The sequence below is a fragment of the Streptomyces barringtoniae genome, assembly GCF_020819595.1.
Taxonomy (GTDB): domain Bacteria; phylum Actinomycetota; class Actinomycetes; order Streptomycetales; family Streptomycetaceae; genus Streptomyces; species Streptomyces barringtoniae.
Genome location: NZ_JAJHNP010000004.1, coordinates 397,916 through 454,117 on the forward strand (window position 1 = coordinate 397,916; position 56,202 = coordinate 454,117).

53 protein-coding genes and 1 riboswitch (1 of these 54 running past the window's edge) are annotated in these 56,202 nt (G+C 72.1%); of the genes, 37 read left to right on the forward strand and 16 right to left on the reverse strand.

All coding sequences use genetic code 11. The features are described 5' to 3' along the window. From LMU33_RS09005 to LMU33_RS09045, 9 genes are all read left to right on the forward strand, one after another. Window positions 1-869, forward strand: the 3' portion of a protein-coding gene (locus LMU33_RS09005) for an ABC transporter substrate-binding protein (RefSeq protein ID WP_228618940.1). 292 nt of this gene lie to the left of the window's left edge; only the last 869 of its 1,161 coding nucleotides appear in the window; its start codon lies beyond the left edge, outside the window; the stop codon is at window positions 867-869. Further along, complete coding sequence (locus LMU33_RS09010; protein WP_228618942.1) at window positions 866-1,765, forward strand: ABC transporter permease; 900 nt, start codon at window positions 866-868, stop codon at window positions 1,763-1,765. Before LMU33_RS09005 ends, LMU33_RS09010 begins: the two co-directional genes overlap by 4 nt. Continuing rightward, window positions 1,750-2,571 (forward strand): ABC transporter permease, encoded by an 822-nt coding sequence (locus LMU33_RS09015; RefSeq protein ID WP_228618943.1) that lies wholly within the window; start codon window positions 1,750-1,752, stop codon window positions 2,569-2,571. Before LMU33_RS09010 ends, LMU33_RS09015 begins: the two co-directional genes overlap by 16 nt. Window positions 2,572-2,579: 8 nt before the next feature. Then, entirely contained in the window at window positions 2,580-3,656 is a 1,077-nt protein-coding gene (locus tag LMU33_RS09020; protein ID WP_228618945.1) for an ABC transporter ATP-binding protein, read from the forward strand. 14 nt (window positions 3,657-3,670) lie between these two features. Beyond that, window positions 3,671-5,137, forward strand: a complete 1,467-nt coding sequence (locus tag LMU33_RS09025; RefSeq protein ID WP_308280762.1) for an HAD-IA family hydrolase — start codon at window positions 3,671-3,673, stop codon at window positions 5,135-5,137. 101 nt (window positions 5,138-5,238) lie between these two features. Next, on the forward strand, window positions 5,239-8,286 hold the full coding sequence (locus LMU33_RS09030) for a sensor histidine kinase (protein WP_228618947.1): 3,048 nt from the start codon (window positions 5,239-5,241) through the stop codon (window positions 8,284-8,286). Beyond that, on the forward strand, window positions 8,276-8,713 hold the full coding sequence (locus LMU33_RS09035; RefSeq protein WP_228618949.1) for a roadblock/LC7 domain-containing protein: 438 nt from the start codon (window positions 8,276-8,278) through the stop codon (window positions 8,711-8,713). Before LMU33_RS09030 ends, LMU33_RS09035 begins: the two co-directional genes overlap by 11 nt. A gap of 7 nt (window positions 8,714-8,720) precedes the next feature. After that, entirely contained in the window at window positions 8,721-9,101 is a 381-nt protein-coding gene (locus tag LMU33_RS09040) for a DUF742 domain-containing protein (RefSeq protein WP_228618950.1), read from the forward strand. 102 nt (window positions 9,102-9,203) lie between these two features. Then, window positions 9,204-9,866 (forward strand): DUF4232 domain-containing protein, encoded by a 663-nt coding sequence (locus LMU33_RS09045; protein WP_228618952.1) that lies wholly within the window; start codon window positions 9,204-9,206, stop codon window positions 9,864-9,866. A gap of 6 nt (window positions 9,867-9,872) precedes the next feature. Here LMU33_RS09045 and LMU33_RS09050 read toward each other — a convergent pair whose 3' ends face one another. Then, on the reverse strand, window positions 9,873-10,445 hold the full coding sequence (locus tag LMU33_RS09050) for a Repetin (RefSeq protein WP_228618953.1): 573 nt from the start codon (window positions 10,443-10,445) through the stop codon (window positions 9,873-9,875). Window positions 10,446-10,751: 306 nt separating this feature from the next. Here LMU33_RS09050 and LMU33_RS09055 point away from each other — a divergent pair, with 306 nt between their 5' ends. Both LMU33_RS09055 and LMU33_RS09060 read left to right on the forward strand, forming a co-directional pair. Further along, a complete protein-coding gene (locus LMU33_RS09055) occupies window positions 10,752-11,540 on the forward strand; it encodes a carbon-nitrogen hydrolase family protein (RefSeq protein WP_228618955.1) in 789 nt (262 codons plus the stop codon). A gap of 62 nt (window positions 11,541-11,602) precedes the next feature. Then, a complete protein-coding gene (locus tag LMU33_RS09060) occupies window positions 11,603-13,300 on the forward strand; it encodes a flavin monoamine oxidase family protein (protein ID WP_228618956.1) in 1,698 nt (565 codons plus the stop codon). A 38-nt stretch (window positions 13,301-13,338) separates the two neighbouring features. Here the strand turns inward: LMU33_RS09060 and LMU33_RS09065 are convergent, their stop codons facing one another. The 3 genes from LMU33_RS09065 to LMU33_RS09075 all read right to left on the reverse strand — a co-directional run bounded on the left by LMU33_RS09065 (window position 13,339) and on the right by LMU33_RS09075 (window position 16,672). Continuing rightward, a complete protein-coding gene (locus LMU33_RS09065; RefSeq protein ID WP_228618958.1) occupies window positions 13,339-14,268 on the reverse strand; it encodes an LLM class F420-dependent oxidoreductase in 930 nt (309 codons plus the stop codon). 98 nt (window positions 14,269-14,366) lie between these two features. After that, window positions 14,367-15,053: a DUF5995 family protein gene (locus LMU33_RS09070; RefSeq protein WP_228618960.1), complete on the reverse strand. Its 687-nt coding sequence runs from the start codon at window positions 15,051-15,053 to the stop codon at window positions 14,367-14,369. A gap of 212 nt (window positions 15,054-15,265) precedes the next feature. Then, complete coding sequence (locus LMU33_RS09075; RefSeq protein ID WP_228618961.1) at window positions 15,266-16,672, reverse strand: uracil-xanthine permease family protein; 1,407 nt, start codon at window positions 16,670-16,672, stop codon at window positions 15,266-15,268. Between the two features lie 143 nt (window positions 16,673-16,815). Between LMU33_RS09075 and LMU33_RS09080 the strand changes: the two genes are divergently transcribed. Both LMU33_RS09080 and LMU33_RS09085 read left to right on the forward strand, forming a co-directional pair. Then, on the forward strand, window positions 16,816-18,096 hold the full coding sequence (locus LMU33_RS09080) for an alginate lyase family protein (RefSeq protein WP_228618963.1): 1,281 nt from the start codon (window positions 16,816-16,818) through the stop codon (window positions 18,094-18,096). A gap of 102 nt (window positions 18,097-18,198) precedes the next feature. After that, window positions 18,199-18,657: an acyl-CoA thioesterase gene (locus LMU33_RS09085; protein WP_228618965.1), complete on the forward strand. Its 459-nt coding sequence runs from the start codon at window positions 18,199-18,201 to the stop codon at window positions 18,655-18,657. Here LMU33_RS09085 and LMU33_RS09090 read toward each other — a convergent pair. Then, entirely contained in the window at window positions 18,617-19,831 is a 1,215-nt protein-coding gene (locus tag LMU33_RS09090; protein WP_228618967.1) for an MFS transporter, read from the reverse strand. The two genes, LMU33_RS09085 and LMU33_RS09090, sit on opposite strands and share 41 nt — an antisense overlap. 130 nt (window positions 19,832-19,961) lie before the next feature. Between LMU33_RS09090 and LMU33_RS09095 the strand changes: the two genes are divergently transcribed. Continuing rightward, window positions 19,962-21,200, forward strand: a complete 1,239-nt coding sequence (locus tag LMU33_RS09095; RefSeq protein WP_228618969.1) for an ROK family transcriptional regulator — start codon at window positions 19,962-19,964, stop codon at window positions 21,198-21,200. A 114-nt stretch (window positions 21,201-21,314) separates the two neighbouring features. On the opposite strand, the gene LMU33_RS09100 is transcribed toward LMU33_RS09095, so the two are convergent. Beyond that, window positions 21,315-22,058, reverse strand: coding sequence for an SDR family oxidoreductase (locus LMU33_RS09100; RefSeq protein WP_228618970.1), 744 nt, complete (start codon window positions 22,056-22,058; stop codon window positions 21,315-21,317). Between the two features lie 104 nt (window positions 22,059-22,162). Next, window positions 22,163-23,053: an RNA polymerase sigma-70 factor gene (locus LMU33_RS09105; protein WP_228618972.1), complete on the reverse strand. Its 891-nt coding sequence runs from the start codon at window positions 23,051-23,053 to the stop codon at window positions 22,163-22,165. A gap of 292 nt (window positions 23,054-23,345) precedes the next feature. Next, window positions 23,346-23,476: riboswitch (FMN riboswitch) on the forward strand. Between the two features lie 156 nt (window positions 23,477-23,632). Between LMU33_RS09105 and LMU33_RS09110 the strand changes: the two genes are divergently transcribed. From LMU33_RS09110 to LMU33_RS09150, 9 genes are all read left to right on the forward strand, one after another. Further along, complete coding sequence (locus LMU33_RS09110; protein ID WP_228618974.1) at window positions 23,633-24,241, forward strand: riboflavin synthase; 609 nt, start codon at window positions 23,633-23,635, stop codon at window positions 24,239-24,241. Continuing rightward, complete coding sequence (locus tag LMU33_RS09115; RefSeq protein ID WP_228618976.1) at window positions 24,238-24,879, forward strand: nicotinamide mononucleotide transporter family protein; 642 nt, start codon at window positions 24,238-24,240, stop codon at window positions 24,877-24,879. Before LMU33_RS09110 ends, LMU33_RS09115 begins: the two co-directional genes overlap by 4 nt. Further along, window positions 24,876-26,198: a bifunctional 3,4-dihydroxy-2-butanone-4-phosphate synthase/GTP cyclohydrolase II gene (locus LMU33_RS09120; protein ID WP_228618977.1), complete on the forward strand. Its 1,323-nt coding sequence runs from the start codon at window positions 24,876-24,878 to the stop codon at window positions 26,196-26,198. Before LMU33_RS09115 ends, LMU33_RS09120 begins: the two co-directional genes overlap by 4 nt. Before the next feature lie 23 nt (window positions 26,199-26,221). Continuing rightward, window positions 26,222-26,707 (forward strand): 6,7-dimethyl-8-ribityllumazine synthase, encoded by a 486-nt coding sequence (gene ribH / locus LMU33_RS09125; RefSeq protein WP_208901990.1) that lies wholly within the window; start codon window positions 26,222-26,224, stop codon window positions 26,705-26,707. Between the two features lie 34 nt (window positions 26,708-26,741). Beyond that, entirely contained in the window at window positions 26,742-27,014 is a 273-nt protein-coding gene (locus LMU33_RS09130; protein WP_023552153.1) for a phosphoribosyl-ATP diphosphatase, read from the forward strand. 60 nt (window positions 27,015-27,074) lie between these two features. Further along, on the forward strand, window positions 27,075-27,932 hold the full coding sequence (gene hisG / locus LMU33_RS09135; protein ID WP_228618979.1) for an ATP phosphoribosyltransferase: 858 nt from the start codon (window positions 27,075-27,077) through the stop codon (window positions 27,930-27,932). Window positions 27,933-27,947: 15 nt separating this feature from the next. Further along, complete coding sequence (locus tag LMU33_RS09140; RefSeq protein ID WP_228618981.1) at window positions 27,948-28,412, forward strand: PH domain-containing protein; 465 nt, start codon at window positions 27,948-27,950, stop codon at window positions 28,410-28,412. A gap of 268 nt (window positions 28,413-28,680) precedes the next feature. Beyond that, a complete protein-coding gene (locus LMU33_RS09145) occupies window positions 28,681-30,015 on the forward strand; it encodes a hemolysin family protein (protein WP_228618982.1) in 1,335 nt (444 codons plus the stop codon). After that, window positions 30,012-31,085 (forward strand): hemolysin family protein, encoded by a 1,074-nt coding sequence (locus LMU33_RS09150; RefSeq protein WP_228618984.1) that lies wholly within the window; start codon window positions 30,012-30,014, stop codon window positions 31,083-31,085. Before LMU33_RS09145 ends, LMU33_RS09150 begins: the two co-directional genes overlap by 4 nt. A 74-nt stretch (window positions 31,086-31,159) precedes the next feature. Here the strand turns inward: LMU33_RS09150 and LMU33_RS09155 are convergent, their stop codons facing one another. Both LMU33_RS09155 and LMU33_RS09160 read right to left on the reverse strand, forming a co-directional pair. After that, window positions 31,160-33,022, reverse strand: a complete 1,863-nt coding sequence (locus LMU33_RS09155; protein ID WP_228618985.1) for an AAA family ATPase — start codon at window positions 33,020-33,022, stop codon at window positions 31,160-31,162. A gap of 428 nt (window positions 33,023-33,450) precedes the next feature. Further along, on the reverse strand, window positions 33,451-34,071 hold the full coding sequence (locus LMU33_RS09160; protein WP_228619095.1) for a uridine kinase family protein: 621 nt from the start codon (window positions 34,069-34,071) through the stop codon (window positions 33,451-33,453). Window positions 34,072-34,287: 216 nt separating this feature from the next. Here LMU33_RS09160 and LMU33_RS09165 point away from each other — a divergent pair, with 216 nt between their 5' ends. The 8 genes from LMU33_RS09165 (at window position 34,288) to LMU33_RS09200 (ending at window position 43,480) form a co-directional block, all read left to right on the forward strand. Next, window positions 34,288-35,244: a hypothetical protein gene (locus tag LMU33_RS09165; RefSeq protein ID WP_228618987.1), complete on the forward strand. Its 957-nt coding sequence runs from the start codon at window positions 34,288-34,290 to the stop codon at window positions 35,242-35,244. Between the two features lie 65 nt (window positions 35,245-35,309). Continuing rightward, window positions 35,310-36,851 (forward strand): amino acid permease, encoded by a 1,542-nt coding sequence (locus tag LMU33_RS09170; RefSeq protein WP_228618988.1) that lies wholly within the window; start codon window positions 35,310-35,312, stop codon window positions 36,849-36,851. A gap of 202 nt (window positions 36,852-37,053) precedes the next feature. Beyond that, on the forward strand, window positions 37,054-38,424 hold the full coding sequence (locus LMU33_RS09175; protein ID WP_228618990.1) for a C39 family peptidase: 1,371 nt from the start codon (window positions 37,054-37,056) through the stop codon (window positions 38,422-38,424). Between the two features lie 106 nt (window positions 38,425-38,530). Then, a complete protein-coding gene (locus LMU33_RS09180; RefSeq protein ID WP_228618991.1) occupies window positions 38,531-38,677 on the forward strand; it encodes an SCO1431 family membrane protein in 147 nt (48 codons plus the stop codon). Window positions 38,678-38,758: 81 nt separating this feature from the next. Further along, a complete protein-coding gene (locus LMU33_RS09185) occupies window positions 38,759-39,412 on the forward strand; it encodes a TetR/AcrR family transcriptional regulator (RefSeq protein ID WP_228618993.1) in 654 nt (217 codons plus the stop codon). Window positions 39,413-39,749: 337 nt separating this feature from the next. Next, window positions 39,750-40,922, forward strand: coding sequence for an acyl-CoA dehydrogenase family protein (locus tag LMU33_RS09190; protein ID WP_228618994.1), 1,173 nt, complete (start codon window positions 39,750-39,752; stop codon window positions 40,920-40,922). 345 nt (window positions 40,923-41,267) lie between these two features. Further along, entirely contained in the window at window positions 41,268-42,368 is a 1,101-nt protein-coding gene (locus LMU33_RS09195; protein ID WP_228618996.1) for an Rv3169 family protein, read from the forward strand. A gap of 14 nt (window positions 42,369-42,382) precedes the next feature. Then, a complete protein-coding gene (locus LMU33_RS09200; protein WP_228618998.1) occupies window positions 42,383-43,480 on the forward strand; it encodes a phosphotransferase family protein in 1,098 nt (365 codons plus the stop codon). Between the two features lie 6 nt (window positions 43,481-43,486). On the opposite strand, the gene LMU33_RS09205 is transcribed toward LMU33_RS09200, so the two are convergent. Continuing rightward, complete coding sequence (locus tag LMU33_RS09205) at window positions 43,487-43,921, reverse strand: hypothetical protein (protein ID WP_228619000.1); 435 nt, start codon at window positions 43,919-43,921, stop codon at window positions 43,487-43,489. Between the two features lie 244 nt (window positions 43,922-44,165). On the opposite strand from LMU33_RS09205, the gene LMU33_RS09210 reads away from it, so the two are divergent. The 4 genes from LMU33_RS09210 (at window position 44,166) to fxsA (ending at window position 48,284) form a co-directional block, all read left to right on the forward strand. Continuing rightward, window positions 44,166-44,606, forward strand: coding sequence for an Lrp/AsnC family transcriptional regulator (locus LMU33_RS09210; RefSeq protein ID WP_228619002.1), 441 nt, complete (start codon window positions 44,166-44,168; stop codon window positions 44,604-44,606). A gap of 70 nt (window positions 44,607-44,676) precedes the next feature. Further along, on the forward strand, window positions 44,677-46,290 hold the full coding sequence (locus LMU33_RS09215; RefSeq protein WP_228619004.1) for an amidohydrolase: 1,614 nt from the start codon (window positions 44,677-44,679) through the stop codon (window positions 46,288-46,290). Between the two features lie 556 nt (window positions 46,291-46,846). Next, window positions 46,847-47,644, forward strand: coding sequence for a polyprenol monophosphomannose synthase (locus LMU33_RS09220; protein ID WP_228619006.1), 798 nt, complete (start codon window positions 46,847-46,849; stop codon window positions 47,642-47,644). 85 nt (window positions 47,645-47,729) lie between these two features. After that, on the forward strand, window positions 47,730-48,284 hold the full coding sequence (gene fxsA, locus LMU33_RS09225) for an FxsA family membrane protein (RefSeq protein ID WP_228619008.1): 555 nt from the start codon (window positions 47,730-47,732) through the stop codon (window positions 48,282-48,284). 114 nt (window positions 48,285-48,398) lie between these two features. Here the strand turns inward: fxsA and LMU33_RS09230 are convergent, their stop codons facing one another. From LMU33_RS09230 to yczE, 4 genes are all read right to left on the reverse strand, one after another. Next, window positions 48,399-48,773, reverse strand: coding sequence for an RNA polymerase-binding protein RbpA (locus LMU33_RS09230; RefSeq protein ID WP_003977404.1), 375 nt, complete (start codon window positions 48,771-48,773; stop codon window positions 48,399-48,401). Window positions 48,774-49,051: 278 nt separating this feature from the next. Continuing rightward, window positions 49,052-50,398: an MFS transporter gene (locus tag LMU33_RS09235; protein ID WP_228619009.1), complete on the reverse strand. Its 1,347-nt coding sequence runs from the start codon at window positions 50,396-50,398 to the stop codon at window positions 49,052-49,054. Between the two features lie 63 nt (window positions 50,399-50,461). Then, on the reverse strand, window positions 50,462-51,238 hold the full coding sequence (locus LMU33_RS09240; protein WP_228619011.1) for a glycerophosphodiester phosphodiesterase family protein: 777 nt from the start codon (window positions 51,236-51,238) through the stop codon (window positions 50,462-50,464). Then, on the reverse strand, window positions 51,235-51,888 hold the full coding sequence (gene yczE, locus LMU33_RS09245) for a membrane protein YczE (RefSeq protein WP_228619013.1): 654 nt from the start codon (window positions 51,886-51,888) through the stop codon (window positions 51,235-51,237). The genes LMU33_RS09240 and yczE overlap by 4 nt, the downstream gene beginning before the upstream one ends. 102 nt (window positions 51,889-51,990) lie before the next feature. Between yczE and LMU33_RS09250 the strand changes: the two genes are divergently transcribed. Beyond that, entirely contained in the window at window positions 51,991-53,499 is a 1,509-nt protein-coding gene (locus LMU33_RS09250) for an SCO1417 family PLP biosynthesis transcription factor (protein WP_228619015.1), read from the forward strand. 42 nt (window positions 53,500-53,541) lie between these two features. Here the strand turns inward: LMU33_RS09250 and LMU33_RS09255 are convergent, their stop codons facing one another. Both LMU33_RS09255 and LMU33_RS09260 read right to left on the reverse strand, forming a co-directional pair. After that, a complete protein-coding gene (locus LMU33_RS09255) occupies window positions 53,542-55,218 on the reverse strand; it encodes a type IV secretory system conjugative DNA transfer family protein (RefSeq protein WP_228619017.1) in 1,677 nt (558 codons plus the stop codon). 40 nt (window positions 55,219-55,258) lie between these two features. Continuing rightward, window positions 55,259-55,453, reverse strand: a complete 195-nt coding sequence (locus tag LMU33_RS09260) for a hypothetical protein (protein ID WP_228619019.1) — start codon at window positions 55,451-55,453, stop codon at window positions 55,259-55,261. A 314-nt stretch (window positions 55,454-55,767) separates the two neighbouring features. Between LMU33_RS09260 and LMU33_RS09265 the strand changes: the two genes are divergently transcribed. Then, window positions 55,768-56,160 (forward strand): ankyrin repeat domain-containing protein, encoded by a 393-nt coding sequence (locus LMU33_RS09265; RefSeq protein ID WP_228619020.1) that lies wholly within the window; start codon window positions 55,768-55,770, stop codon window positions 56,158-56,160. Window positions 56,161-56,202: the final 42 nt, after the last annotated feature.

Below are 56,202 nucleotides of genomic sequence, written 5' to 3' on the forward strand. Positions count from 1 at the left end.
AGAGCCCCGACGGCTCCAGCCAGGACGAGATCAACGCCGTCACCACCCGCAAGGGGCAGGACCGCGCGCCCGACGTCCTCGACCTCGGCAGCTCCTTCGCCCTCAGCGCCGCCCAGCAGGGCCTGCTCGCGCCCTACAAGGTCACCACCTACGCCGACATCCCCGAGGCCCAGAAGGACCCGCAGGCCCGCTGGTACAATGACTACGGCGGCTACATCTCCATCGGCTGCGACGCCAAGCGCGTGAAGAGCTGCCCGGCCAGCTTCAAGGACCTGCTCAAGCCCGAGTACAAGGGCCAGGTCGCCCTCAACGGCAACCCCACCAAGTCCGGCTCGGCCTTCGGCGGCGTCTACGCGGCGGCCCTGGCCAACGGCGGCTCCTTCGACAACATCCAGCCCGGCCTGGACTTCTTCGCCAAGCTGAAGAAGAACGGCAACTACACGCCGGTGGAGTCCACCCCGGCCACCGTCGAGAAGGGCGAGACGCCGATCTCGATCGACTGGGACTACCTGAACGCCGGTTACGCCGACGAGTTCAAGTCCAAGGGCCTCGACTGGAAGGTCACCATCCCGAGCGACGGCCAGTACGCCCAGTACTACTCCCAGGCCATCACCAAGGACGCCCCGCACCCGGCGGCCGCCCGCCTGTGGCAGGAGTACCTGTACAGCACCGAGGGCCAGAACCTGTGGCTCAAGGGCTACGCCCGCCCGGCCCAGATGACCGCCATGGAGAAGGCCGGCACCCTCGACAAGACGGCCGCCGCCAAGCTCCCGAAGGTCACCGGCACGCCGTCCTTCCCGACCGAGACCCAGCAGAGCAAGGCCAAGACGGTCATCGCCCAGGGCTGGGGGAAGGCCGTCTCCGGATGACCGCCGCTCTCCCGCGCGCGGACGTGGCGCCCGTCGCTTCGGCGAAGCGGCGGCGCCGCGCCCCCGGCTGGCTGGCGGTCGTACCGCTGCTGGTCTTCGTCGCCATCGCCTTCGGCCTGCCCGCCGTCGCCATCGTCAACGGCGCCTTCTCGGCCGACGACGCCACCACGGGCGCCACCACCTACACCGGCGCCAACATGACGGCCTCGCTGCAGGGTCCGTACCTCACCGCCCTGCTCGGCAGCGTCAAGCTGTCCGCGATCTCCGCCGCGCTCGGCGCCCTGCTCGGGCTGCCGCTCGCCCAGGCCGTGGTCTCCTCCCGCTCCCGCTGGCTGCGCGAGGCCGTGCTGACCGCCTCCGGCGTGCTCGCCAACTTCGGCGGCGTCCCGCTGGCCTTCGCCTTCGTCGCCACCCTCGGCAACGCGGGCGTCCTCACCGTCCACCTGGGCCTGAAGGACACCGGCTGGGACCTCTACAGCTTCTGGGGCCTGGTCCTCGTCTACCTGTACTTCCTCATCCCGCTCATGGTCCTCACCATCACCCCGGCGCTGGACGGCCTGCGCTCCCAGTGGCGCGAGGCCGCGCTGAACAACGGCGCCACCGGCGTGCAGTACTGGCGGCACGTGGCCCTGCCCGTGCTCGCGCCCTCGCTGCTCGGCGGCCTGGTCCTGCTGTTCGGCAGCGCCTTCGCCGCCTACGCCACCGCCGCCGCCATGGTCGGCAGCGCGGTCCCGCTGGTCACCCTGCAGATCGCCGACGCCCTGTCCGGCAACGTGCTGGTCGGCCAGGAGAACGTCGCCCTCGCCCTCAGCCTGGACATGGTGCTGGTGGCGGGCCTGGTGATGGCCGTGTACCTGCCCCTTCAGCGACGGAGTGCCCGATGGCTCGACGCCTGACCCTGTGGCGGTGGGTCGTCCTCGGCCTCGCCGCCCTGTACTTCCTGGTGCCGCTCGCCGCCTCCGCGATCTTCACGGTCGACGTGCCCGGCCAGGGCCTCACCTTCGACGCCTACACCAGGATCCTGTCCGCCGACGGCTTCCTCTCCAGCCTGCTGCTCTCGCTGGAACTGGCCGTCGCCACCATCGCGGTGGTGCTGCTGCTGATGGTGCCCGCCGTGGTCGCGCTGCGGCTCGGCTCGCCCCGGCTGCGGCCGGTGGTGGAGGTGGTGTGCTCGCTGCCGCTGGTCGTGCCGCCCATCGCCTTCGTCGCCGGGATCGCCACCGTGCTCAAGTGGGGCCCGGAGCATCTCTCCCGCACCCCGCTGTTCGAGACGTTCGTGGTGATCCAGAACGACCGATTCCCCGTCGTGCTGGTCCTCGCCTACGTCGTGATGGCCCTGCCGTTCGTCTACCGGGCCCTGGACGCCGGCCTGCGCGCCATCGACGTACGGACCCTCGTCGAGGCGGCCCGCAGCTGCGGCGCCTCCTGGCCCAAGGCGCTCGTCCGGGCCGTCCTGCCCAACCTGCGCGGGGCCCTGCTGAACGCGTCCTTCCTCACCCTGGCCCTGGTCCTCGGCGAGTTCACGGTCTCCCATCTGCTCGGCTACACCCCCTTCGCCGTGTGGATCTACAACGTCGGCGGCGAGCAGGCCCAGATGTCCGTCGCCGTGTCCGTGCTCAGCCTGCTCGTCACCTGGGCCCTGCTCCTCGCGCTCGCCGGTGCCGGCGGCGGACGCAACCGAAACGCCAACACCCGGGGATGACAAACACCATGACCGCCACCACGCTCGAGAAGGCCGTTGCGGAAAAGGCCGCCACCGTCGAATTCCGTTCGCTGCGACGGGAGTTCGGGGCCACCGTTGCCCTCGACGGTCTCGACCTGACCGTCCGCCCGGGGGAGTTCCTGGCCCTGCTCGGCCCCTCCGGCTGCGGCAAGACCACCGCGCTGCGCATGCTCGCCGGTTTCGAACACCCCGACTCCGGTGCCGTCCTGGTGGACGGCGAGGACGTCACACACGTCCCGGCCCACCGCCGCGACGCCGGCATGGTCTTCCAGTCGTACAGCCTCTTCCCGCATCTGAACGCCGTGGACAACGTCGCGTTCGGGCTGCGCATGCGCGGCGTCCGCACGGCCGAGCGCCGGGCCCGTGCCGCCGAGTTGCTGGAGCTGGTCGGTCTCGCCGACAAGGGCGAGCGCTACCCGCACCAGCTCTCCGGCGGCCAGCAGCAGCGCATCGCGCTGGCCCGCGCCCTGGCCCTGCGCCCGCGCGTGCTCCTGCTCGACGAGCCGCTGTCCGCGCTGGACGCCAAGGTGCGGCTCACCCTGCGCGAGGAGATCCGCCGCCTCCAGCAGGAGCTCGGCATCACCACCCTGTTCGTCACCCACGACCAGGAGGAGGCCCTCTCGGTCGCCGACCGGGTCGCCGTCATGCGCGCCGGCCGGCTCGAACAGTGCGCCGAACCCGCCGAGTTGTACGGCCGCCCCGCCACCGCCTTCGTCGCCGAGTTCGTCGGCACCATGAGCCGGATCCCGGGCGAGCTGAAGGACGGCACGGTCGAGGTGCTCGGGCAGCGGCTGCCCGCCGACGGCGAGGTGCCGGCCGGCCCGGTGGACGTGCTGGTGCGGCCCGAGGCCGTACAGGTGCGCCCCGACGAGCAGGGCACCGCCCGGATCGTCGCCACCGCCTTCCTGGGCGCGGTCGTCCGGGTCACCGTACGGCTCGCCGACGGCACCGAGGTCAAGGCCGACCTGCCCGCCCACGAGGCCACCGGGCTCGGCGCCGGAACCGCCGTCGGCGTGTCGCTGCCCGAGCGGCCGGTGCTCGTGGCCGAACGTATCCAGAAGTGAGGAATTTCCCGAACGTGACCCCCCACATCCATCAACGCCCGCTGCAGGCCGTCCTGTTCGACATGGACGGCACGCTCGTCGACACCGAGCGGCTGTGGTGGGAGGCGGTCGAGCAGGTCGCCGGGCGCCCGCTGACCGAGGCCGACCAGCCCGACGTGCTCGGCCGCCCGGTCGAGCACACCGCCGCCTGGCTCGGTACGGAGTCGGGCCGGCCGGAGGTGGAGCTCGCGGCCGAGCTGCACCGCGAGTTCGCCGACCGCGTCCGCACCGGGATCGTGCCCCGGCCCGGCGCACTGGACCTGCTGGACGCGCTGGCCGCCGCCGGCGTCCCCGCCGCCCTGGTCACCGCGTCCCCGCGGGCGGTCGCCGACGTCGTCCTCGACGCCCTCGGCGCCGACCGGTTCGCGGCCTCCGTCACCGCCGACGACACCGCCCGCACCAAGCCGGCCCCCGACCCCTACCGGGCCGCCTGCCGGGCCCTCGGGGTCGAGCCGGCCGCCTGCGTGGCCGTCGAGGACACCGAGACCGGCGTCGCATCCGCCGAGGCCGCCGGGTGCGCCGTCCTCGCCGTGCCGTCCCTCGCACCGATCGGCACCGCGCCCGGCCGGACCGTACGGGACAGCCTCAGCGGGGTCACGGTCGAGGACCTGCGGCACATGGTGACGCCCGAGCTGCGGGTGATGAGCTGGAACCTGTGGCTGGGCGGCAGCGAGGTCGACGACCACCGGGCCAAGCAGCTCAAGGTCGTCCTGGAGAGCGGCGCCGACGTCGTCGGACTCCAGGAGACGGGCGGGACCGCCGCCCAGGAACTGGCCGAGGCGCTCGGCTGGTACCACCACCGGGCCGGCGAGAACCTCGGCGTCATCAGCCGCCATCCCATCACCGCCCGCTTCGGCGACCCGGACGTCGGCTTCTACGGCGCCGCGGGCGTCCGGATCGCCGTGGCCCCCGGCCGCGAGGTGGACGTCTGGACCGCGCACCTGCACTACACGCCGTACGGCCCCTACGAGTCCGCCTTCGACGGGCTGCCGGCGCGAGTGCTGATCGCCCACGAGGAGCTGCGGCTGGCCCAGATGCGGGACGCGCTGGCGCGTATCGCCGAGTCCTCGCGCGACGGCGTCCCGGTCGTCCTGGTCGGCGACTTCAACTGCCCCTCCCACCTGGACTGGCCGGACGTGGCCTGGCCGGTGACGAGGGCCGCCGAGGACGCGGGCTTCGCCGACTCCTACCGCGAGGCCCACCCGGACCCCGCCGCCGAGCCCGGCCACACCTGGTCGCCGATCCATCCGGTGCACGAGGACGGCAGCGGACGGCCCGAGCCACAGGACCGGATCGACTACGTCCTGCACCGGGGCCTGACCGTGCGGGACGCGAGGACCCTCGTCACCGGCAGCCCGCGACCCTGGCCGGACGTCGCGGACAACGACTGGCCCTCCGACCACGCGGCGGTCGTCACCACGTTCTCCTTGACCAGGATGTGACTCCGGGTTACCGCAGGTCACCATTGCGGTACAGGGTGACCATCCCGTAGGTTGTGCCGCGCTCACGCCCGCTACTGACTGGTAACACCGGCAGGTACTCCATGCGCTGGCCCCTCGGCCGTCCCACCACCGTCCGCACGCGGATCGTGGCGCTCGCGCTCGCCCCGGCCGTCGCGCTGATGGCGCTGTGGAGCTTCGCGATGGTGTCCGTCACCTCCGAACTGCGCGCGCTGATCCGGCTCCAGGGGGTGTACGAGGACTTCGGCACCCCCGTGGACACCGCGATCGGGCAGATCCAGATCGAGCGCCGGATGTCCGCCGCCTACCTGGGCGCCCGCCTCGACACGGCCACGGCCGGTCAGCTGCTCGAACAGCAGCGCCGTACCGACCGGGCCGTGGACGCCATGCGGCAGGCGATCCGGGACGGCGACCGCGGCCGGCTCACGGCCCGGCAGCGGCAGGCGCTGGACACCATGGACGCGGCGGCCGGGAAACTGGACGGGCTGCGCTCGCAGGTGCTGTCCCGGCACATCAGCTGGGACCGGGCCGTCGGCGAGTACAGCGCGCTCGTCGAGCCCGGCTTCGACGTGCAGTCCACGCTCACCGCCCTGCAGGCCGGACAGCTCGCCCGCGAGGCACAGGTCGTCAGCGAGCTGGTGCGGGTGCGGGAGTTCGTCTCGCGGGAGGACGCGCTGGTCGCCGGGGCGCGGGCGGCCGGCACGCTGACCGACGGGCAGTACGACACGCTGACCGCGACGATCGAGGACCGGCGGGTGTTCCAGCGCACGTACGTGCCGGACCTGCCCGCCGACTCGCGCGCGCTGTTCGAGGGCTTCCAGCGCGGGGCCCTGTACGGCTCACTGGTGCGCGGCGAGGACGCGCTGCTGCGGGCCGGGGCCACGGGCGCCGGGCGGGCCGTCGCGGCGGACACCTGGCGGTCCACCACCGACCGGGCCGTGAAGCGGTACATGCAGCTGTGTACGCAGTCCGCCGAGAACTCCGCGGCACGCGGACGCGCCTTCGCCTACCGGGAGCTGACCAAGTCGGCCGTCGTCGGCGTGACGGGCCTCGCGGCCGTGGGGCTGTCGCTGTGGTTCGCGGTACGCGGTGCGCGGCGCATCTCGCGGCGCCTGGAGACCCTGCGGGACGCGGCCGACGTCCTGACCCAGCACCAGCTGCCCGATGTCATGCGGAGGCTGAGCGCCGGCGAGGAGGTCGACGCGGTGGCGGAGGCGCCGCCGCTTGCCGCCGACGAGGTGCGCGACGACGAGATCGGGCAGGTTGGCCGGTCCTTCAACACCGCGCGGCTCGCCGCCGTCGAGGCCGCCGTCAAACAGGCGACCCTGCGCCGCGGCCTGTTCGCGGTGCTGCTCAACATCGCGCGCCGCAACCAGGCTCTGGTGCACCGCCAGTTGAAGCTCGTCGACACCCTGGAACGGCGCACCGAGGACCCCGACGTCCTGCGCGAGCTGTTCCGCATCGACCACCTGACCACACGCATGCGCCGGCACGCGGAGAGCCTGATCATCCTCTCCGGCTCCGCGCCCGGCCGCCGCTGGCGCCGGCCCGTGCCGGTCGCGAACGTCGTCGCCTCGGCCGTCGGCGAGATCGAGGACTACGCGCGCGTGGTCGTGCCGCCGATGCCGGAGATCGGTGTCGCGGCGGACGCGGTCGCCGACGTCGTCCATCTCGTCGCCGAACTCCTGGAGAACGCCACGGTGTTCTCGCCGCCGCACACCCAGGTCACCCTGCGCACCGGGCGGGTCGGCAGCGGGTTCGTGATCGAGATCGACGACCGGGGCCTCGGCCTCGACGCCGAGGCACGCACCCACGCCCGCGCCACCCTCACCGACCCCGACGCCTTCGACCCCACCCGCCACGACCGCCTCGGCCTCTACGTCGTCGGCCGCCTCGCCGCCCACCACGGCATCGAGGTGAGCCTCGGGGACTCGCCGTACGGCGGCACGACGGCGGTGATTCTGCTGCCGGAGAAGGTGCTGGCGGAGACAGGGCCCGCAGGACCCGCCGACCCTGTCGAGCCCGTTGCGGCGGGACGGAGCGGCGTACGGCAGACCGGAGAGCCGGAGGACGCGCGGCCTGGGACGGGTGCCCCGGAAGACCGGACGCTGCCCGGTCACGGTCACACCGACGGCCTCGCAACCGTACGGGAGCTGCCGCCCAGGGGCCGTCCCGCGGTCGGTCCGGGTGCGGGGGACTTGCCGTCGGAGGGGCGGTCCGGGGTGTCGGCCGGGGTGGGGGAGTTGCCGTCGAGGCGTCGGCCCGCGGTCGGTCCGGGTGCGGGAGACGTGCCGTCGGGAGGCCCGTCCGGGGTGTCCGTGGGTGTGGGGGAGGCGCCGTCCATCGGGCGGTCCGAGGCGTCCTCGGACGTGGCCGAGCTGCCGTCGGGCAAGCGGGCCGGTTCCGCTCCCGGTGCTGGTGCGCCGCCCGCACGGAGGCGGCCCGGGGCCCGGCCTTCCGGCGACCCGGGGAGCGCCGTCGCCCCGGAGCCGTCTGCCGGTCAGGAACCGGCGCACACGTCGGCTCCCGCCCCGGAGGCCCCCGCCCTCCCCACCCGGGTCCGCCAGGCCTCCCTCGCCCGGGAACTGCGGGAAGACCCGCCCACGCCGGACACGGCACCCGGGCGGGAGGTCGACGCCGAGGAGATGCGGGCGATCTTCGGCGCCTTTCAGCGCGGCCTCGACCGCGGCCGCAAGGGCCTGCCCGCGACCGACGCGACCGCCCGCAGCTCCGGCACCGCGAAGCCGACGGAACGGCAGCTCCCAAGGGGCGCGGGGAACGGCGCGACCAGCCCCCACGCACCCGCACCCGAACATGCACCGGCACCCGCACCCGCACCCGAACACGCACCCGCACCGGCACCCGCACCCGAACACGCACCCGCGCCCGCGCCCGCACCCGCACCCAAACACGCACCCGCACCGGCACCGGCACCCGAACACGCACCCGCGCCCGGGCCCGACCACGCGCCCGCGCCCGACCACGCACCACCCGTACCCGCACTCGCCCCTGACCAGGCACACGCACACGAACCCGCCCCCCACCACGCGGACAACGCCCCCACCGACGCCACCCCCGCCCCCCTGACCAGCCACGCCGACGAAGGGACCGACACCGATCATGAACGGTGACGACCAGACCCCGGAGCCGCAGGACCCGCCCGCGGGAGCGCCCGGCACGGACCTGGGCTGGCTGCTGGACGATCTCGTGGCGCGCACCGAGCACGTCCGCCAGGCCGTGCTGCTGACCGCCGACGGCCTCCCGCTCAGCAGCTCGGACGGGATGCGCCGGCGCGACATCGAGCATCTGGCGGCCGTCTGCTCCGGCTTCCACGGCCTGGCCCGCTCGGCGGGGGAGCGGTTCGGCGCGGGCGAGGTGCGGCAGACCATGGTGATGCTCGACGACGCCTACCTCTTCATCACCCCGGCCGGGCACGGCAGCCGGCTCGCCGTCCTCAGCGAGGCCGGTACCGACGTCGGCCAGCTCGCCCACGAGATGGCCCTGCTCGTCCGCCGCCTCGGCCGCCATCTGGACGCGGCCGCCCGCAGCCCCAGATGATCCCGCGGTGAGCGACGAGCACTGGTACGAGGACGAGACCGGGTCGATGGTGCGCCCCTACACGGTGACCCGGGGCCGCACCAGACCCTCGGGCGCGCACGCCATCGACCTGATGTCCCGGGTCACCGCGCTGGACGCCGACGCGCCCGGACGGGACGTCGATCACGCCCGTGCCGCCCTGCTCGACCTGATCCGGCGCGGCCCGCGTCCCGTGGTGGAGCTGGCCGCGGACGCCGACCTGCCCCTGACCGTGCTCCGGGTGCTGCTCGGTGACCTGGCCGAGGCGGGCCTCATCCGCATCGACGCGCCCCGCCGCCACGCGGCCGGCGGCCCGACGGCCGATCCGATTCTGCTGCGGGAGATCGTGGAGCGGCTGCGCGAGATCTAGGGTTTGTCACAGCCGTGTGCGAGAGCAGTATTGATCGGAACGCATCAACGGCGGCCGGTGTCTCAGGGAGCAGCACGTCACCCAGACCGCTGAAGGGGAACCATGCGCGTCCACAAGCTCTCGCTGCTCGCCGTCGTCGCCGTCGCAGGCCTGTCGCTCACCGCCTGCCAGGGCAGTGGCAAGAGTTCGTCCGGCTCCGGCGGCTCCTCCACTCCGAGCTCGCAGAGCTCCGCCTCCCAGGGTTCCGGCTCGCAGGCCTCCGACGGCAGTGCCGCCTCCGACGGCAGTGCCGCCTCCAGCGGCACCTCGGGCAAGGGCACCGCCGGCGGCCAGTCCGGCACGAGCGGCGGCGGCAGGGCCGCGGGCGGGGGTTCCGGCGCGTGCCCGACCTCCCAGCTCGCCTTCAGCACCTCCGGCGGCATGGCCGAGGGCACGCTCCTCGTCAACCTGAAGAACACCGGCTCCACCGCCTGCACCCTCAAGGGCTTCCCCGGCGCCGACCTCAAGAGCAAGGACGGCACGGTCAGTGCCAAGCGGAGCACGGTCGCCCCGGTCGCGGTCAGCGTCAAGCCGGGCGAGGAGACCCGCTTCACCCTGCACTACCCGCCGAACAACTCCGGCGGCAGCGGCGAGACCTTCACGAGCCTCGTCGTCACCCCGCCGAACGAGACCCACTCCCGCACGCTGCCCGTCAGCATCAACGTGCCGGTCTCGGACGGCGGCGGCCCCGCCGTCACCGTCGACCCCGTCGGCACCGGCAAGTAGCCGCACCTAGAGCCTCGGCTGCCAGGGCACGACCTTGAAGTCACCCGTGCCCTGCTTCACCTTCTCGAAGGGCGCGGAGGACACGCACGGCGGCAGGTCCTTGGTGTCCGTGGGACTGCCGACCCCCGCCCAGCTGTAGCCGAGCCGGTCGTGCCGGCCGAGGTCGTGGACCGTGACACCGACCCGCCTGCCCTTCGCCCCGGGCAGGTCGGAGGCGGTGATCACGCCGGAGACGACGGCGACCTCGCCGCCGGTCACCAGACAGTCGACCCTGGCCCTGGCCCAGGCCCCCCGACCGTGCAGGTAGTGGCTGAACGCGAAGGTGCCCGTGGCCCTGCGCGGGTTCCGGGTGTCCTTCGCCGCGAGGTGCGCGTCGAAGGTGAAGGTGATGTCGTCCCCGGCCGACCGGTACAGCTTGGCCGTACCAGTCAGCGCGGCGGCCTCCCGCTGAGCGTGCTCCGCCGCCGGCCGGGGACTGTCCGCCCCGCCGCCCGAGGCCAGCGCCGCCCCGGCCGTACCGGCAGTGAGCAGCAGGGCGGCGGTGAGCGTGACGGCGGCGATCTTCGTACGACGCTTCATGGCGGTCCTTTCCGCAGGTCGAGCGCGTGAACTGAACGCTCACCACTCTCCCGGCGGCGGGCCGGGCGCACATCGCTCCGCAGGCGGGAACCCACCTCCGCCGTCCGGCGGGGAACCCCGGCCGTGACCTGCGTCTCGGGGAGGACGGGATGCGGCCCCGAGGGGGCGCAACGAATCGCCGTACGACCCGCACTCCACGCAACGAACCGCGCACGGGCGCGCAACGGCTCCTTCTTGTCCGGCCGAGCGCGCCGACCGTACCTTCTTAGTGACCTCCTAACCCCCCGCGTCCGGTGAGGAACACGCATGCGCACCGCCCTGCTCCAGAGCTCCGGCCGCCCCGGCTCGATCGCCGAGAACCTCAAGGTCCTCGACGAGGCCGCGGGCCGTGCCGCCGCCGCGGGCGCCGCGCTGCTCGCCGCACCGGAGATGTTCCTGACCGGGTACGCGATCGGAGACGACATCGCCCGCCTCGCCGAGCCCGCCGACGGCGACAGCGCGGACGCGATCGCCGAGCTGGCCCACCGGCACGGCCTGGCGATCGTCTACGGCTACCCGGAGCGCGACGGCGAGACCGTGTACAACTCCGCCCAGCTGATCTCCGCCGACGGCACCCGGCTCGCGAACTACCGCAAGACCCACCTCTTCGGCTGCTTCGAGCGCGACCACTTCACGCCCGGCGAGCAGCCGGTCGTCCAGGCCGAGCTGAACGGCCTCACCGTCGGCCTGATGATCTGCTACGACGTCGAGTTCCCGGAGAACGTGCGCGCCCACGCCTTGGCCGGCACCGACCTCCTCGTCGTCCCGACCGCGCAGATGCACCCCTTCCAGTTCGTCGCCGAGGCCCTGGTGCCGGTGCGGGCCTGGGAGAACCAGATGTACGTCGCGTACGTCAACCGGGTCGGCCAGGAAGGGGAGTTCGAGTTCGTCGGCCTCTCCGTCCTCGCCGGTCCCGACGGCATCGCCCGCGCCCGGGCCGGCCGCGCCGAGCAGCTGGTGTTCGCCGACGCCGACCCCGCCTCCCTGGCCGCCTCCCGCGAGGCCAACCCGTACCTGCAGGACCGCCGCCCCGGTCTGTACGGGTCCCTGATCTGAAACCCCCTGAGCCTTCCCCTGAACTTCCCCCCGAGTTCTTTCGCGCAAGGAGTCCGTACCCCATGACGTCCACGGTGCCCAACGCCGTCGAGCACACCGACGAGCAGCAGCCGCCGATCACCATGTTCGGCCCGGACTTCCCCTACGCCTACGACGACTTCCTCGCCCACCCGGCGGGCCTCGGCCAGATACCCGCGACCGAGCACGGCACCGAGGTCGCGGTCATCGGCGGCGGCCTGTCCGGCATCGTCGCCGCGTACGAGCTGATGAAGATGGGCCTCAAGCCCGTCGTCTACGAGGCGGACCAGATCGGCGGCCGGCTGCGCACGGTCGGCTTCGAGGGCTGCGACGAGACGCTGACCGCCGAGATGGGCGCGATGCGCTTCCCGCCGTCCTCCACCGCCCTGCAGCACTACATCGACATGGTCGGCCTGGAGACCAGGCGCTTCCCGAACCCGCTGGCCGAGGCCACCCCCTCGACCGTCGTGGACCTCAAGGGCGAGTCGCACTACGCCGAGACCGTCGACGACCTGCCCCAGGTGTACCGGGACGTCGCCGACGCCTGGAACAAGTGCCTCGACGAGGGCGCCGACTTCTCCGACATGAACCGCGCCATGCGCGAGCGGGACGTCCCGCGCATCCGCGAGATCTGGGCAAAGCTGGTCGAGAAGCTCGACAACCAGACCTTCTACGGCTTCCTCTGCGACTCCGAGGCCTTCAAGTCCTTCCGGCACCGCGAGATCTTCGGTCAGGTCGGTTTCGGCACCGGCGGCTGGGACACCGACTTCCCGAACTCCATCCTGGAGATCCTGCGCGTCGTCTACACCGAGGCCGACGACCACCACCGCGGCATCGTCGGCGGCTCCCAGCAGCTGCCGCTGCGCCTGTGGGAGCGCGAGCCGGAGAAGATCGTCCACTGGCCGTACGGGACCTCTCTGAAGTCCCTGCACGTGGACGGCGAGCCCAAGCCGGCCGTGACCCGGCTGCACCGCACGGCGGGCAACCAGATCACCGTGACGGACGCGAACGGCGACATCCGCACCTACAAGGCGGCGATCTTCACCGCCCAGTCCTGGATGCTGCTGTCCAAGATCGCCTGTGACGACTCGCTGTTCCCGATCGACCACTGGACCGCGATCGAGCGCACCCACTACATGGAGTCCTCGAAGCTCTTCGTGCCCGTGGACCGGCCGTTCTGGCTGGACAAGGACGAGGAGACCGGTCGGGACGTCATGTCGATGACGCTGACCGACCGCATGACCCGGGGCACCTATCTGCTGGACGACGGCCCGGACAAGCCCGCCGTGATCTGTCTGTCGTACACCTGGTGCGACGACAGCCTGAAGTGGCTGCCGCTGTCCGCGAACGAGCGGATGGAGGTCATGCTGAAGTCGCTGGGCGAGATCTACCCGAAGGTCGACATCAGGAAGCACATCATCGGCAACCCGGTGACGGTCTCCTGGGAGAACGAGCCCTACTTCATGGGCGCGTTCAAGGCGAACCTGCCCGGCCACTACCGCTACCAGCGGCGCCTGTTCACCCACTTCATGCAGGACCGGCTGCCCGAGGACAAGCGGGGCATCTTCCTCGCCGGCGACGACATCTCCTGGACGGCAGGCTGGGCCGAGGGCGCGATCCAGACCGCGCTGAACGCGGTCTGGGGTGTCATGCACCACTTCGGCGGCGAGACCGACCCGGCCAACCCCGGCCCGGGTGACGTGTACGACGAGATCGCCCCTGTGGAGCTGCCCGAGGACTGACCAGAAACGAGCAAGGACCAAGGCGCGGGCGGCCGGACTCAGACTCCGGCCGCCCGCGCCTTTTCAAAGACCTCCGCGGCGACGTCCGTCAGCTCCCGTGCGTCCCGCGCGGTGCCCTGGAGGTCGATGAGGATCTCGTCCAGGCCGATACCGGTGTACTCGACGAGGTCCGCCACGATCTGGTCGACGTCGCCCTGGAAGGGCCGGCGGTCCGTGCCGTCGTACGGCTTCGCCCGGCGGCTGGTGTTCACCCGCAGCACGGTCCGGACGGGCTTCGTACGGCCCCGCTCCTCGGCCAGCTCCCGCAACTGCCGCCACTGGGCGGCGACCGCCTCCGCACCGATCGCCACCGGCAGCCAGCCGTCGGCGTGGTCGACTAGCCTCCGCAAGGCCCGCTTGCCGCCCGCGGCCAGCAGCACCGGGATCGGCCGGGCGGGCTTGGGCCCCACCACGGCGGAGGCGATCCTGGTAGACCTGCCTTCGTAGACGACCGGATCCGGACCCCACACCGCCCGGCACACCTCGATGATCTCGTCCAGGGCCGCGCCCCGCTCCTCGAACGGCCGGACGGCCGACGCCGCGTACTCGTCCAGGGACCAGCCGGTGCCGAAGCCCGCGATCACCCGGCCCCCGCTCGCCGCGTCCAGCGAGGCCAGGGCCTTCGCGAGCTGGAACGGCACGTGGAGCGGCGCCACCAGGACGCTGGAGCCGAGTTCCGCCCGCTCGGTGGCCGCCGCGGCCAGGGTGAGCGTGACCAGCGGGTCCGCCACGCTCCGGTACTGGTCGGGCCAGGGCAGGCCCTCGACGCCGTACAGACCCTGGGTGGCGGGCTCCGGGAACAGAGCGCGCTCGAAGACCCACAGGCTGTCGTAGCCGATCCGTTCGGCGGCGCGTGCCACCGCGGGTACGTCCGTGCCGATCGAGTACTGCCGCATCTGGGGAAGACTCAGGCCGAGCCGGGTCGCCATACCGCTGCTCCTCTGTGATCGGATACTCGACGGGCAATGTACGGCGACGGCCGGGATGTTCCGAAGGAGGCTCGCGCAGGGGCGGAAACCGGCCGGGTTCAGTCGGTGAGCGGCGTCAGCAGCATCCGCCCCGCGAAACCCACCGCCGTGTCCAGCCGTTCGGCGAACTCCTCGGCCATGCCGGCGCAGTGGCGCAGCGCCCACAGGGCCCGCGCCGCCACCCAGGCCGCGTCGCGGGCCCGCTCCAGGCTCCAGGAGCCGAGCAGGTGGGTCAGGGGGTCGGCGATCTGCAGCAGATCGGGACCCGGCATCAGATCCTCGCGGATCCGCTCCTCCAGCGCGACGAGGAACTCGCCCACGCGGTCGAACTCGTCCTCCAGGTCGGGCGGTTCGCAGCCGAGCGTACGGCAGGCGTCCACCACGGCGAGCGCCAGGTCGTGCCCGATGTGCGCGTTGATGCCCGCCAGCGCGAACTGCAGCGGCCGTACCCCGGGGTGGCGGCGGAGCTGGAACAGCGGACGCCAGCAGGCGGGCGGGCGGCGGTCGGCGGCAGCGGCGTCGACCGCCGCGAGATAGCGCTCGGCGAACCGCACGTCCAGCGCGATCGCCGCCCGTGGATCCGGGAACTCACCGATCTCCAGGTGCCGGTCGACCTCCTCGGTGACGGTGAGGTAGACGCGGTTGAACACGGCGACGCCGTCCCGCTCGGGCAGCGTCGCACCGATCGCGCGCATCCGGGAGACGACCGCGTCGACGGGAGTGCTGAGTTGTTCCAACTGCGCCATGGAGGAAGGGTCCCAGCCCTGCCCCGAGGGACGCACCGACCGGCCGGAGACATCGCCGGAACGGGGGAACACAGGACGGGAACGGCGGCAGCAGCGGGAAAAAGAGGGCGCGCGGACCGGCCGCGTCAGCCTGGCGAAGGCAATGAGGTGAAGCCGCCGGGGAAGTCCGACGGCTGCCGGGGCGCGGCCGGGACGTTCACGCCGTCGTAGATCTACGACTTGGCGCGCGGAGCCCCCTCCTCGCCGGCGTCCGCGTCGTAGGCGGAGGTGCCCTCGTCCAGCAGTGGCTCCTGCTGCTTCAGATGGGCCGGGGCGAAGGCGCGCAGTGCGTGGTAGCCCGTGATGACGACCAGGGTGCCGAGGGCGATGCCGCTGAGCGAGAAGTTGCTGGTGAACTTCAGGCTGACGTTGCCGACGCCGATGATGATGCCCGCGGCGGCCGGCACCAGGTTCAGCGGGTTGCGCAGGTCCACCTTGGCGTGCAGCCAGATCTGGGCGCCCAGCAGGCCGATCATGCCGTAGAGGATCACGGTGATGCCGCCGAGGACCCCGCCCGGCACCGCGGCCACGATCGCGCCGAACTTCGGGCAGATTCCGAAGAGCAGCGCGAAGCCGGCCGCGGCCCAGTAGGCGGCGGTGGAGTAGACGCGGGTCGCCGCCATCACGCCGATGTTCTCGGAGTAGGTGGTGTTCGGGGGGCCGCCCACCGCGGTGGACAGCATGGACCCGACGCCGTCCGCCGAGATCGCCGTACCGAGCTTGTCGTCCAGCGGGTCGCCGGTCATCTCGCCGACCGCCTTGACGTGACCTGCGTTCTCCGCGACCAGAGCGATCACGACCGGCAGCGCGACCAGGATCGCCGACCACTGGAAGGACGGCCCGTGGAAGTGCGGCAGTCCGATCCAGTCGGCCTTGGAGACGCCGGAGAGGTCGAGGCGCCAGTGGTCGGTGACCCTGCCGCTCGGACCCGCGGAGTGGATCTTGCCGAAGATCCGGTCGAAGGCCCAGGAGATGCCGTAGCCGAAGACCAGCCCGAGGAAGATCGCGATTCGGGACCAGAAGCCCCGCAGGCAGACCACGGCCAGCCCCGTGAACAGCATGACCAGCAGGGCCGTCCACTGGTCCTGCGGCCAGTAGGTGGAGGCGGTGACCGGGGCGAGGTTGAAGCCGATCAGCATGACGACCGCGCCGGTGACGATCGGCGGCATGGCGGCGTGGATGATCCGCGCCCCGAAGCGCTGCACCGCGAGCCCCACCAGGAACAGCGCCACACCGACGACGAACACAGCGCCGGTGACCGTGGCACTCGTGCCGCCCTGGGCGCGGATGACGGCGGCCACGCCCACGAACGACAGGGAACAGCCCAGATAGCTCGGCACCCGGCCGCGGGTGGCGAGCAGGAAGATCGCGGTCGCCACGCCCGACATCATGATGGCCAGGTTCGGGTCCAGGCCCATCAGGACGGGCGCGACGAAGGACGCGCCGAACATCGCGACCACGTGCTGGGCGCCCAGACCCACCGTGCGGGGCCAGGAGAGCCGTTCGTCGGGGCGTACCACCGCTCCGGGCGCGGGCGTGCGCCCGTCACCGTGCAGCTTCCAGCGCACGCCGAGGTCCATGTGCGGTTTCGCTTTCTTACGTACGTGAAGACGGTCCGAACCATTGTCACGGGTATCGAGCGGTTCTACGCTCGCACGGTCCTACTCGTGAACCTAGTTCATATATCTGACTCACACTGATCGATGACAGATCGGAGAGCTCGATGAGTGGAAGATCCCGTGCGGCCGTGCTGCTGGCCGCGGTGGTGACGTTCGGGGCCGCGCTCGTGCCGTCCGCGCACGCCGCCCACGCCCCCTCCGTGCACGCCGCGCCGAAGGCCCCGAGGACCGCCGTCCTCGACGGCGGCCGGCTGCAGCAGACCCGCGCCCGTCTCGGCCACGACCCCCGACTCCAGCGCGCCCTGCGGGACCTGACCACCCGCGCCGACACCTGGCTGGACCAGGGCCCCTGGACGGTCGTCGACAAGCCGAGGCCCGCACCCGGCGGCGACGTCCACGAGTACCTGAGCCAGGCCCCCTACTGGTGGCCCACGACCACCCCCACCGCCGACAACCCCTGGGGTTGCCCGTACGTCCAGCGCGACGGGCAGCGCAACCCGGAGGTCGACAGCGGAACGGACCGGCAGGACGCCGAGAAGGTCTTCGACTCGACGTACGACCTCGCGCTCGCCTGGTACTACACCGGCAGGCGGGCCTACGCCGAGAAGGCCGGGCAGATCCTGCGCACCTGGTTCCTGGACCCGGCCACCCGGATGAACCCGGACCTGGACCACGCCCAGTTCATCCCGTGCAAGTACGACGGCCGGGCCATCGGCATCATCGACTTCTCCCAGTCGTACACCAGCGTCCTCGACGCCCAGGCGATCCTGGCCGCCGGCGCCCCCGGCTGGAGCGCCGGGGACCGCACCGCGATGGGCAAGTGGAACGCCGACTTCCTCGACTGGCTGAAGAACAGCGACTTCGGCAAGCAGGAGGGGGCGGCCGCCAACAACCACGGCACCTTCTACGACATGCAGCTCGCCGCCCTCGCCTACGCCACCGGCGACACCGCCCTGGCCCGGCGGACCGTCCTCGACGCGCGCGCCAAGCGGATCGACCCGCAGATCGCGGCGGACGGCGGCCAGCCGCAGGAGCTCGCCCGGACCCGCAGCTGGCACTACTCCACCTTCGACCTGGTCGCCTACACCCGGCTCGCGGCCATCGGCCGGCACGTGGGCGTGAACCTGTGGTCGTACCAAGGCCCGGACGGACAGAGCCTGTTCAAGGCGGTCGACTATCTGCTGCCGGCCGCGACCGGCGCCGCCGCGTGGTCGCATCCGGAGCTGGAGTTCCACCGGTACGCGGCCACCGACGTCGTGCACGCGGCGGCCGATGCGGGGGACGCGGCGGCCGAGGGGGCCGTGGCGAAGCTGGAGACGCCGCCCGGCGGGGACCTGTGGGCGCTGCGGCCCGCCGCCGAGCAGCTGGACTCCATAGCGGGCTGACCGGCCCAGGCCAGGGCTCCTGAGCGGTCGCTTAGTATGGAACCGCCCCAGGGAAACGTCCTGGGGAACCGTCCCAGCAGCGATGTTCAGGAGCCCGCCCCCGTGACCGCCGAAGCCCCGATCGCGCCCGTCGTCTCTTACGGCAGGCTGGTCCCCGTCACCGTGCACTTCGACGACCTCGACGCGCTCGGCCTCCTGCACAACGCCCGCTACCCGCTGCTGGTAGAGCGCGCCTGGACCGAGCTGTGGAACGCGCACGGCGTCCGCTTCGACGGCGACTGGCACGCGGCCGGCGACGCCTGCAACGCGGTCCGCGAACTGCGCATCGGCTACGAGGCACCCGTGACCAGCCCTGGCACCTACGCCGTCCACCTCTGGCTGGACCGGCTCGGCACCACCGGTCTCACCTACGGCTTCCGCTTCTGCTCGGCCGACGGGACGCGGACCTACGCCCAGGGCACCCGGGTGCTGGTCCGGCTCGACGTCACGACCCTGCGCCCGGCGCCCTGGACCGACGCCTTCAGGGCCGTGGGTCGGGAACTGCTGCGGCCGGCCGGCTGACCTCGGCCCGGCCGCCGCGCTCGGCGCTGCGCAGCACGCCCGCGAACCCCGCGAGCCCGCAGGCCAGCGCCGTCACCACGCAGAACGACACCACCAGGCTGGTCGCCTGGGCCACCCCGCCGATCAGGCTCGGCGCGATCAGGCCCGAGGTGTAGGTGATCGTCGCCACGCCCGCGATGGCCTGGCTCGGGTTGGGCCCGGCATGCCCGGCCGCCGCGAAGCACAGCGGTACGACCACCGCGATACCCAGCCCCATCAGCGCGAACCCGCCCATCGCCACCGCCGGGTGCCCGGCGACGACGATCAGCAGACCGCCCAGCACGGCCAGGACGCCGCCGGCCCGGACGGTACGGACCGCGCCGAACCGGTCCACCACCGCGTCCCCGGCGATCCGCGCCACCGCCATCGTCAGCATGAACCCGGTCGTGCAGGCCGCGGCCACTCCCGCCGAGCTGTCCAGCCGGTCCCGCAGGAACACCGCCGACCAGTCCAGGCTCGCGCCCTCCGCGAACACCGCGCAGAAGCCGACCGTGCCGATCAGCAGTGCCGAGCGGGGCGGCAGCGCGAACCGCGGCGGCGGTTCCTCGTCCTCGGCCGGCTGCAGGTCCAGCACCCAGGTGCAGGCCACCAGGCCGAGCACCGTCAGCACGGCCGAGGCGAGCGAGAAGTGCAGCCGGGCGTCGGAGCCGAGGTGGGCCGCGAGCGTGCCGGCCGCCGAGCCGACCAGGGCGCCCGCGCTCCACATGCCGTGCAGCCCGGACATGATCGACTTGTCCAGCAGCCGCTCGATCTCGACGCCGAGGGCATTCATCGCCACGTCGGCCATGCCCGCGCTCGCGCCGTAGGTGAACATCGCCAGGCACAGGGTGTACAGGTTCGGCGCAAGGGAGGGCAGGGCCAGGGAGAGCGTCCACAGCGCGAGCAGTCCGCGCAGGGCCGTACGGCTGCCGTACCGGTGGCTGATCCGGCCCGCCAGCGGCATCGCGCACGAGGCCCCGAGCGCCGTGAAGGCCAGCGCGAACCCCAACTGGCCCGCGCCGAGCGAGGCGTGCTCCTGGATCCACGGCACCCGGGTGGCGAAGGAGCCGGTCACCGCGCCGTGCACGGCGAACACGGCCGCCACGGCGTACCGGGCACGCCTCACTTCGTCGCGCGCGTATCCCACGTCACTCATGTCCCAGTCCCTCCCCAGGGTCGCCGCTGCGGCATGCGCCGTAAACTATCAGGGACCCTGCCTGATAGATAGACGGTTTTACGGCCGCCGTCGGCGCCTCTCGGTGCGCCGATCTGGAAGGATTCCCGTCATGCCTGCATCACCCAGCACCGCCCGGGCCATCAACGACCGGCTGGCCCTGCGCCTGCTGCAGCAGGAAGGCCCGCTCACCGCCGGGCAGTTGAAACAGCTGACGGGCCTGTCCCGGCCGACGGTCGCCGACCTCGTGGAACGGCTCACCGCCGCCGGGCTGATCACGGTGGTCGGCGAGTCCGGCGAGCAGCGCCGGGGCCCCAACGCCCGGCTGTACGGCATCGTCGCCGACCGGGCCCACCTCGCCGCGCTCGACGTCCGCACCGGCGGTGTCTTCGTCCTCGTCTCCGACCTGGTCGGACGGGTACTGGCCGAGGCGTCCGTGCCGATCGGCGGCGACGCCGGGACCGGTCCGGCCGTCGAACAGGCGGTGGCCGCGGTGGAGCGGACTGCGAAGGAGGCCGGGGCGGACCGGCTGCACACCGTCGGCATCGGCGCGCCGGGCCTCATCGACCCGGCCACCGGCGACCTGCGCGACTCCGGCGGCCTGCCCGCCTGGCACCGCAGCCTTGCCGCCGCGCTGCAGGAACGGCTGCCCGGGGCACGCGTCACCGTGGAGAACGAGACCAACCTCGCCGCCCTGGCCGAGCAGCGCGAGGGCGCCGCCCGGGACCGGGACACCTTCGTCCTGCTCTGGCTGGGGCATGGCGTGGGGGCGGCGGTCGTCCTCGACGGCACCCTCCGCCGCGGTGCCTCGGGCGGCACGGGCGAGATCGGCTTCCTGCCGGTACCGGGCACCGGCTCGCTGCCCTCGGCCAGGGACTGCGACGGCGGCTTCCACTCCCTGACGGGCGCGGCGGCGATCGGCGCCCTGGCGGCGGAGCACGGCCTGCCGGTACCGGCCGCGATGGACGGACCGGGCACGGCGGTGGTGATCCGGGACGCTGTGGCGGAGGTGACGGGGGAGGGGAGCGACTCCCCTCCGGCTTCGGACGCCTCGGGGGCCGGACGGTCCGCCGAGCGCTTCCTCCATGTCCTCGCCGACCGGATCGCCGTCGGTGCCGCGTCCGTGGTGGCCGTGCTCGACCCCGGCTGTGTGGTGCTCGGCGGAGAGGCGGGACAGGCCGGCGGTGCCGTGCTCGCCGGGCTGGTGGAGGAGCGGTTGCGCCGTATGTCGCCCCTGACCACGGAGGTACGGGCGAGCATCCTCGGCGGCGCGGCGGTCCTGCGCGGCGCCCTGCTGACCGCACGTGACCGCGCGCAGGACGACCTGTTCGCACCCCAGGACCGGAACTGACGGCACGCCGGACGCTCCTCCGCCAGCCGCGCGGCACACGGCCGCCAGGGCGCCGGCGCGGGTGGCACGGGCGACGCAGAAGTGCGGCTCCCCCTCTCCCTCACGGCTGCTGTGTCAGCCGCCGAAGCGGCGTCCCAGATACTCCTCGAACGTCGTCTTCCCCACCGCCTGTTCCGGCGCCAGCAGCCCGCCCTCGCGGCAGGCGCGGTAGGTCCGGCCGAACAGCGGCACCTGGGCCACCGCCCGCCGCCGCCCGGTCGCGCGGAGGTAGGCGCGGGCCAGCGAGTCCAGGGTCCGCACTTCGGGGCCGCCCATGTCCGCCACCCGCCCGGCCGGCGCGGCGAGCGCCAGCTCGGCCAGGCGGTCCGCGACCTCGGCCACCTCCACCGGCTGGTCCGGGACCCCGGCCGGGACGAGCATGACGGGCGACTTGGCCAGTCCGCCGAGGGTCGTGACCAGGAGGTCGTGGAACTGGGTCGCGCGCAGGACGGTCCAGCCGGTCCCCGACTCCTCGATCCGGCGCTCCACGGCCAGCTTCGTCTTGTAGTAGCCGAGCGGGACCCGGTCGATGCCGACGATGGAGATGTAGACCAGATGGCCCACACCGGCCCGCCGCGCCGCCGCGATCAGATGATCGGCGGAGACCTCGTCCCCGCCCCGCTGGGTGGTCGCGCAGTGCACCACGGTCTCCACCCCGGCGAGCGCGGCGTCCAGACCGCTGCCGCCCACGCGCAGATCGACGGCGTACGGCTGCGTGTGCCGGCTGAGCACCCGCACCTCGTGCCCCTCCGCCCGCAGCCGCTCCGTCACACGCCGGCCGAGCGTGCCGGTCCCGCCAGTCACCAGGATCGTGGTCATGCTGTTGCCGTCCCTCCGGACTCCGCGTGCCCCTGGTCGGAGCACCTTCGACAGCTGAGACCACGCAGCCCCCGGCGAATGTGACAAGCCCGGGGTCCGCTCCGCTACGACCGCGTCAGCTGCCGTTGCATGTAGGCCAGCTTGTCCGGGTTCATCACGGTCCGCATGTGGGTGATCAGCCCGTCCCGGAGCTCGAAGGACGCCACCCCGGCGAGGACGTCGCCCGCCCACGCGACCAGCGCGCTCGCGCCGTTGACCTCCACCACCGCGAAGTCCAGGCCGCCCGTGAACCGCTCGGCCCCGCCCACCAGGAAGCGCACGACCTTCTCGCGTCCCTGGACCGGCCGCCTGACCGCGGACACCTTCCCGCCGCCGTCGCCCCAGTAGGTGACGTCCGCCGCGAGCATCTTCTCCAGGCCGGCCAGGTCACCCTCGCGGGCCGCCGTGAGGAAGGACATGAGCAGTGCCTCCCGCCGCTCGGGCGCCGGCTCGAAGCGGCCCTCCGGCACGGCGACCCGGGCCACCGCCCGCCGGTAGAGCTGACGGCAGTTGGCCTCGCTCAGGTCGAGGACGTCCGCGATCTCCCGGTGGGCGTAGCCGAACGCCTCCCGCAGCACGTACACGGCCCGCTCGGTCGGCGTCAGCCGCTCCAGCAGGACCAGCAGGGCCATGGAGACCTGCTCGCGCCGCTCCGCCGACTCCAGCGGGCCGAGCGAGCCGTCGGAGGTGACCACCGGCTCGGGCAGCCAGGTCCCGGGGTACTCCTCGCGCCGCGCCCGGGCCGAGGTCAGCCGGGTCAGGCAGAGGTTGGTGACGGCCTTGGCGAGCCAGGCCCCCGGATGCCCGATCGCCGCCCGGTCGGCGCCGCGGAACCGCAGATACGCGTCCTGCACCGCGTCCTCCGCCTCGTGGGCGGAACCCAGCAGGCGGTAGGCCAGGCCGAACAGCCGGGGCCGGTGCGACTCGAACTCGTCGGAGGGCGGCGAAGGCGTCATGCGCCTCAGAGTGCCAGACACCCGTCGCCGCCCGGATCGTGGAGTCCGGCGTCCTGGCGGCCCGGCGGCGGGCAAGGGCCGTCGTCACCGCCACCGGACCCGCCCGCACGATAAGAGGACTAGACCAGTACGGTCAATAGGTCCGGACCAAAGGTCAAAGCGCGCTGGACGTACAGCAGTTGCGCGGACCCGCCGGGCCGCGCAAGCCCGGCGACACGTGCTGTGAGGGAGCCCACACCCTCCGTCTGTCTGGAGCGCCGCCCGGCGTGGCACACTGGCCGTGTACCAGAAGCAGCGCACTCCGGGGTCGGTGAAAGTCCGAACCGGCGGTTACAGTCCGCGACCCGGTCGCTTCCAGCGGCCGGTTGACCAGGTGAAATTCCTGGACCGACGGTTAAAGTCCGGATGGGAGGCAGTGCGCGGCGGGCGGGCACACTCACCTGTGCGCGTCGCCGTATCTGGGCTTGTCCGTACGCGGACGAGCCTCTTTCGGCGTCGCCCTGGCGTGCTCACCCGTACATTCTGTCGTCATCGACAGGCCCCGGAGTCCGTGCCCCAAGAGGCAGGAGGACCCGGGAAGTGTTCACCGGAATCGTCGAAGAGCTGGGTGAGGTCACCGCCGTCGAGAACCTCGGCGACGCCTCCCGCTTCCGGCTCCGTGGCCCCGTCGTAACCGAGGGCGCGCAGCACGGCGACTCCATCGCCGTGAACGGGGTCTGTCTCACCGTCGTGGAGCACGAGGGCGACGAGTTCACCGCCGACGTGATGGCGGAGACCCTGAAGCGATCCAGCCTCGGCGCACTCGCCGTCGGCTCCCGCGTCAACCTCGAGCGTCCCATGGCCGTGGGCGCACGGCTCGGCGGGCACATCGTGCAGGGCCATGTCGACGGCACCGGCGAGGTGCTGGAGCGCCGGCCCTCCGAGAACTGGGAGCTCGTGAAGATCTCCCTCCCGGCGGACCTCTCCCGCTACGTCGTGGAGAAGGGCTCCATCACCGTCGACGGCATCAGCCTCACGGTCGTCGACGCCGGCCCCGACCACTTCACGGTCAGTCTCATCCCGACCACCCTCGCCCTGACCACGCTCGGCGTGAAGCAGCCCGGCGACCCGGTCAACCTCGAGGTCGACGTCGTCGCCAAGTACGTCGAGAGGCTCCTCGGCGACCGTGCCCAGGGAGCCGTCAAGTGAACTGGCTGAACTCCGAGGCCTTCACCCTCTTCGGGCAGCGCATCATCTGGTCGGACATGACCGGCAACATCCTCGGCCTGATCACCCTCGCCCTCGGCTGGCGCCGCTCCCTGTGGACCTGGCCCGTGCAGTTCCTCTCCGGTCTCGTCCTCTTCGCCGCCTTCTACGGCCATCTGACCGGCAGCGCCGGCAAGCAGGCCGTCGTCATGGCCGTCGCGCTGTACGGCTGGTGGCAGTGGCAGCGGAACAAGGGCCGGTCCGCCGACGGCCACATCACCCCCCGGTTCGCCGGCTGGCGCGAGCGCGCGGCGATGCTCGGCGCGGCCGCCGTCGGCACGGTCGCGGTGGCCCTGCTCTTCACGGCCTACCCGTCGCTGTCCTGGGACCCCTGGCCCGACGCCTACATCTTCGTCGGCACCATCGTCGCCATGTACGCCCAGGCCAAGGGCATGGTCGAGTTCTGGATCGCCTGGCTGCTGGTCGACCTCGTCGGCGTACCCCTCAACTTCGCCAACGGCTACGCCTTCTCCGGTTTCGTCTACGTCATCTACGGCGCACTCGTCCTGTGGGGCATGCGCGACTGGTGGCTGCGCTCCCGCAGGAGCCCGCAGCCCGTCCTGGAAGGAGCCCCGGCATGACCTCGGCACCGCTGCTGTACGACACGGACGCCTTCGAGAGCTTCGGTCTCGACCCCGTCGAGCAGGCCATCGCCGACATAGCGGCCGGCCGCCCGGTCGTGGTCGTGGACGACGAGGACCGGGAGAACGAGGGCGACCTCGTCATCGCCGCCGAGAAGGCCACCCCCGAGATCGTCGCGTTCATGATGAGCGAGTGCCGGGGACTCATCTGCGCCCCCATGGAGGGCGAGGAACTGGACCGGCTGCGGCTGCCGCAGATGGTCGAGGACAACACCGAGTCGATGAAAACCGCGTTCACCATCTCCGTGGACGCCTCGGCCGCTCACGGTGTGAGCACCGGTATCTCGGCCGCCGACCGCGCGACGACGCTTCAGCTCCTCGCGACCGGCACGGCGGAGCCGACGGACTTCGTCCGCCCCGGCCATGTCTTCCCGCTGCGCGCCAAGCCCGGCGGCGTCCTCGTCCGCAACGGCCACACCGAGGCCGCCGTCGACCTCGCCCGGCTCGCGGGCCTGCGCCCGGCCGGCGCCATCGTGGAGATCGCCGGCGAGGACGGCCGCATGCTCCGCCTGCCCGAGCTGATCCCGTTCGCCCGCAAGCACGGCCTGACGATCATCTCCATCGAGGACCTGATCGCCTACCGCCGCGGCAGCGAGCCCACCGTCCGCCGCGAGGCCGAGACCCGCCTGCCCACCAAGCACGGCACCTTCACCGCCTACGGCTACCGCTCCACCGACGGCGTCGAACACGTCGCCCTCGTCCACGGCGAACTCGGCGACGGAGAGGACGTCGTCGTCCGTGTCCACTCCGAATGCCTCACCGGTGACGTCTTCGGCTCCCTGCGCTGCGACTGCGGCCCCCAGCTGGACACCGCCCTGCAGCGCATCCAGGAGGAGGGCCGGGGCGTCGTGGTCTACCTGCGCGGCCACGAGGGGCGCGGCATCGGCCTGCTGTCCAAGCTCCGGGCGTACGAGCTGCAGGAACGCGGCCGTGACACCCTGGACGCCAACCTCGAACTCGGCCTGCCCGCCGACGCCCGCGACTACGGCGCCGGCGCCCGGATCCTCGCCGACCTGGGCGTGCGCAGCGTCCGGCTGATGACCAACAACCCGGACAAGACGGACGCTCTGGAGCGTCACGGCCTGAAGGTCACCGGCCGCGAGCCGATGCCCGTTCAGGCGGGCGAGCACAACCTGCACTACCTGCGCACCAAGCGCGACCGCATGGGGCACGACCTGCCCTGGCTGGACACGCCGGCCGTGCCGGCTTCCGCGGCAGCTTCTGTGGCCGCGGCCGCGGCCACCTGTGGCAACCAGTAAGCAAGAAAGCACTTAGGAGAGACGTGAGCGGCAAGGGTGCACCGGAACTGTCCGTACGCAACGCGAGCGACCTCAGGGTCGCCGTCATCGCGGCGCAGTGGCACGAGAAGGTGATGGACGGTCTGGTGAACGGCGCCCTGCGCGCCCTGCACGAACTGGGGATCGACGAGCCGACCCTGATCCGGGTCCCCGGCAGCTTCGAACTCCCGGTCGCCGCCAAGGTGCTGGCCGGACGCGGCTACGACGCCGTGGTCGCCCTCGGTGTCGTCATCCGCGGCGGCACCCCCCACTTCGACTACGTGTGCCAGGGCGTCACCCAGGGCCTCACCCAGGTCAGCATCGAGACCGGCGTGCCCGTCGGCTTCGGCGTGCTCACCTGCGACACCGAGGAGCAGGCCCTGGACCGGGCCGGCCTGGAGGGCTCCAACGAGGACAAGGGCCACGAGGCGGTGACCGCGGCGGTCGCAACCGCGGCGACGCTCCGCTCAGTATCCGAACCCTGGCACTGAGGCACCGGCCGGAGCGCGTAGGGTAAGGACCACCATGTCCAAGAAGACGTTCGAGGAGCTCTTCACCGAGCTCCAGCAGAAGGCCGCCCACGGCGATCCCGCCACTTCCCGCACCGCAGAGCTGGTCGGCAAGGGCGTCCATGCCATCGGCAAGAAGGTCGTCGAAGAGGCCGCCGAGGTCTGGATGGCCGCCGAGTACGAGGGCAAGGAGGCGGCCGCGGAGGAGATCTCCCAGCTGCTGTACCACGTCCAGGTGATGATGGTCGCCCGCGGGATCTCCCTGGACGACGTCTACGCCCACCTGTAGTCCGCCCGCGCACGAGCCGTAAAGCCGTAGAAACCCCTTCACGCAAAGGAAGCCGACCTCATGCTGCGCATCGCCGTCCCCAACAAGGGTTCACTGTCCGGCCCTGCGGCGGAGATGCTGCATGAGGCCGGCTACCAGCAGCGCCGCGAGTCCAAGGAGCTGCGGATCGTCGACCCGGGGAACGAGGTCGAGTTCTTCTACCTCCGCCCGCGCGACATCGCGATCTACGTCGCCTCCGGCCGCCTCGACCTGGGCATCACCGGCCGCGACCTGCTGATCGACTCCGGTGCCGACGCCGAGGAGATCCTGCCGCTCGGCTTCGCCCGCTCCACCTTCCGCTTCGCCGCCAAGCCGGGCACCGCGAGCGGCATCGAGGACCTGAAGGGCAAGACGGTCGCCACCTCCTACGAGGGCATCGTCGCCGGCCACCTCACGGACGCCGGCGTCGACGCCTCCGTCGTCCACCTCGACGGCGCCGTGGAGACCGCGATCGAGCTGGGCGTCGCCGAGGTCATCGCCGACGTCGTCGAGACCGGCACCAGCCTGCGCAACGCCGGGCTGGAGGTCTTCGGCGAGCCGATCATGAAGTCCGAGGCGGTCGTCATCCGCCGCACCGACGCCGACGGCGAGGAGGACGCCGAGCCGAAGGTCCAGCAGTTCCTGCGCCGCCTCCAGGGCGTCCTGGTCGCGCGGACGTACGTGATGATGGACTACGACTGCCGCGTCGAGCAGCTGGAGAAGGCCGTCGCGCTCACCCCCGGCCTGGAGTCCCCGACCGTCTCCCCGCTGCACAACGAGGGCTGGGTCGCGGTCCGCGCCATGGTCCCCGCCAAGGAGGCGCAGCGGATCATGGACGACCTCTACGCCATCGGCGCCCGCGCCATCCTCACCACGGCCATCCACGCCTGCCGCCTGTAAGGGGTGCGTACCGAGATGTCCGACACCCCTTCCCTTCCCGCGCTTCCCGTCACCTTCCGGCCGGGCCACACCCGTGTGATCCTGCTCACCGCCGGTGTCGCGATCTTCCTGACCATCTCCGGGGTCGCGATGCTGCTGGAGCAGCTCGGCCCGGGGGAGCGGGCGAGCTTCGTCGTCACCGGCGCGCTGATCTTCTGGGCGCTGGCCCAGCTGGCCCGGGTGAAGGTCGTCGCCGACGAGTCCGGTGTCACCGTGGTCAACATCGCCGGCAAGCGGCACCTGGAGTGGGCGGAGATCGTCCAGGTGAACCTCCGTCCGGGGGATCCCTGGGTGTTCCTCAACCTCAGCGACGGCACCAGCCTGCCCGCGCTCGGCATCCAGCCGGGCCTCGCCAAGCAGCGCGCCATCGCCGACGCGCAGGCCCTGCGCGCCCTCGTCGAAGCCCGTTCCCCGGCCCACCCGGTCGAGGATCAGGGCTGACCCGGGGCACATCGGGACCGGCTCGGGCCGGATCAGGGCCGGCTCGGGGGCAGATCCGGGCTGACTCGGGGCCGCCGACTCTGCCCGACCGGCCCGTGTCTTGATTAATCTGGTGACGGAGGCCGTTTTGCTGCGCCTCCACCCCTGGGGCACCACCCGGTGCACAGGGGTTCCTGCTACCCGAGGAGTGACTCCCTCCAGCGATGGACGGATCGTCCTGTAGTACCTGCGCCGCCCCGACCCGACATACCGGGAAGGCGGTGGCAGCGTGACCATCTCCCTGCTGCTCCTGGGAGCGGCTTTCCTGCTGATCCTCGCCAACGGATTCTTCGTGGCGGCCGAGTTCGGCCTGGTGACCGTCGAGGCCACGGACGCCGAGAAGGCGGCCGCCGAGGGCGACCGCCGGGCCGGCAGAGTGGCCGAGTCGCTCAAGGAGCTGTCCTTCCAGCTCTCCGGCACCCAGCTCGGCATCACCATCACCTCCCTGGTCGTCGGCATGCTCGCCGAACCGGCCCTGGCCCGCCTGCTGCACGGCCCCTTCGCCGCCATCGGCGTCCCCGACGGCGCCGTCTCCGGCGTCGCCGTGGTCGTCGGCATGCTGCTGGCCTCCGCGATCCAGATGGTGATCGGCGAGCTCGTGCCCAAGAACTGGGCCGTGTCCAAGCCGCTGCCGGTCGCCCGGTTCGTGGCCGGCCCCCAGTACCACTTCGCCCGCCTGTTCCGCCCGGTGATCGCCGCGCTCAACACGGTCGCCAACCGGCTGGTGCGGGCCCTCGGCGTCGAACCCGCCGAGGAACTGGCCTCCGCCCGCACCCCGGGCGAACTCGTCTCCCTGGCCCGGCACTCCGCGCAGGCAGGCGCCCTGGAACAGGACACGGCCGACCTGTTCGTCCGCACCCTGTCCCTGGGCGAGCTGACCGCGCAGCACGTCATGACCCCGCGGGTGAAGGTCAGCGCCCTCCAGGACTCGGCTACCGCCGAGGACGTCGTCAACCTCACCCGGGCCACCGGCCTGTCCCGCTTCCCCGTCTACCGGGAGAAGATCGACGAGATCGTGGGCATGGCCCACCTGAAGGACGCCCTCGCCGTCCCCGTGCACGACCGCCTGCGCACCCCGGTGACCCGTATCGCCCGCAAGGCGCTGCTGGTGCCGGAGACCCTGCCGGTCCAGCCCCTGCTCGCCCGGCTCCGCTCCGAGCAGCCCATCGCGGTCGTCGTGGACGAGTACGGCGGCACGGCGGGCGTGGTCACCCTGGAGGACATCGTCGAGGAACTCGTCGGCGAGGTCCGCGACGAGCACGACGCCACGGACATGCCCGAGCTGGCCCCGGCCCCGCCGGAGGACGGCCGGCCCGCCTGGGACGCCGACGGCAGCTGCCGCGTCGACATCCTCCAGCGCATAGGCCTCGACGTGCCCGAGGGACCGTACGAGACGGTCGCCGGACTCGTCGCCGACCTGCTCGGCCGCATCCCCGCCCCCGGCGACAAGGCGGAACTGCCCGGCTGGCGGCTCTCGGTCCGCCAGGTCGGCCACTACCGCGCCGAACGGGTCCGCCTGGTCAGGACGGCCCCGGCGGCGAACGTGATGGAGGCCGCCCGATGAGCGTCCTCCAACTGGTCTTCGCCGCGCTGCTCGTGCTCGCCAACGGCTTCTTCGTCGGCGCCGAGTTCGCGCTCGTCTCCGTGCGCCGCAGCCAGATCGAACCACTGGGCACGGCGCGGGCCCGCCAGGTCCTCTACGGTCTTCAGCGCCTGCCCCAGATGATGGCCGCGGCCCAGTTCGGGATCACGGTCTGCTCGCTGACGCTGGGCGCGGTGGCCGAGCCGACGGTGGCGCATCTGCTGGAGCCGGTGTTCGCGGCCGCCCACCTGCCCGACGGCATGGTCCACCCGCTCGGCTATGTGATCGCGCTGGCCGCCGTGGTCTTCTTCCACCTGGTCATCGGCGAGATGGTGCCGAAGAACCTCGCGATGGCGGCCCCCGAGAAGGCGGCGCTGTGGCTGAGCCCCGGCCTGGTCTGGTTCGCCCGCCTGTGCAAGCCGATCACGGTGAGCCTCGGCGCCTGCGCCCAGGCCATCCTGCGGCTCTTCCGCGTCGAGCCCAAGGACGAGGTCGAGGCCGTCGTCACCAGCGAGCAGCTCAACCGCCTGCTGGAGGACTCCGGCCAGGCGGGCCTGCTCGACCCCGAGGAGCGCGAACGCCTGGAGGACGCCCTGGAGCTTGGCTCCCGCCCGGTGACCGACGTCCTGCTGCGCCGGGAGTCCCTGGTCACGGTGGCCCCGTCGGTCACCCCGGGCCAGATCGTCGAGCTGACGGCCCGCACGGGGTACTCCCGCTTCCCGGTCGCCGCGTCGGACAAGGGCCCCTTCATGGGGTACGTCCACGTCAAGGACGTCCTCGACCTGGAGCACTCCGGCCGTGCCGTCCCGCAAAAGGTCTGGCGGCCCATGACCACCCTGCGGGCCGAGCTGCCGCTCGACGACGCCCTCACGGTCATGCGGCGGGCGGCCACGCACTTGGCCCAGGTCGCGGACGCCTCCGGCAAGGTGCTGGGCCTGGTGGCCCTGGAGGACGTCCTGGAGCTGCTGGTGGGCGAGGTACGGGACCCGGCGCACCGGGAGATGCCGGAGCCGCGGGCCAGCGGGGAGCCGGAGCAGGTGCTCGCCTCCTAGCCCGGGTGGTGCGGGGAGCGGCGCGGCTGCCAGTCGTTGTGGCCGGTCGCTCCCCGCGCCCCTTCGGGGCTGTCCTACATACCCGACGGATCGTGCGGCCCCCGCCCCGACAGCACCTCCCCGTACGCCTGCATCAAGTCGGGCAAGCGAAGCGTGGCCAAGTCCTCCCGGGACAGGGAACCCGCATACGTCGACAGCCGGAGATCCCGGTACGCGCAGCTCTTCTCGTACAGGGTGCGCAGGAACCGGCCGTTGCCCAGCTCGTCGATCCACCCCTGCTCGACCACGTGCCCGGCGATCGAGCGCAGCTCCTCCTGGGCCTCCCCGTCCCACGCGTCCCCGTTCTCGGCCGCCAGCACCTTGCCGATCTCGGTGAGTTCGTGCGGCCGGTAGGAGGGGAAGTCGACGCGGGTCGTGAACCGGGAGGACAGTCCGGGATTCGCGGCCAGCAGCCGGTCCATGCCCTCCGGATAGCCGGCGAGGATCACCACCAGGTGGTCCCGGTTGTCCTCGGCCCGTTTCAGCAGCACCTGCAGGGCCTCGTCACCGTACGCGTCCCCCTTGCCGTATCCCGAGTTGGACAGCGAGTAGGCCTCGTCCACGAACAGCACCCCGCCGATCGCGGAGTCGATCAGTTCGTTGGCCTTCACGGCCGTCTGCCCGAGGTACTCGCCGACGAGGTCCGCCCGCTGCGCCTCGACCAGATGGTCACCGCCGAGCAGCCCGAGCGCGTAGAACACCCGCCCCAGAATCCGGGCCACCGTGGTCTTGCCGGTGCCCGACGGCCCGGAGAAGACGAAGTGCCGTTTCGGAGGCTGCACCGGCAGCCCCTGCCCGGCCCGCAGCCGGGCCATGTTCAACTGCGCGGACAACGCCTTGACCTGGCGTTTCACCGGCTCCAGCCCCACCATGCGCTCCAGCTCGGCGAGCGCCTCCTCGAGCAGGGCGGGATCGGTCGGACCGGCCGGAATGGGGGAGGAGGAGACACCGGTCTTGCTCCGCACCCCCGGATCGGTCACCGACGGCAGGGGCCCCGTCGGCAGGTCCGGCTCCGGCAGCCGCAGATCACGCCCCTCGGCGCCGAAGAGCGGATCGAAGCCGTCGGGTCCGTCCACGCTGTCCTGCCCGGCGCCCGTCAGTGTGATCGCCGCCAGGTCGGCGGTGTCGTCGTACCCGTCGCCCTCGGCGATCGCGGCCAGCCGCGCCGAGGTGTCCATGAAGGCCGGGTCGACGCGGTGCACGGCCCGGTACAGGGGGAGCGCCGCCGCCGAGCGTCCCGTGCCCTCGTGCGCCCGCGCCAGCCAGTAGCGCAGCTCCTTGCGCTGCGGCTGCTCGCTGCGGCACCGCATCAGCGCCGCCGACAGCAGGGGCTCGGCCTGGCCGTACATCTCCAGCCGGACCCTGGCCATGCCGCCGAACAGGCCCGCCTCGATGCCGAGCATGGGATCGTCCAGCAGCGGGTCGGTGTGCCGTACCAGCTGCTCCCAGTCCTTGACCAGATAGGAGCGGCAGGCGTGCAGGAAGCGGACCTGCGGGTCGGTGTCGACCGGGGGCAGCCCGGCGAGGGCCCGGTCCAGCTCGGGCACGTGCCGGCCGTCCAGCCAGTGCGAGGCGTGCGCGAGCAGCAGGTCGCGCGGGCTCTCCAGCACCGGCTGCACCCACCAGCCCAGCCAGTACCAGGAGTTGAGCGTGCGGCGGTGCCGGGCGCGCTGTTCGCCGAAGCGGTCGCGGTGCCGGAACATCCTCAGCAGTGCGGTCGTCGTGTCGACCCGGAGCGCGTGCAGCCCGAGCCAGCCGTCGGCCATCCCCGGGTCCATCCGCACCGCGGCGCGGAACTCCTCCTCCGCCTGCGGGTAGGCGCCCATCGTGTAGGCGTCCACTCCCCGCAGCCAGGCCAGGTCGGCCGGGGCCTCGGGGCCCTGCGTGCCGAAGTCCATCCCGTCCCCCCACAGACCGTGCCCCCGTGGTTCACCACCGGGCAGTCGCCCGGCGTCGCCGCGGTTCGAACCGCCGTGCCGCGGACCGGAGTTACAGGTGCGCGAGGCAGCCTCGAAGGTCGCACCGAGGGCATCGTACCCGTGCGGCGACCGCGTGCCGAAGGGTGCCGCACGGGCCGTTTGGCGAGGTGGGAGCAGACGGGGCGCACGCGGATCGGTGACCGAGGGTGAGCGGATCGGCGCGCGGGGCACCCGGAAAAAGGCGGGCAGACAGAACGAAGCCCCCGGTCACGGGGGAACAACCGGGGGCTTCGCGTCTGGGGGCGGTCCCGAATGACCGCTCATTGAGAACGTAAGACCTGTACGGCCCCCCGGTCAAGCGGAGTTGAGGCACTCCCAGAAGTTCCCCCGCAAGGGTCTTCACAGCTTCACCACAACGCGGAGGGGCCGTCACTCTGGGTCACACCTTGGTCCGGTCCACAGGTTGACCCGGGACCCGGCAGCATCTCGTACCCCTTCGGCGTCTGCAGCACCAGAAGATCGGCATGGGGGCGCGAAGGGTCCGCGGCGAAGTGCGCGTGCTCCGCCTCGACCCAGCCCTTCCAGAACTCCCGCTGCTCTGCCCCGTCCCGCAGTCGCCCACGGGTCCAGGACTCCTCCCGGGGCAACTCCATCCACAGCAGCAGGGCCAGATGCGGCCGCAGGGCCCGGCGGCCGGCGCCGACGCCCTCGACGAGGACCACGGGTGCGGCCGGCAGCGGGCGCGGCGCGCCGAAGCCGCGGGCGCGCCAGTCGTAGGGCGCGTAGGTGGCGCTCTCGCCCCGGGCGAACGGCCGGATCACCTGGTCCATGAGCCGGTCGGTCCACTCGAAGAGCTGTTCGTGGCTGGCGATGTCGTCGAGGTGCAGCACCGGAGCCCCGCCGAGCGCGGCGGCCAAGCGCCCGGCGAAGGTGGACTTCCCCGAGCCGGCGTGCCCGTCGACGCCGATCAGCCGGACCGGCCCGAGGGAGGTGGGAAGCCCGCGCAGCCGGGCGGCGAGGTCACGAATGGTGGTTCCCGGGGTGGGTGGGTGTGGGCGGTTTTCCGGGACAGTGTAGTTGTGGTCGCGTTTTGAATCATCGGCTGCCGGCCAGTCAAGGCCCTGGATAAACATTCGCGAATCCCCTGACCGATATGTCGAATTAGGCGTTCCGGGTGTGCCCGCCGCTGAGTAGGGTGCCTCCAGCGCAACACCTGTGCGCCGTACGGGGACTGGCAGGGGGACATGGCCGCGGAGTTATTCGAAGGGCACTATGTGTGGCATCCGGCGGCCGACGACCGTGTCCTGGCGAGCGTATGCGTCGATGTGCGCGCCGGACGTTATCGATACGCGTACGAGGCCCTCGCCGAGACGCGCACCGACTTCGCCCTGCGCGCGCATCGCTCGCTGGTCCTCGCCTCCGAGGCGGCCGGCACCGATCTGGTCGAGCGCTGGCTCGCCGAGGAGCCGACGCCCGAGTCCGCGCTGATGTGGGCCCGGGTCGCGGTACAGCGCGCGCTGCGGGCCGCCGACGCCCGCGACGAGCGCGCCGAGGCGCTGGAGCGGATAGCGCTGACCGCCTGTGACCGGGCCGCCGCCATGGCTCCCGGGGACCCCACGCCCTGGGTGGCCAAGCTCGCCATGGCCCGGCTGCACCGGCTGCGCGACCCGGCCCCGCACGGCCTGCTCACCGCCCCGCCCGGCCCCTGGCGGCTGTTCTCGCACGTCCTGTCGCTGGATCCCTGGCACCGCGAGGGCCACCACCGCTTCCTGTCGTCCTTCTTCACGCGCCACGGCGGTTCGGTCAACGCGGCCTGGGACGTGGCCGCCTTCCTCAGCCAGCGGGCGCCCGCCGACTCCGCCCTCCGGCTGCTGCCGCTGGTGGCCCTGGTGGAGAGCTACAACCCCACCCAGTTGCTCGCCGAGCGCGTCTGGGAACAGCCGCAGTGGCGCTCCACGGCGCTGGCGATCTACCAGAACTGGCTGCCCACGGTGGGCGGTTACCGCTTCACCCCGGTGCTCGACCTCGCCTACCTCGCGCACGCCCTGGTCATGGCCCAGCGTGAGTTCGAGGCCCGGGCGGTGTTCACGGCCATGGGCCCGTACGCCTCGCGCATGCCCTGGAGTGCCTTCGGCGACCCCGCCGAGCAGCTCTCCCGGGCCCGGCGTGCCTGCGGACTGCCCGTGCCCCGGCCCGACTGACCTGCACACGCTCTGCACCTGCACTCGGATTCACTCGGAGATTTCCCTCAGAGAAAGGCCGAACCGTGTCGGAACGGACATCGTCACCCGGGGCGAAGGCCCGCGCGGGCGAGGACCCGGTCGCGCTCGACGACGACGCGACCCTGCATGCGATGGGTTATCCGCGGAAACTCACCCGGCGCTTCCAGGCGTTCGACAATTTCGCGATCTCCTTCACCATCATCAATATCCTCTCGGGTATTTTCTCGTCTTTCGGATTCGGTATGAACGCGGGCGGCCCCCGCATTCTCGTATTCGGCTGGATCGGGGTCTGCGTCATGGTGCTGCTCATCGGCGCCGCCATGGCGGAAGTCGCCTCGGCGTATCCGACGAGCGGAGCCCTGTATTTCTCCGCCGGTAAACTTGCAAAGCGGCACAAGGGCGCCTGGTCCTGGTACACGGGCTGGCTGAACTTCGTGGGCCAGATCGGCGGCACCGCCGCAACCGGCTATGCGGCGGCCACCTTCATCCAGGCGTTCATCCAGCTGCAGTGGCCGTCCTACCAGCCGACCACGCACCAGACGGTGCTGATCACGGGCCTGCTCATCGTCGTACAGGGCCTCGCCAACACCTACACCGTGCAGCTCGTCGCCGTACTGAACCGCATTTCCGTGTGGTGGCTGCTGATCGGACTCGTCGTGATCGTCGGCGCACTCATAGTGATGCCCGATCACCATCAGCCGGTGTCCTTCGTGACGCATTTCGAGAACAACACCGGCTTCTCGAGCGGCCTTTACGGCGGCATGCTCGGGCTGCTGGTCACGAGCTGGACGTTCACCGGGTTCGACGGCAGCTTCCACATGTCCGAGGAAACGGTCCACGCGACGGTCAACGCGCCCAGGGGGATCACCCGCGCCATCGGCTATTCGGCGATCACCGGTCTGATCCTGATGCTTGCACTGGTCTACAGCATTGGCGACTACGCCAAGGTGGCCGGTTCTGCGGCGCCGCCCGTGCAGATTCTCATCGACGGCCTCGGCCTCGGCGTCGCCAAGGTCATGCTCCTCGTCGTCATCGGCGCGATGCTCTTCTGCGGTCTCGCCAACCTCACCAGCAACACCCGGCAGATCTTCGCCTTCTCCCGTGACGGCGCCATGCCCGGCTCCCGCTGGTGGCACTCGGTCTCGTCGCGCACCCGTACGCCCGTGAACGCGGTGTGGCTCGCGGTGGTCTGCTCAGTGGCCCTGGTGGTGCCCGGCTGGTGGTCGCGCACCGCCTTCACCGCGATCGTCAGCGTCAACGTGGTCGGCCTGTTCCTCGCCTACGCCGTGCCGATCTTCCTGCGGCTGCGGCTCGGCGGCGAGTTCCAGCCCGGGCCCTGGCACCTGGGCCGCTGGGGCCGGCCGGTCGGCTGGCTCGCGGTGATCTGGATCGTGCTCAGCAGTGTCCTGTTCATGCTGCCCCAGGCCTCGCCGATCACGGCCGACTCCTTCAACTACGCGCCGATCGCGCTCGGCGTCGTCCTGGTCGTGGCGACCGTGTGGTGGTTCGCCACCGCCCGCCGCCGCTTCCAGGGGCCGGTCAGCTATGGCCGGCCCGACGAGGTCGCCGCGATGGACCTCGTCTGACGGCGAGCAGTACGAGGCGTACGGCTCGGGTGGCGCGGGGTGTCGTGCGGCGGCCCCGCGCCCCCTCGGGGCGCCTTCCAGTGGCCCAGACCAATATTGGTGGCGTGGCATGCGCGGAAGTGCTGGCAGCGCCATGCCGGCTGCTCCATAGTTGGCGCACACACCGCACCGGATCATCGGACACCTGGGGGTAATCGCGCCCATGAGCAGAGCCCAACAGCCGTCCCGCAGAACCGTCCTCACCGCAGCCGTCGCCGTCGCGGTGGCCAGCGGAGTGGCCCCCGCTGCCGCCGCCGCGCAGCGACCCGACACCGAGGCCGACGACACCGGCCAGGCGCAGGCCCGCCCGATCGACTACCACGGCTGGACCACCTACCGCGAGTGGCGCCTCGGCGCCGCCCAGGGCGTCCGGGCCGTCGCCGGCGCCCGCCCCGGCGTCGTGATCGGCGCCCCCGCCGGCCGCACCGACTACACCGACCCGCACACCGGTACGACCGCCACCTGGGAGTACGCCACCTGGACCGCCCCGGTCCACCGGCTCACCGTCCCCGCCACCGAGGTCGTCTCCTCCTGGAACGCCCACACCCCCGAGGGCACCTGGATCCAGGTGGAGCTCCAGGGCACGTACTCCGACGGCACCGGCACCCCGTGGTACGTGATGGGCCGCTGGGCGGCCGGTGACCAGGACATCAAGCGGACTTCGGTGGACGGCCAGACCGACGGCAAGAGCACGATCTGGACCGACACCTTCGCCATCGACGACGCGAGCACCGGCCTGCGCCTGACCTCGTACCGGCTGCGCCTGACCCTCTACCGCAGGCCGGGGACGCACCTGACGCCGACCGTGTGGCGGCTGGGCGCCATGGGGTCCGACATCCCCGACCGCTTCACCGTCCCCGCCTCCACCCCCGGCCTCGCCCAGGAACTGGCCGTACCGCGCTACTCCCAGGAGATTCACAAGGGCCAGTACCCGCAGTACGACAACGGCGGCGAGGCCTGGTGCAGCCCCACGTCCTCGCAGATGATCGTCGAGTACTGGGGCGGCCGGCTCACCCCCGAACAGCTCTCCTGGGTCGACCCGTCCTACGCCGATCCCGAGGTGGACCACGCCGCCCGCTTCACCTACGACTACCAGTACGAGGGCTGCGGCAACTGGCCGTTCAACGCCGCCTACGCGGCCACCTTCCAGGGCATCCAGGGCGTGGTCACCCGCCTCGCCTCGCTCACCGACCTGGAGACGCTGATCGCGGCCGGCATCCCGGCCATAACGTCCCAGTCCTTCCTGAAGACCGAGCTGACCGGCGCCGGCTACGGCACCTCCGGCCACCTGATGACGGTGATCGGCTTCACCGCGGACGGCGACGTGATCGCCAACGACCCGGCCTCGCCGAGCGACGACGCGGTACGACGGGTCTATCTGCGCCGGGAGTTCGAGAACATCTGGCTCAGGACCAAGCGGTACAACGCCTCCGGCAAGGTCGTCTCCGGCACCGGGGGAGTCTGCTACCTCTACTTCCCGGCCCACCCGAGCCCGCGTCAGCGCAAGGCGCTCGCCGCGGTGGGCGTGCACTGACCGTGTGAGCGGACCGTCTGCGCGGACGGCGTGATCGGACGGCGTGATCAGACGGTGTGAGCAAGCTCATCGCCGGACACGGTGTCGCGGGTGGCAAGGTGGACAAATGGATACGACCGCACACCCGTCCACCGCCACCCGCGCCCGCACCGGCGGCCCCCAGGACGACGGCCCCAAGATCCTCGAGCACGTCATGGGCTGGGTCCTCGTGGCGGTCGTCGCGATGTTCGTGACCCAGCTCGGCCTGCTCTGACTCGACCCGCTCACGTGTGCGGCATGTTCTGACATACTGCGGAGGTCCCGCCGACCGCCTCGAACAGGGTCGAAATTGAATATGCCGCATCAGCGTGCCGCCGTCCGTCCCCGGATGCGCGGTACCGAGCGCTCGGTGGCGCGTCGCGCCGAACTCATCGCCATCGGGCGGAAGTTGTTCGCCGACACGTCCTACGACGCGCTGTCCATGGACGACATCGCCCGCCAGGCCCATGTCGCCAAGGGCCTGATCTACTACTACTTCCAGTCCAAGCGCGGCTATTACCTGGCGATCATCAAGGACTCCGTCGCCGACCTGGTCACCTTCGCCGGCAGCGCCCTGGAGATGCCCGCGGTGGAGCGCGTCCACCGCACCATCGACGGCTATCTGCGCTACGCCGAGCACCACCAGGCCGCCTACCGCACCATCGTCAGCGGCGGGGTCGGTTTCGACACCGAGGTGCACGCCATCCGGGACGGCGTCCGCGAGGCGATCATCGCCACCCTCGCCGAGGGGGCCTACGGCCGCAGCGACATCGCCCCGCTCGCCCGCATGGGCCTGCTCTCCTGGGTGTGCGGCGTCGAGGGCGCGGTGCTGGACTGGATCGACCGCCCCGAGCTGTCCCGCGACACCATGCGCGAGCTGCTGGTGAAGGCGCTCGGCGGGGCCCTGCGCGCCGTCGAGGAACTGGACCCGGCCTACCCGGCCCCGCAACCGGCCCGCCGCGACGCCTGACACGCCGGGAAGCGGAGGCCGCGCGCCCCCCGCGACGGCCACAATGGCATGAACATGACAATTCGAGACCGTACGAACCGCAGGGCCGGACCACTCCCTCAACGGCTCGAGTCGGGTTCCAGGGCCGCGGCAGGTTCCGACTGGATTCTTGAAGTAAGCGGTCGTTAACTGGTGACGGGAGGTCGCTGATCGGGCATACTCACAGCGCACAGCCGCTGGTCAGCCGCTTCCGAGACCCGGGAGAGGGCGCCTTCGGCGATCACGGAACGACCAGGCGGAGCCGCCCCCACCCCCAGGGCCAGACCGCCGGTGCCCGACCAGGGAGGAGACCGACGCCATGTCCGACCGCGACCCGCAGCCGGTGGAGCGTCAGCTGCCGACGGAGGAGGCGCGGGATCTGCTCGCCCTCGTCCGGGACATCGCCCAGCGCGAGATCGCGCCGAAGGCCGCCGAGGAGGAGGACGCAGGGCGCTTCCCGCGCGAGGTCTTCACCCTGCTGTCCGAATCGGGCCTGCTCGGCCTGCCGTACGACTCCGAGTACGGCGGCGGCGACCAGCCCTACGAGGTCTACCTCCAGGTCCTGGAGGAGCTCGCCGCGGCCCGGCTCACGGTGGGCCTCGGCGTCAGCGTGCACACGCTCGCCTCGTACGCGCTCGCCACCTACGGCACCAAGCAGCAGCAGGTCGAGCACCTGCCCGCCATGCTCGGCGGCGGCCTGCTCGGCGCGTACTGCCTCTCCGAGCCGTCCTCCGGCTCCGACGCGGCCTCCCTGCGCACCAAGGCCGTCCGCGACGGCGACCAGTGGGTGATCAACGGGACCAAGGCCTGGATCACGCACGGTGGCATCGCCGACTTCTACACCGTGATGGCCCGCACCGGCGAGGAGGGCCCGCGCGGGATCACCGCCTTCCTGGTCCCCGGGGACGCGCCCGGGCTGAGCGGGGCGGTGCCCGAGAAGAAGATGGGCATGAAGGGCTCGCCCACCGCGCAGGTCCACCTCGACGGCGTCCGCGTCGGCGACGACCGGCGGATCGGCGAGGAGGGCCAGGGCTTCTTCATCGCCCTGTCCGCCCTCGACTCCGGGCGACTCGGCATCGCCGCCTGCGCGATCGGCCTCGCCCAGGCCGCACTGGACGAGGCGGTCGCCTACGCCACCCAGCGCCGGCAGTTCGGCCACCCCGTCGCCGACTTCCAGGGCCTGCGCTTCATGCTCGCCGACATGGCCACCCAGATCGAGGCCGGCCGGGCGCTCTACCTCGCCGCGGCCCGGCTGCGTGACGCCGGCAAGCCGTTCGCCAAGCAGGCCGCCATGGCCAAGCTGCACTGCACCGACGCGGCCATGAAGGTCACCACGGACGCCGTGCAGATACTCGGTGGCTACGGCTACACCGCCGACTTCCCGGCCGAGCGCTACATGCGCGAGGCCAAGGTCCTGCAGATCGTCGAGGGCACCAACCAGATCCAGCGGATGGTCATCGCCCGTCACGTGGCGGGACCCGAAGGCCGCTGAACTGTCCCGTGAGGACCGTCGGGGCCGCCAGCCTGATCCACTCCGGATCGTGGCGGCCCGGCAGGGTCCGGCCCCGGTCGGCCCAGGTCCGCATGAGATCGCGGTAGATGGGCGGGTCCGGCGGCGCGGGCGGCGGCGGAACCGATTCTGCGGGGCGAGGGACGAAGATTCGGCGCTGACGCCCGGTGACCGAGTGCATGGGGGTCATACCCGGGCAACGCGGCAGTGGCCCGACAGGTCACCGCGCGGCGGAATCGAGCGTCAGTTCATGAATGTCCCGTCCCCGCTCTGGCCTCCTCAGGTCGGCTGACGTACCGTCAGCCGACCATCGCCCAGGGGGTGTCCGTGTCCGACGACCGTCCCGTACCGCTCGACGAGTACCCGGTGCACCAGGTGCCGCTGTCCATGAAGCACGTGGCGACCGGCGACCGCAACGCCTACGACCGCTGCATCTTCCACGTCTTCGACCATTCCGGCCGCGCGCTGCTCATCCTCGGCCTCGGCGTCTACCCCAACCTCGGTGTGATCGACGCCTACGCCACCCTGCGCACCGGGGACACCCTGCACGCCGTACGCGCCTCCGACGCGCTGGGGGAGGACCGGATGCGGCTCGCCGTCGGACCGCTGCGCATCGAGGTCCCGCGGCCGCTGAAGGAGCTGCGCCTGATCTGCGAGGACGAGCAGCTGTCGTACGACCTCACCTGGACGGCCGCCTTCCCGGCCCTGTGGGAGCCGCACCACCTCCAGCGCCGGGGCGACCGGCTCACCCTGGAGGGCCGCCGCTTCGTCCAGGCGGGCACCGCGGAGGGCGTGCTCCGGGCCGGGGGCGAGGAGTTCCGGGTCACCGCGGACGACTGGACCGGCACCCGGGACCGCAGCTGGGGCGTGCGGCCCGTCCCGGGCGAGGACGGCGGGCGGCTCGCCGCGGACCACCCCACCGAGGGCTTCCACTGGATCTGGTGCCCGGTCCGCTTCGAGGACCGCTTCATGATGGTCATCACGCAGGAGGACGCCGACGGCCACCGCTGCCTGAACGACGCGACCCTGGTCCGCCCCGGCCGGCGCGACCGCCAACTGGGGTGGCCGCAGGCCGAGATCGGCTACCGCTCCGGCACCCGCCACCCGGAACGGGCGGTCATCCATCTGGGGGACGCGCGGGAGTCGCGAAAGCTTGACGTCGAGATCCTGGCCTCCTCGCCGCTCGCCCTCGGCGCGGGCTATCCGCCGGCGGACGACTGGCAGCACGGCACCTGGCGCGGCCCCGGCTGGACCGATCGCCGTACCTACGACATGACCCTGCCCCACCCGCTGGCCGGTTACGGCGTCACCGACCACTCCGCCCGCTTCCGGCTGGACGGACGGACCGGCTACGGCATCTTCGAGCACGGCTCGTTCGGGCGGCACGACCCGAGCGGCTTCACCGGCTTCGACTCGGTCGCACCCTGAGGAAGGAGCCCGGCATGGCCACGGCACCTCGTCCCCGTACGACCACGCGCGACCCCGAGGAACTCGCCCGGCGCCTGACCGCCTGGCTCGGCACCCGGCTGCCCGGAGCCAAGGCCACCGGGGTCACCGTCCCGGCCACCAACGGCATGTCCAGCGAGACCCTGCTGTTCGACCTCGAACACCCCGAGGCGCCTTTCGGAGGCTGTGCGTTGCGGCTCGCGGCGGACCCGTCGGCGTACACCGTCTTCCCCGAGTACGACATGGCCCGCCAGTACCGCACCCTTCGCCTGGTGGCCGAGCGCACCGACGTGCCCGTGCCGCGTGTGCTGTGGCTGGAGGAGGACCCGGGCCCGCTCGGGGCGCCGTTCTTCGTCATGGAGCGGGTCGCAGGCCGCGTGCCGCCGGACGTCATGCCGTACACCTATGAGGGCAGTTGGCTGTACGGGGCGAGCGACGGAGAACGCGAACACCTGGAGGCCGCAACCGTCGCGCTGTTGGCCCGTCTGCACGACCAAGTGCCCCTCGCCGAGGCGCAGTTCCTCGCCGGAACCGGGGCGGGCGACGCGCTGCGCCGTCATGTGACGGCCCAACGGGCCTACTACGCCTGGGTGATCGACGGCCTGCCCCGCTCACCCCTCATCGAGGCCGCCTTCGACCGGCTGGAGGAGCTGTGGCCGCGCGAGGCGGGCGAACCCGTCCTCAGCTGGGGGGATGCGCGCATCGGGAACATCGTCTACGACGGTTTCGAGCCCGTCGCCGTGCTGGACTGGGAGATGGCGGCACTCGCCCCGCGCGAGGTCGACCTCGGCTGGATCATCTTTCTGCACCGCTTCTTCCACGACCTCACGGTCGCCTCCGGACAGCGCGGACTGCCTGACTTCCTGCGCCGGGACCGCGTCGAGGCCCGCTACGCCCGCCTGACCGGCCACACCCCACGGGACATGGATTTCCACACCCTCTACGCCGCCCTGCGGCACGCGATCGTCATGCTCCGCGTCGCCTACCGGCAGGCGCACTTCGGGGAGGTCGCCGTCCCGGCGGACCCGGACACACTGATCCTGCACCACGACAGCCTGCGTGCCATGGTGCAGGGCGTGTACTGGATGCGGTGAGGCCGTTCAGGCGGCCTGGCGGCGCATCGCCGGTACGCGCATCGGGCGCGAGCCCGGGCCGCCGACGTGCGAGAAGGGCTGCGTGCGCCAGTCCAGCCCCTGGGGGAGCGTCAGCAGCAGCGCGGTGTCCTGCTCCTGCGGCGCGAAGGACTCGTCCGCGGGGCGGGCGTCGCCGGCCGAACGGCCCGTGCCCGCACAGACCGTGAGACCGAACGGGTTCCACGGCGAGGCGCACAGCGCGTGCTCGGGCAGCACCTGCTCGTCCGCCAGCAGCGCGATCGGCTGAGCGCAGTCCGGGCAGATCACCCGGTACATCTCGAAGGTGTCGTAGGCGTCCGGATCGTCGTCGAGGGCGTCGGGTTCGACGCCCTCCGGCTCGGGCTCGACGACCGGCTGCTGCCGCTTGGACGCGGATCGACCAGGGTGATGGACACTCTGCATGGAATTCTCCCCCTAAGGCTGGGCCGTTACGGCGCTGCGGCCTCGACCACACCAAGCACTTCCCGCCCGCCCTCGGCGGTAATCACGAGAACATCACGGAGCCGGTTCCCGGCGTGTGGCGTTCGTCACATGCCGTGTGCAGGTGCCCGCTGCGGGCCTTGTGCGGCGCTTTTTGTATCGAACCGGCTATGACCTGCGCTCTCGGCTATCCCAGGAGATCAAGCGCACTGTAGGTTTTGGCGCCATGGAGGAGCTGGACCGACAGATCGTGCAGCTGCTCGTCAAGGACGGGCGGATGAGCTACACAGACCTGGGCAAGGCCACGGGCCTGTCCACGTCCGCCGTGCACCAGCGGGTGCGCCGGCTGGAACAGCGTGGCGTCATCCGCGGCTACGCCGCGGTGGTCGACCCCGAGGCCGTCGGGCTGCCGCTCACCGCGTTCATCTCGGTGAAACCGTTCGACCCCAGCGCCCCCGACGACATCGCGGACCGCCTCGCCGACGTGCCCGAGATCGAGGCCTGCCACAGCGTCGCGGGCGACGAGAACTACATCCTCAAGGTGCGCGTGGCCACCCCGCACGAACTGGAGGAGCTGCTGGCGAGGCTCCGCGGCCTGGCAGGGGTGTCGACGCGCACGACGGTGGTCCTCTCCACGCCGTACGAGGCGCGACCGCCACGGATCTGATCACCGCACGGGGTGCGTTTCGGGCGCCCCGGGTACAGCCGGCGCCGGCCGGGGCGGGAAACTGTCCGCCATGAGCGACCGCACCGCCGACCCCGAGTCCCCCAAGACCGTCCTGCTGCGCCGAGGCGAGGTGCACAGCCCCGCCGACCCCTTCGCCACGGCGATGGTGGTGGAGCGCGGCCAAGTCGCCTGGGTCGGTTCGGAGGGTGCCGCCGACGCCTTCGCCGACGGCGTGGACGAGGTGATCGACCTCGACGGCGCCCTGGTGACCCCGGCCTTCACCGACGCCCATGTGCACACCACCGCCACCGGTCTCGCGCTGACCGGCCTGGACCTGTCCGGCGCCGCCACCCTGGAGGCGGCCCTCACCCTGGTCCGCGACTTCGCCGCCGCCCGCCCGGACGACCGCGTCCTGCTGGGCCACGGCTGGGACGCCGCCCGCTGGCCCGGCGGCCGCCCGCCGACCCGCGCCGAACTCGACGAGGCCACCGGCGGCCGCCCGCTGTACCTCTCCCGCATCGACGTGCACTCGGCGGTCGTCAGCACCGCCCTGCTGGACCTGATCCCCGGCGACGTCCCCCGCGCGGACGCCCCGCTCACCGCCGACGCCCACCACACCGTCCGGGAGGCCGCCCTCGCGGCCATCACCCCGGCCCAGCGCGCCGAGGCCCAGCGCACCGCGCTCGCCCACGCCGCCTCCCTCGGCATCGGCTCGGTGCACGAGTGCGGCGGCCCGAAGATCTCCTCCGAGGACGACTTCACCGGACTGCTGCAGCTCGCCGCCGAGGTGCCCGGCCCGCGCGTGGTCGGCTACTGGGCCGAGCAGAACGTCCGGAAGGCTCGGGAACTGGGCGCCGTGGGCGCGGCGGGCGACCTCTTCGCCGACGGCGCCCTCGGCTCGCACACCGCCTGCCTGCACGAGCCGTACGCCGACGCCGGCCACACGGGTACGGCCTACCTGGACGCCGAGGCCGTCGCCGCCCATGTCGTCGCCTGCACCGAGGCGGGCCTGCAGGCCGGCTTCCACGCCATCGGGGACGCCGCCGTGACCGCCGTCGTGGAGGGCGTGCGCGCCGCTGCCGAGAAGCTCGGCCTCGCCCGCGTCCGCGCCGCCCGGCATCGCGTCGAGCACGCCGAGATGCTCACCCCCGAGACCGTCGCCGGCTTCGCCGAACTGGGCCTGATCGCCTCCGTGCAGCCCGCCTTCGACGCGCTGTGGGGCGGCGAGGACGGCATGTACGCCCGGCGGCTGGGCACCGAACGGGCCCGCACCCTCAACCCCTTCGCGGCCCTGCTGCGCGCCGGTGTGCCCCTCGCCTTCGGCTCCGACAGCCCGGTCACCCCGCTCGACCCGTGGGGGACCGTCCGCGCCGCCGCGTTCCACCACACGCCCGAGCACCGGGTGTCCGTCCGGGCCGCCTTCACGGCGCACACGCGCGGCGGCTGGCGGGCCGTGGGACGGGACGACGCCGGTGCCCTGGTGCCGGGCGCGCCCGCCGACTACGCGGTCTGGCGCACCGACGAACTGGTCGTCCAGGCCCCCGACGACCGGGTGGCCCGCTGGTCGACGGACCCGCGCTCCGGCACGCCCGGCCTGCCGGATCTCACTCCCGGCCGCGACCTGCCGGTCTGTCTGCGCACCGTGGTGGGCGGGCGGACGGTGTTCGTACGGCCGGGCGAGTGATCTACGGGGGTGGCGCGGCGGCGATCCCTCGCCGCCGCGCCACCGCCCGACCTGCGCATCCTCCCCCAAGGCCGTGCCGTTCGGGCCGTCTTCGCAGGCCAGGGGGCTGTTGACAGTCGACGGCCGGGGGCCGGTAGGTTCGGCCGAGTCCACCACCGGACGCCTGACCGGGGAGCGTTCGCGCAACTCGTCGCAGCGCCGCTGGGTCAGGGACGGTGTGCCGCACCGGGGCACCGTCGCTGGGAGCCAGGCTCAGCGCCCGCGCCGCCGAGGGAACGTTCCGGCCCGGCAAGGTGTGACCCGGGTGGGGCCCGTGCGCTCAGTAGACAACGGCTTTCGGTCGATCCGCAGCCAGCGGGTCCCAGGTCGGCCCGAAGGGCGCCGGGCCCCCATCCGCCGTGGTGGGCGAGCGGCCCCGGTGTGCCGTGAAGGTGCCGAAAAACGCATTCTTACCCCACTCTTGTGGAATCGACACCACCAAAGGAAGCACTCCGCACGTCTTACCAGGCGGTGGCCACTATGGTGGACCCCTGCGTACGACCAAGAAGGGGCAGCAGTGAACGACGGCGACGGGACTCTCGCGGCCAAGGCCCAGGGGAGGCAGTTCGGTCCGCTCGGCACGGCCTTGGTGATCATTCCGACCTACAACGAGGCGGAGAACATCAAGACCATCGTCGGCCGGGTACGCAAGGCCGTCCCCGAGGCGCACGTGCTGATCGCGGACGACAACAGCCCCGACGGCACCGGAAAGCTCGCCGACGAGCTGGCCGCCGAGGACGGGAACGTCCAGGTGATGCACCGCAAGGGCAAGGAAGGCCTGGGCGCCGCCTACCTCGCGGGCTTCCGCTGGGGTCTTGAGCGCGACTACGGCGTGCTGATCGAGATGGACGCCGACGGCTCCCACCAGCCCGAGGAGCTTCCCCGGCTGCTCACCGCCCTCAAGGGTGCCGACCTGGTGCTCGGCTCCCGCTGGGTGCCCGGCGGCCGCGTGGTGAACTGGCCCAAGTCGCGTGAGTTCATCTCCCGTGGCGGCAGTCTGTACTCCCGGCTCGCCCTCGGCCTGCCGCTTCGCGACATCACCGGCGGCTACCGCGCCTTCCGCCGCGAGACGCTGGAGGGGCTGGGTCTGGACGAGGTCGCCTCGCAGGGCTACTGCTTCCAGGTCGACCTGGCCCGCCGCGCGGTCAAGGCCGGCTACCAAGTGGTCGAGGTCCCGATCACCTTCGTCGAGCGTGAACTCGGCGACTCCAAGATGAGCAAGGACATCCTCATCGAGGCGCTGTGGCGGGTCACCGCCTGGGGCGCGGGGGAGCGGGTCGCCAAGCTCACCGGCAAGAACAAGCGGGCCAGGTAGTCGCAAGCGGGCCGATGCGTCTCGGTCGGCCCTGGGCGAACATCCCCTTATCCCGCGCTGAGCCGCCGCCAGGCACACTGGGGGCATGACGACTGGCGCTCCGACCTCTCCGTACACCGCCCGGCCCCGGCGCTCCCGGCTGCGCAGATATCTGCCGCTGGGCGTCGCCGCCTGGCTGGTGCTGGAGATCTGGCTGCTGACGCTGGTCGCGGGGGCGGCCGGGGGGTTTGCCGTGTTCCTGCTGCTCGTCGCGGGCTTCGTGGCCGGCTCCGTGGTCATCAAGCGGGCCGGCCGCCGCGCCTTCCAGAGCCTGAACGAGGCGCTGCAGCGGGGCGGTTCACCGGAGCGCGGCGGCGGCAACGGCCTGATGATGCTCGGCGGCCTGCTGCTGATCATCCCGGGTCTGGTCTCCGACGTGGCCGGCCTGCTCCTGCTGCTCCCGCCGGTGCAGCAGGCCGTGAGCCGCTACGCGGAGAACGCCCTGGACAAGAGGCTGCGCACGGCGGCCCCGGGCAGTCTCGGCGACGCCTTCCAGCAGGCCCGTATCCGCCGTCCCGACGGCAAGGTGGTGCCGGGCGAGGTCATCCGTCAGGACCGGCCCGAGCCGGGGGAACAGCAGCGTCCACCGCTGACCCGCTGAGCACGCCCCCGCAGAGCTAGCTCCCGGACATGCGAAACCGCGGGCGCCGTACGTGAATCACGTACGGCGCCCGCGGTTTTCGGATGGGCTGTGTCCGCGCCCAGCCCGCAGGAACTAGGCCGACTTACGGCTGTCCCGAGGGTGAACCGCGATGTTCATCGCCCCCGAGCGCAGAACCGCCAGGCGCTCCTCGAGGACCTCTTCGAGTTCCTCACGGGTGCGCCGCTCCATCAGCATGTCCCAGTGGGTACGCGCAGGCTTGGCCTTCTTCTCCTCAGGGCCGTCACCGTCGACGAGGAGTGCCTGGGCTCCGCAGACCTTGCACTCCCACTCCGGCGGAATCTCCGCCTCGACCGAGAAGGGCATCTCGAAGCGGTGCCCCTTCTCGCATGCGTACTCCACGGCCTGGCGCGGAGCCAGGTCGATACCGCGGTCCGTCTCGTAGCTGGTCACCACGAGGCGCGTACCGCGAAGAGCTCGCTCACTCATGAATCGTGCCTCCCGGGCTTGTCGCCCACAGGACAGGTGTCGCTGTCGTCGTCATCCGGTCAACGTCCGGTCGGCGGTAAAGATTCCCGTTCCGTGTCCCGTTCCGGGTCATGCGTCGCCGTCGTAGCCGCCCCTTGTTCTACCCACCGGCGCCCGGTTTGTCACATCTGATAGCAGATGTCACCCAGCGTTTCGGCATCTTTGACGCGCAGTAACGGTACGCCTGGCAGGCCAAAGGCGTACACTACCGCCCTTTCGCGCTCAGCGCTAAATCAGTGCTAAATCTTCTCCGGAACGGGGTTCCCCGCCTCGGCGATCGCTCGCCGCACCGGGACGCGCGCCAGCAGCACGAAGCCGATGACGAAGAAGGCCACCAGCGAGATGATCGCGGACCGGTAGCTGCCGGTCAGCTGGTAGGTCATGCCGAACAGCAGCGGCCCGAGCCAGCTCATCCCGCGGTCGCTCATCTCGTACGCCGAGAAGTACTCCGCCTCCTTGCCGGGCGGCACGAGATGGGAGAACAGCGACCGGGACAACGCCTGGCTGCCGCCGAGGACCAGGCCGATCCCGGCGGCCAGCACGAAGAAGAACACCGGTGCCTTCGGGGGCAGGAAGTATCCGGCCGCCAGGGTCACCGTCCACGCCACCAGCGAGCCGAGGATCGTCCGCTGGGCACCGTACGTCCGCGCCAGCCGGCCCATCGCCAGCGCTCCGGCCACCGCCAGCACCTGCACCAGCAGCACGGCCACGATGAGCGTCGACTGGGACAGTCCCAGTTCCTGCGAGCCGTAGACGGAGGCCTGGGTGATCACCGTCTGGATGCCGTCGTTGTAGATGAGGTACGCCAGCAGGAAGGCGAGTGTCAGCGGGTGCCGGCGCATGTCCCGGACCGTCGCGGCGAGCTGCCTGAGCCCGGGTGCCGCGGCGCGCTCCACGCGCGCGTGCCGGTCACGCAGCCTGCTCAGGGGTATGAGCGTGAAGGCGCCCCACCACAGGCCCGCCGAGGCCAGGCAGACGCGGACCGCGGCCGTCTCGGTCAGGCCGAAGGAGTCGTGCGCCGAGTACAGGACCAGGTTGGCGACGAGGACCGTGGAACCCGCCGCGTAACCGAAGGCCCAGCCCCGCGAGGAGACCGCGTCGCGCTCCTCGGGCGGGGCGATCTGCGGCAGGTAGGAGTTGTAGAGCATCATCCCGACGGATTGCGCCGCGTTGGCCACCAGCAGCAGCGCCCCGCCGAGCAGATACCGGTCGCCGTCCAGGAAGAACATGCCCGTGGTCGCGGCGGCCCCGGTGTACGCCGCCGCCGCGAGCAGCGGCTTCTTGCGGCCGGTGCGGTCGGCCGCACTGCCCACGATCGGCATGACCACGACGGCGATGACCACCGACAGGGACACCGTGTAGGCGAAGAAGGAGCCCGCCCGGACCGGGACGCCCAGCGGATGCACATAGCCGTCGGCGTCCGCGGCCCGCTTGGCGACCGCGGTGAGGTACGGCCCCAGGAAGACCGTCACCACGCTCGTCGAATAGACCGAGCAGGCCCAGTCGTAGAAGTACCAGCCGCGCTGTTCGCGCCGGAGGCCGGCGGCGTCCTGCGCCGCGTCCGTCCGCACGGTGTCCGTGCTCACCCGTGCCCTCGCTTCCCCGTTCAACTGCCCAAGTGCGAAGGCTCGGGCCGGTCGGCCGGGCGGTCAGACCCAGACGCCGCGTTCCTCCATGACCTTGCGCAACGTGTCGATGTGATCGGTCATGATGCCATCGACTCCCAGGTCCAGGAGCCGGTGCATGCGCTCGGGTTCGTTGATCGTCCACACGTGCACCTGCAGCCCCATCGCGTGGGCGGCGCGGACGAAGCGATGATCGACCACCGGGACGCCCGACTGGGCCTCGGGCACCTGCGCGGCGACGGCCGACCGGCGCACGGCCGCCGGCAGTCCCCAGGAGCGCAGTCGCAGGCTCAACACCCCGCGCGTACCGAACGAGGTGGCCAGCTTCGGCCCGGCCAGCCGCTGGGCGCGCAGCACACGCGCCTCGGAGAACGAGCCCACGCACACCCGGTCCCAGGCACCGGTGCGCTCGATCAGCTCCAGCAGAGGGCGCAGGGCGGGCTCCGCCTTGATGTCGACGTTCCAGCGGACCTCGGGGAAGGTCTCCAGCAACTCCTCGAACAGCGGCACCGGTTCGCGGCCGGCCACGCGCGCGTGCCGTACGTCCTTCCACGGCAGGTCCGCGATGCGGCCCGCACCGTCGGTGACCCGGTCCAGCGTCGAGTCGTGGAAGGCGACGAGCACGCCGTCGGCCGTGGCGTGCACGTCGGTCTCGATGTAGCGGTAGCCCAGCTCGACCGCGCGCCGGAACTGCGCCACGGTGTTCTCCAGCCCGTCGGCGGCCCCGCCCCGGTGGGCGAAGGCTATGGGCCCCGGGTGGTCGAGGTACGGATGGCGCTTGGGCGGTGTCGTGAGGGTCACGGTCGCAGTATCACCCCTTCCGGTGTCGCCGCGGCAACGGCGGTGCTTCCGGTCGATGCCGCCGGGACGGCGAACACCCGCAGGAAGAGCTGGGCCAGCGGCCCGATGGACACCGCGTACAGCACGGTGCCGACGCCGATGGTGCCGCCCAGCAGGAACCCGGTGACCACCACCGCGACCTCGATCCCGGTCCGCATCAGCCGGACCGAGCGGCCGGTGCGCCGGTGCAGCCCGGTCATCAGCCCGTCTCGGGGGCCCGGACCGAAGCGTGCCGCGATGTAGAGGCCGGTCGCCGCGCCGTTCAGCACGATCCCCGCGAGCAGGAGCGGCACGCGTACGGCGAGGGAGTGCGCGTCCGGGACGAGCGCGAGCGTACCGTCCATGGCCAGGCCGACGACGAGGACGTTCGAGACGGTGCCGAGCCCGGGCCGCTGGCGCAGCGGGATCCACAGCAGCAGCACCCCGGCGCCCACGATGATCGACACCACGCCGATGGTCAGCCCGGTGAGTTCGGCGAGGCCCTGGTGCAGCACGTTCCAGGGCTCCAGGCCCAGGCCCGCCTCGACGAGCAGGGCGGAGCTCACGCCGTAGAGCGCGAGCCCGGCGTACAGCTGGATCAACCGTCGTCCGAGACGGCGCCGTGTGGACATGAAATACCCCCCTGGGTGGTGGCGGTGGCCTGACGCATGTCACTCTGTGGCTTGGGAAGAATGGCCATCCATGGCCAATTCGGGGAAGGTGGACTGATCGTCATGGCGCAGTGGACCTCAGCGATGGGGGCCTCGCAGCTCGCCCGGCTCCTCAAGTCCCAGCAGGACCGCCCGGCCGGCCCCGGCACCCGCCGTCCGCCGGCCTACCGCGCCCTCGCCGACGGCATCCGCCTGCTGGTGCTCGAAGGCCGCGTACCGGTGGCCGCCCGCCTCCCCGCCGAGCGTGAGCTCGCCCTCGCCCTGTCCGTCAGCCGCACCACGGTGGCGGCCGCCTACGAGGCGCTGCGCACCGAGGGCTTCCTGGAGTCCCGGCGCGGCGCCGGCAGCTGGACCGCCGTACCGGCCGGCAACCCGCTGCCCGCCCGTGGCCTCGAACCCCTGCCGCCCGAGGCCCTGGGCTCGATGATCGACCTCGGCTGCGCCTCGCTCCCGGCCCCCGAGCCATGGCTGACCCGCGCCGTGCAGGGCGCCCTGGAGGAACTGCCGCCGTACGCCCACACGCACGGCGACTACCCGGCGGGCCTGCCGGCGCTGCGCTCGATGATCGCCGAGCGCTACACCGCGTGCGGGATCCCCACCATGCCCGAGCAGATCATGGTGACGACCGGTGCGATGGGCGCCATCGACGCCATCTGCCATCTCTTCGCCGGCCGCGGCGAGCGGATCGCGGTCGAGTCCCCGTCGTACGCCAACATCCTCCAGCTGATGCGCGAGGCGGGCGCCCGTCTGGTCCCGGTCGCGATGGCCGAGGGGCTGTCCGGCTGGGACGTGGACCGCTGGCGCCAGGTCCTGCGCGAGGCCGCGCCCCGCCTCGCGTACGTCGTCGCCGACTTCCACAACCCCACCGGCGCGCTCGCCGACGAGGACCAGCGGCGCCGGCTGGTGGACGCGGCGCGCTCGGCCGGTACGGTGCTCGTCGCCGACGAGACGATGACCGAGCTGTGGCTGGACGAGGAGTTCGCGGACGGCGGGATGCCGCGCCGGGTCTGCGCCTTCGACCCGGCCGGCTCGACCGTCATCACGGTCGGCTCGGCGAGCAAGGCGTTCTGGGCCGGCATGCGGATCGGCTGGGTGCGGGCGGCGCCGGACGTCATCCGCAGCCTGGTCGCCGCGCGGGCGTACGCCGATCTCGGTACGCCGGTGCTGGAACAGCTCGCCGTCAACTGGCTGTTCAGCACGGGAGGTTGGGAACAGGCGGTGGAGCTGCGCCGGGCCCAGGCCCGGGAGAACCGGGACGCGCTGGTGGCGGCGATCCGCCGCGAGCTGCCGACGTGGGAGTTCCACCTGCCCCAGGGCGGTCTGACCCTCTGGGTCCGGGCCGGCGGCCTGTCCGGCTCCCGCCTCGCCGAAGCGGGCGAGCGGACCGGCGTCCGCGTCCCGTCCGGCCCCCGCTTCGGCGTGGACGGCGCGTTCGAGGGGTATCTCCGGCTGCCGTTCACCGTCGGGGGAGCGGTGGCGGAAGAGGCGGCGGTCCGGCTGGCCGCGGCGGCACGACTGGTGGAGACGGGGGCCACGGGGGGTGGGGAGGCGCCGCGCACGTTCGTGGCTTAGGCCGCCCACCGGCTCGGGGCAACGGCCCGAACCCCCACGGCGCTAGCCGGCTGCCTCGGCAGGCACGGCCGGCTTTGTCAGATCCGCAGACTCCTTCAGATCCGCAGACTCCTTCAGTTCCGTCGACTCCGTCAGTTCCGTCGGTTCCCGAGGCTCCGCCGGTTCCGGAGGTTCCGTCGGCCGAGCCTCCACGGCAGTGGCCCGTGCCGGCAGCAACTCCAGCACCGCCTGCCGGTCGGCGTCACTGGTCGCGTCGTCGTACGGGTCCGGCGTGCGCGGCACCTGGAGCCGGTGCACCGGCCCCACGCCCAGCCGCGCATACCCCCGCCCCGGCGGCACATGTCCCAGCGGCGTGGTGTGCGGCGGCGCGCCCAGTACCGCCTCCACCTGCCGGGGCGCCGCGGGCCCGAGGACGACACGCGCGCGTGTGTGCTGCCGTACCGCGTCGCTCAAGGCCTCCGCGCTGTCGAACTGCTCGGCCACGACGACCGTCACGTTCGCGGCGCGGCCGTGCCGCAGCGGCACCTGGAGCAGCGCCTGCGGGTCCTTGCGGCCGTCCGCCGCGGCGAGGTGGGTGAAGACGCAGGGGCGGTCCAGCATGATCCACAACGGGCGGCGGGCGTCGGCCGGTGGCGGGTCGCCCGCCTGCCGGGCCAGGTTGATGGCGATGAGCCGCCGCTCGGTCTCCTGCGCCGCCCACTCCAGGCTCGCCAGCGCGCCGGGCAGCGCGCACTCCACGGCCAGCACACCGTCCCGGCCGGTCAGGCACGCGTACTCGCCGGTGCCGCCGCCGTCGACGATCAGGACGTCGCCGTACCGGAGGGCCTGCAGGGCGATGGAGCGCAGCAGCGTCGACGTGCCGCTGCCGGGGTGGCCCACGGCCAGCAGGTGCGGTTCGGTGGAGCGGATGCCGGTGCGCCAGACGACGGGCGGCACGTCGATCTCCTCCTCTCCGTAGGAGAGGGGGAGTGTGCGCTGGACCTCGCCGGGGTCGGTGAAGCCGAGGACGGTCTCGCCGGGCGCGGTGACGAAGTGCTGGGCCGGGATGTCGGCGGGCAGCGGAGGCAGGACGGCGACGGTGAGCTGGTTGCCCTCCTCGTCCCAGGCGAAGCGGTACTCGCGGCCCCGGCCGGCCTTCGCGGTGAGCAGCTGCTCGATCCGCATGCGGGCCTCGGGCTCGCCGTCCGGGAAGTACGCGGGGTAACGGATCTCGAGATGGCCGACACGCCCGGCGTCGTCGAACTCGTGGGCGGGGAAGGCCTTCTCCCACTCTCCGCCGTGCGCGTACAGCGGCGCCGGGTCCTCGGGGCTGGAGAAGTACGGCACCAGCGCCTCGTAGAGGGACTGGAGCCGCGCGGTCTGGGCCTCGTCGGGCCCCTCGGGAGCCGGTGCGGTGCGGTCGCGGCCCTGCCAGGCTGCCGCCGCCATCACGGTGATGACGGCGAGCAGCGGCCCGTACGGTGCCAGCGTCACGGCCAGGATCACGGAGGCCACGAGGAACAGCAGCGGTCCACGCCTGTCCTGGGGCGTGTCCGCCCATTTGCGCCGCGCGGCCGAGGCCAGCAGGCGCAGCCCGCGTGTGACGGTGATCAGCGGATGGAGGACGTCGGTGGCGCTGTCGGCCGCCGTCCGGGCCAGCTCCCGGCTCCGGGCGAGCTGCATCCGGGCGATCTGGGCGCTGTCCTTGCTCAGGATGCGGGGGAGAGGGCGCCGGGCCACTGCTGTCTCCTGGGGGTGCGTGCGTGCGGGACGGGCGGGGTCAGAACTTGATGCCGCCCAGGAGGCTCGCCAGGCTCTCGCCGCCGGCCTTGATGCTCGGGGCGATGCCCGTGTTGGCGAGGTAGAAGCCGAACAGGGCTGTAACCGTGGCGTGCGAGCCCTTGAGCCCGTCCTTGCGGAAGAACAGGAAGACGATGACGCCGAGGATGAAGACGCCGGACATGGAGAGGATCATTTGAGGCCTCCTGGTGTCGAGGGGGGACAGTCACCATGAGTTCTTCCAGGATCACAGGATGTATCCATACGATTAAAGGTGCAACTGGGTGAAATTCGGTTGATTTCACCCAGTCGGCAGAACTGTCCCGTCCGGCCCGGCTGAGCTGGGCGGTTGCCTCCGGCGGGGGCTGTCGGTGATCTTTACCTCGGGCACATCGGGTCATGTGCCGCGCGAGCCAGTACGCTGGCGATTCACTCGTACGGCCGCGTTCCGCTGTCGCTGCCGTACGCTCCCTGAAGTTCCCGAAGTTCGCAGGAGAGGCGGTCCGCCCGATGAGTGAAGCCCCCGACCCCGAGGTCGTGGAGCTGGCGACCAAGATCTTCGATCTGGCCCGGCAGGGGCAGACCGAGGCGCTCATGGCGTACGTCGACGCCGGCGTTCCGGCCAACCTCACCAACGACCGCGGTGACTCCCTGGTGATGCTCGCCGCCTACCACGGCCACGCCGACGCGGTACGCGCCCTGCTCGCCCGGGGTGCCGCGGCGGACCAGATCAACGACCGGGGCCAGACCCCGCTCGCGGGCGCCGTGTTCAAGGGCGAGACAGAAGTGATCAAGGCGCTCCTGGAGGGTGGAGCCGACCCGGCCGCGGGGACCCCGTCGGCCGCCGACACCGCCCGGATGTTCGGCAAGACGGAACTCCTGGAGCTGTTCGGCGCGCACTGACGCGCATGTCCTGACCAGGTACGACACGGAAAACGGGGGAGG

Excerpts from the sequence above, each read along its gene's own strand:
- LMU33_RS09010 (WP_228618942.1), top strand. The coding sequence starts at position 866 with ATGACCGCCGCTCTCCCGCGCGCGGACGTGGCGCCCGTCGCTTCGGCG.
- LMU33_RS09015 (WP_228618943.1), top strand. The coding sequence starts at position 1,750 with ATGGCTCGACGCCTGACCCTGTGGCGGTGGGTCGTCCTCGGCCTCGCC.
- LMU33_RS09020 (WP_228618945.1), top strand. The coding sequence starts at position 2,580 with ATGACCGCCACCACGCTCGAGAAGGCCGTTGCGGAAAAGGCCGCCACC.
- LMU33_RS09030 (WP_228618947.1), top strand. The coding sequence starts at position 5,239 with ATGCGCTGGCCCCTCGGCCGTCCCACCACCGTCCGCACGCGGATCGTG.
- LMU33_RS09035 (WP_228618949.1), top strand. The coding sequence starts at position 8,276 with ATGAACGGTGACGACCAGACCCCGGAGCCGCAGGACCCGCCCGCGGGA.
- LMU33_RS09045 (WP_228618952.1), top strand. The coding sequence starts at position 9,204 with ATGCGCGTCCACAAGCTCTCGCTGCTCGCCGTCGTCGCCGTCGCAGGC.
- LMU33_RS09050 (WP_228618953.1), bottom strand. The coding sequence starts at position 10,445 with ATGAAGCGTCGTACGAAGATCGCCGCCGTCACGCTCACCGCCGCCCTG.
- LMU33_RS09055 (WP_228618955.1), top strand. The coding sequence starts at position 10,752 with ATGCGCACCGCCCTGCTCCAGAGCTCCGGCCGCCCCGGCTCGATCGCC.
- LMU33_RS09060 (WP_228618956.1), top strand. The coding sequence starts at position 11,603 with ATGACGTCCACGGTGCCCAACGCCGTCGAGCACACCGACGAGCAGCAG.
- LMU33_RS09065 (WP_228618958.1), bottom strand. The coding sequence starts at position 14,268 with ATGGCGACCCGGCTCGGCCTGAGTCTTCCCCAGATGCGGCAGTACTCG.
- LMU33_RS09070 (WP_228618960.1), bottom strand. The coding sequence starts at position 15,053 with ATGGCGCAGTTGGAACAACTCAGCACTCCCGTCGACGCGGTCGTCTCC.
- LMU33_RS09075 (WP_228618961.1), bottom strand. The coding sequence starts at position 16,672 with ATGGACCTCGGCGTGCGCTGGAAGCTGCACGGTGACGGGCGCACGCCC.
- LMU33_RS09080 (WP_228618963.1), top strand. The coding sequence starts at position 16,816 with ATGAGTGGAAGATCCCGTGCGGCCGTGCTGCTGGCCGCGGTGGTGACG.
- LMU33_RS09090 (WP_228618967.1), bottom strand. The coding sequence starts at position 19,831 with ATGAGTGACGTGGGATACGCGCGCGACGAAGTGAGGCGTGCCCGGTAC.
- LMU33_RS09095 (WP_228618969.1), top strand. The coding sequence starts at position 19,962 with ATGCCTGCATCACCCAGCACCGCCCGGGCCATCAACGACCGGCTGGCC.
- LMU33_RS09100 (WP_228618970.1), bottom strand. The coding sequence starts at position 22,058 with ATGACCACGATCCTGGTGACTGGCGGGACCGGCACGCTCGGCCGGCGT.
- LMU33_RS09105 (WP_228618972.1), bottom strand. The coding sequence starts at position 23,053 with ATGACGCCTTCGCCGCCCTCCGACGAGTTCGAGTCGCACCGGCCCCGG.
- LMU33_RS09120 (WP_228618977.1), top strand. The coding sequence starts at position 24,876 with ATGACCTCGGCACCGCTGCTGTACGACACGGACGCCTTCGAGAGCTTC.
- LMU33_RS09130 (WP_023552153.1), top strand. The coding sequence starts at position 26,742 with ATGTCCAAGAAGACGTTCGAGGAGCTCTTCACCGAGCTCCAGCAGAAG.
- hisG (WP_228618979.1), top strand. The coding sequence starts at position 27,075 with ATGCTGCGCATCGCCGTCCCCAACAAGGGTTCACTGTCCGGCCCTGCG.
- LMU33_RS09140 (WP_228618981.1), top strand. The coding sequence starts at position 27,948 with ATGTCCGACACCCCTTCCCTTCCCGCGCTTCCCGTCACCTTCCGGCCG.
- LMU33_RS09150 (WP_228618984.1), top strand. The coding sequence starts at position 30,012 with ATGAGCGTCCTCCAACTGGTCTTCGCCGCGCTGCTCGTGCTCGCCAAC.
- LMU33_RS09155 (WP_228618985.1), bottom strand. The coding sequence starts at position 33,022 with ATGGACTTCGGCACGCAGGGCCCCGAGGCCCCGGCCGACCTGGCCTGG.
- LMU33_RS09165 (WP_228618987.1), top strand. The coding sequence starts at position 34,288 with ATGGCCGCGGAGTTATTCGAAGGGCACTATGTGTGGCATCCGGCGGCC.
- LMU33_RS09175 (WP_228618990.1), top strand. The coding sequence starts at position 37,054 with ATGAGCAGAGCCCAACAGCCGTCCCGCAGAACCGTCCTCACCGCAGCC.
- LMU33_RS09180 (WP_228618991.1), top strand. The coding sequence starts at position 38,531 with ATGGATACGACCGCACACCCGTCCACCGCCACCCGCGCCCGCACCGGC.
- LMU33_RS09185 (WP_228618993.1), top strand. The coding sequence starts at position 38,759 with ATGCCGCATCAGCGTGCCGCCGTCCGTCCCCGGATGCGCGGTACCGAG.
- LMU33_RS09190 (WP_228618994.1), top strand. The coding sequence starts at position 39,750 with ATGTCCGACCGCGACCCGCAGCCGGTGGAGCGTCAGCTGCCGACGGAG.
- LMU33_RS09200 (WP_228618998.1), top strand. The coding sequence starts at position 42,383 with ATGGCCACGGCACCTCGTCCCCGTACGACCACGCGCGACCCCGAGGAA.
- LMU33_RS09205 (WP_228619000.1), bottom strand. The coding sequence starts at position 43,921 with ATGCAGAGTGTCCATCACCCTGGTCGATCCGCGTCCAAGCGGCAGCAG.
- LMU33_RS09210 (WP_228619002.1), top strand. The coding sequence starts at position 44,166 with ATGGAGGAGCTGGACCGACAGATCGTGCAGCTGCTCGTCAAGGACGGG.
- LMU33_RS09215 (WP_228619004.1), top strand. The coding sequence starts at position 44,677 with ATGAGCGACCGCACCGCCGACCCCGAGTCCCCCAAGACCGTCCTGCTG.
- fxsA (WP_228619008.1), top strand. The coding sequence starts at position 47,730 with ATGACGACTGGCGCTCCGACCTCTCCGTACACCGCCCGGCCCCGGCGC.
- LMU33_RS09230 (WP_003977404.1), bottom strand. The coding sequence starts at position 48,773 with ATGAGTGAGCGAGCTCTTCGCGGTACGCGCCTCGTGGTGACCAGCTAC.
- yczE (WP_228619013.1), bottom strand. The coding sequence starts at position 51,888 with ATGTCCACACGGCGCCGTCTCGGACGACGGTTGATCCAGCTGTACGCC.
- LMU33_RS09250 (WP_228619015.1), top strand. The coding sequence starts at position 51,991 with ATGGCGCAGTGGACCTCAGCGATGGGGGCCTCGCAGCTCGCCCGGCTC.
- LMU33_RS09260 (WP_228619019.1), bottom strand. The coding sequence starts at position 55,453 with ATGATCCTCTCCATGTCCGGCGTCTTCATCCTCGGCGTCATCGTCTTC.
- LMU33_RS09265 (WP_228619020.1), top strand. The coding sequence starts at position 55,768 with ATGAGTGAAGCCCCCGACCCCGAGGTCGTGGAGCTGGCGACCAAGATC.